The following is a 47,730-nucleotide window of genomic DNA, read 5'->3' as shown; positions in this document are numbered from 1 at the left end:
CGACAGCCACGCGTTTTTTATAAAAAAAAAAAACACCACGCCCCGGCGGCGGGCCCGGGCCCGGCCCCCCCCCCCCCCCCCCCCCCCCCCCCCCCGTCCGTCAGTCGGCCGGCGCGGCCGCGCCGGCGGCCTGCGCCGCCTGGTACGCCTCCACCGCCGCCTGCAGGTCGGCCTGGGCCTGGCCGATCGCCGCGAAGTCGGCGTTCCGCTGGGCGTCCGCCAGTGCATCGATCGCCGCGTCGATGTCCGCGAGGGCGGCCTCCAAGGTCGGGGAACCGCCGTCACCACCCGCCGGCGGGCTGGTGCCCGGGTCCGCCGGCTCCTCCGCCGCGGGGGTCTCCCCCTCGACGCCGTCGCTGTCGGGCGCGGCTTCCCCGGCCCCCTCCCCGAACACCTGGGTCAGCGCCTCGGCCAGGGTGTTCGCGTAGCCGATGCGGTCCTGGTAGTTCACCAGCACCTTCTGCAGCAGCGGGAACCCACCGGCTCCGGTGCCCTGCACGTAGAGGGGTTCCACGTACACCAGCCCGGCGTCACCGATGGGCAGGGTCAGCAGGTTGCCGAACACCGGCTCGGAGTTGTCGCTGTTGAACAGGGTCAGGTCCGGTCGCACCTGGTTGTTCGACTCGAAGGCGTTCTGCACCTGCAGTGGACCTCGGTAGGGCGTGTTGCCCGGCAGCCGCAGCACCTGGATCTCGCCGTAGCTCTCCGGCGCCGACGACGCGGAGATGAACGCCGAGAGGTTGTCCCGGTTGAAGGCGTTGAGCGCGCTGGTCAGCTGGAAGCTGGCCTGGTCGTCGCCCGGCCGCTGCGCCAGGATGTAGTACGGCGGCTGCGCCTCCTCCACCGGCCGGGTCGGGTCGTTCGGCACCTGCCACCGGTCGTTCTGGTTGTAGAAGTCGACCGGGTTGGCCACGTGGTAACGGGTCAGCACGTCCCGCTGGAGCTTGAACAGGTCCTCCGGGTACCGGACGTGGCTGATCAGCTCCTCGGACATGTCGCTCTGCGGCTGCACGGTGCCCGGGAAGGCCTTCATGTACGTCTGCAGGACCGGGTCGGGGTTGGCCTCCTGGTCCCAGGCGTAGAGCGTCACCGTGCCGTCGTAGGCGTCGACGGTGGCCTTGACCGAGTTCCGGATGTAGTTGAACTGCTCGTTCGGCAGGGCCGTGGTGCCGACGCCGGTCAGGGCGTCGGTGGCCGCCTCACCCAGCGACATCTGCTCGGCGTAGGGGTAGGCGTCCGACGTCGTGTAGCCGTCGAGGATCCACTGCACCCGGCCGTCGATCACCGCCGGGTAGGGGTCGCCGTCCACGGTGAGGAAGGGCGCAGCCTTCTCCACCCGGTCCAGCGGGTCGCGGACGTAGAGCACCTTCGACTGGTCGTTGACCGCGCCGGAGAGCAGGAAGTTCCGCTCGCGGTAGAAGATCGCGAAGGTCAGCTGGCGGAAGAAGCTGCCGATCGAGACCCCGCCCTCACCGTCGTAGGTGGAGTTGATCTGCCGGTCCTCCGACCCGCCCTCGGGCAGGTCGAACTCGCGCGGGTCGTCCGTGCCGCCCACCACCGAGTAGACGTCCTGGCCGAGCACGTTCATCAGCTCGCCGTAGTAGATGCGGGCCTGGTCGACCTCGATGTCGCCGGTGGTCGGCAGGTTGCCGGTGGTGAAGTTCGGCTCGCCCCCCTCCTGGCCGGCGACGACCTCGTTGGCCGGTGCGGCGACGAAGCCGTTGCCGTGCGTGTAGACGGTGTGCCGGTTGATCCAGCTGCTCTGGTTCTCGCTCAGCCCCGACTGGTCCAGCTCACGGACGGCGACCACGTAGTCCTGCAGCTCGCCGTCGACGGTGTACCGGTCGATGTCCAGCTTCTCCGGGAAGCCGTAGACGTTGCGGATCTGCTGGCGCGCGGTGAACGTCGCCGAGAGCACGTTCGGGTCCAGCAGCCGGGCGTTGGAGATGGTCGGGGAGTCCGCCAGCTCGGCCAGCGCGGCCTCGGTGTCGGTGCTGTTGCCGGACACGTCGCCGTCTGCGCCGGCACTGGTGGTCTGGTCCTGCGCGTAGGGGACGTACTCGACCTCGTCGAGGTCGTAAGCGGCCAGCGTGGACTCGATGGCCCGCTGGATGTAGTCCTGCTCCCGCTGGTCGGCCGAGGGCTTGACGACGAACTGCTGCACGATGGCGGGGTAGGCCACCCCGATCACCAGGCTGGCGACCAGCAGCAGCCCGAGCGCAGCCGCCGGCAGCAGCGTGTTGCGCACCAGGATGTTGGCGAAGAAGGCGATGGCGCAGATCGCCGCCACGAAGACCAGGATGTTCTTCGCCGGCAGCAGCGCGTTCACGTCGGTGTAGCTGGCGCCGGTGAAGACGTCACCGCGGTTGGAGTAGACCAGCCCGTAGCGGTCCAGCCAGTAGGCCACCGCCTTCAGCGCGACGAAGAGCCCGACCAGCACCGACAGCTGCACGCGGGCGGCACCGCTGAGCTTCTGGCCCGGCGTCTGCAGCCGCAGGCCGCCGAAGACGTAGTGCGTGAGCACCGAGCCGATCAGCGCGAGCAGCACGATCGCGAACCCGAAGCCCAGCGCCAGCCGGTAGAAGGGGTAGTCGAAGACGAAGAAGGAGAGGTCCAGCCCGAACTGCGGGTCGGTGCGCCCGAAGTCGGTGGCGTTGCGGAACTCCAGCCAGGTGCGCCAGCTGCCCTGGGCGGTGAAGCCGGCGAACAGGCCGAGCACCACGGCGAGCGCGGTCAGCAGCGTCTTGCGACGCGGCTCGATCGACTGCCGGTAGCGCTCGAGGTTCTGCTGCTCCAGCGACATCGGCCGGAAGGTCGGCCGGAAGCGGTAGGCCAGGTACACGGCCAGCCCCACCAGGCCACCGGTGGCCACGCCGACCACCGCGAACAGCAGGGCACGGGTCTGCACCTCGGTCCAGAAGACCTCGGTGAAGTTCGTCTCGTCGAACCAGAGGTAGTCGACGTAGACGTTGGTCAGGGTGCCGATGACGCTGAACAGCACCAGCAGGACGGCGACGACGCCGATGACCAGCTTGGCGCGCCGGGACAGCGTCGGCACCGGCACGGGGGGCCGCATGGCCACGGTCGGTCTCCTGTCTGTTGCGACGTACTCGAAGAGCGGTGTTCTCGGGGGATGTTCCCGGGGACCGGCACGGCGCCGGTCCCCCGGGGTCCGACCGTAGGGGCACCGGCCGCACCCGTGGGGCAGCCGGACACTCCCGGGTCGCATCCTCAACTGTTGTCGACCGCGCGGGGTTCCCGAGGGGAGCCGAACCCGGTCAGTACTACACGGGCGGAGCCCCGGTCAGCAGGGGTCGGGGGTGACCCCGGCCCGCAGGTCCGCCAGCGCCTGGAGCGCGTCGTCCAGGGTGGCCACCTCGGCCATCGGCAGGCCCGGCTGCGCGTTCGCGAGCGCCTCGGCACAGTTCTCGCTGGGCACCAGGAACAGGTCGGCGCCGATCTCCCGGGCGGAGACCAGCTTCAGCGGGACGCCGCCGATCGGCCCCACGGCACCGTCGACGTCGATCGTCCCGGTGCCCGCCACCACGGCACCCTCGGTGAGATCGGTGTCCCCCACCAGGTCGATGATGCCCAGGCTGAGCATCAGCCCCGCCGACGGGCCACCGACGTCGTCGACCTGGATCTCGACGTCGAACGGTGCGTGCGGGGTCTCCAGCACACTGATGCCGAGCGCGGCGCCCTCCCCGTCCGGCGCGGCCGTGGTCGTCACGGTGCCGCTGCCGGTGACGCCGAGCCGGGTGTACTCGACCTCGACCTCGGCGCCCGGCTCGATCCCGCCGAGCACCGCGGCGAGCGTCTCGAAGTCCGGCGTCGGCATGCCGGCCACGGCCCGGACGGCGTCACCGGCCTGCAGCGTCCCCTCGGCCGGGGAGCCGTCGACCAACTCCTGGACGACGACCGCCTCCGGGTAGCCGAGCTCGCCCAGCGCCGCGCCGCGGGCGGCCTGCTCGGAGGTGAGGAAGGCCTGCCGGTTCTGCTGGCGGGTCTCCTCCTCCGACTGGCCCGACGGGTAGACCTGCTCCCGGGGCACCACGGTGACCTCGTCGTCGAACCAGCCCTGCACCGCGCCGACCAGCGTCAGCGGCCCGGAGGGGACCCCGACCGTGGTCAGGTTGAGGTTCCCCGAGGTCTCGTTCTCCTCCCGGCCCACCACGCTGATGATCGGGGTGCCGTCGATCTCGCCGAGCGTGTTGTAGGTCGGGCCGGGCACCTGCGCGACGTAGGGCACCGGCAGCAGCGAGCCGAGCGCGCCGAACACGAACAGCAACACCGACCCGGCGACCAGCACGGTGGTCCGACGGCTCACGACTCCTCCTCGTCCGGCGCGACACCGACCCAGCGTCGCCTGTCGAACGGCGAGAGTAGGTGACCTGCCGCCGGCCGCCGCGGGACGCGCTCCGCTCCGAGCGCAACCGCGGGCCGCCGGGCAGCGCCCGGAGGTGCGCTGCGGACCGCCACCCGCGTCTACGGTGGGGTCATGAGTGATCTCCCGTTCGGCTTCGGCCCACCCGACCGCGATCCCGAGCGCCGGGGCGAGTCCGGCGGCTCGGGCGGTGGCCCGGCCGGGAACGACCCGTTCGGCCTGGGGGCCCTCTTCGGCGCTGCCGGCGGCGCCGGCGGCCCGGCCGACCTGATGGGCAAGATGCCGCTGTTCGCCGAGCTGCAGAAGCTGATGAACTGGTCCGGCGGCCCGGTGAACTGGGACCTGGCGCGCCAGGGGGCGATCAGCCAGCTGGCCCCGGGGCACCAGCCCACCTCCGCCGGCGAGCGGTCCGCGGTCACCGAGGCGCTGCGCCTGGCCGACCTCTGGCTGGACCAGGTCACCGAGCTGCCCTCGGGCATCGACCGCGGTCTGGCCTGGTCGCGCGTGGAGTGGGTGGAGCAGACCCTGCCGGCGTGGGCCGCCCTCATCGACCCGCTGGCCGAGCGGGTGGTCGCCGCCATGACCAGCGCCCTGCCCGCCGAGGCCGCGGCGATCGCCGGCCCGCTGGCCGGGATCATGGGCCAGATGGGCGGCGTCATGTTCGGCGCCCAGGTCGGCCAGGCGCTGGCCCGGCTCGCCGACGAGGTCACCACCAGCACCGACGTCGGGCTGCCGCTGGGCCCGCAGGGCGCCGGCGTGCTGGTGCCGCAGAACGTCGCCGCCTTCGGTGCCGGGCTGGACCGTCCCGAGGACGAGGTCCGCCTCTTCCTCGCGCTGCGCGAGGCCGCCCACCAGCGGCTGTTCGCGCACGTCCCGTGGCTGCGCCAGCAGCTGACCGACGCCGTGCACGCCTACGCCCGGGGCATCCACGTCGACCGCGAGGCGATCGAGCGGGGCATCCAGGAGGCGATGGGCGGCATGGAGGGCGGCCTGGACCCCAGCGACCCGGAGAGCATCCAGCGACTGCTGGGCAGCGGGGTGCTGGAGCCCGAGGAGACCCCCGAGCAGCAGATGGCCCTGCGCCGGCTGGAGACCCTGCTGGCCCTGGTCGAGGGCTGGGTCGACAGCGTGGTCGCCGCCGCGGCCGCCGAGCGCCTGCCCGGGCACTCCGCGCTGGCCGAGACGATGCGCCGTCGCCGAGCCTCCGGCGGCCCGGCCGAGCAGACGTTCGCCACGCTGGTCGGGCTGGAGCTGCGGCCGCGCCGGCTGCGCGACGCCAGCACGGTGTGGGGGGCCATGGCCCAGCAGCACGGCAGCGCGGAGCGCGACCGGCTCTGGTCGCACCCGGACCTGCTGCCCACCTCCGAGGACCTCGACGAGCCGCTGGACTTCGTCGCCCGTCAGGGCGCCGGGGACCCCCTCGCCCAGCTCACCGCCGACGGGCTCGACGAGCAGCCCCGCGACGAAGCCGCTGACGGTGGAGAGCAGCAGGGCGACGACCCGGAGAACGGCGACACCCCCCGCACGTGACGCCCCCGGCCCCGCCGCAGGGGCCCGCCGCGAGCGCGGTGACGTGCTGGAACGGCCCCGCCGCAGGGGCCCGCCGCGAGCGTGCGAGCGGTGGGGATCGGCCCCGTCCCGAGGCTCGCCCCGAGCCTGCGAGGGGTGAGGAGGACGGGGTCCTTTGACCTTCGTCAGTCGATGGCGCCGGGCTCCAGGTCGCCGTCGGCCGCGGCGGGCGCGGTCCGCCCGCCGTGCTCGACACCCTCGAGGAACCCGAGCGCCCGCTCGGCCCGCGGGTAGGCGTGCACCAGCGCCCAGAAGCGCTGGTCGTGGCTGGGCTCGAGCAGGTGGGCGAGCTCGTGCACCAGGACGTAGTCGACGACGAACTCGGGCATCCCCCGCAGCCGGCTGGACAACCGGATCGTGCCGTCGGCGGGGGTGCACGACCCCCAGCGGCGGTTCTGGTTGTCGACCCAGCGCACGCTGACCGGCACGGCGCGCCCGTCGAGGTGCGCGTCCGCGAGCTGCCGGGCGCGCGCCATCAGGTCCTCGTCCGAGCCGAGGGTGCGCTTGCGCCGCTCCTCCCGGGTCTGCAGCTTGGCCACCATCTGGTCGACCCAGCGTCGCTCCTCGGCAGCGCTGAACGCGGCCGGGATCAGCACGATGGTGCGGCCGTTCTCCCGGTACGCGGTCACGGTCCGCCGTCGCCGAGCGCTGCGCCGCACCTCGACGGGTCCGGCCACGGTCGTCAGCGCCTCGTCCGCGGCGGCGGGCGGGGCGTCCGGGCGGCGCTCGGGTCGCTGGTGCACGGACGCACGGTAGCCGTCGGCGCGGGGTCCGCCCAGCGGGCCGACACCCGGTGGTGGACAGGTCCACACGGTCAGTGGACAGCCGCTGCCGGCGGATCCCCCGAACGGTGGAACGCACTCCCCTCCTCCACACCCCGGGGACGGCGTCGGCGCAGGTGAACGGCCCGCCGGCCGGGTCGGCCGCGCGCCGGTCCCCCGTCCGTGCACAGCCCGATCGCGCCGCTTCCCCACCGTGTCCACACCTTCGTGCACAGGGTGTGGGCCAGTTGCGGACCGGTCCGCGCCAGCCGGCCTGTGGACGACGTCGGCACGGGCACGCCACCCGCTGGCACCCTGCTGCCGGTGACCGAGACCCCGCACCCCCTGCTCCCCGCCACCACGCCGGTGTCCTGCCCGGACGAGGGCACGGTGCAGGTCGGCGGTGCCGACGGGCGCGACGGCGTACGGGTGTGGCCGGCCGGTCCGGAGATCGCCCGGCTGCTCACCGGCATCGACGGCCGGCGCACCGAGCGCGCCCTGCGCGGCGACTGGTCCGCGGCCGGGCTCGGCGACGACGTCGTCGAGGACCTGCTGGCCGGGCTCCGCGGCGCCGGGCTGCTGCACGAGGTCACCGCCGGCGACCTGCTGGCCACCGACCCCGGTCCGGCAGCCACCGCCCGGGCCGGCCTGGAGCTGCCCACCGTCGCCGCCGGGCGCTGGCGGGTCCGGCGGCAGAGCTCGGTCGTCGTCGAGGGCGCGACCCGGGTCGGCACCCCGCTCGCGGCCCTGCTGGCCGCCAGCGGCGTCGGGCGGGTCTCCGTCCGCGACCGCGGACTGACGACCGCCGGAGACCCGGTCGTCGGCGGCGTCGCCGCCGTCGACGAGGGCCGGCCACGGGTGCTGGCGGCGGCCGACGCGGTCCGGCGGGCCAGCCCGCTGACCGACCTGCGCCCGCTGCCCCCGGAGCAGCACCCCGACCTGGTGGTGCTGTGCCGCCCCTGGGCGGCCGTCGACCCGCTGACCGCCGCGCTGCACCGCGACGGGGTGGCGCACCTGGTCGCGACGGTGCGCGGGGAGACCGGAGTGGTCGGTCCGCTCGTCCTGCCGGGCGTGAGCAGCTGCCTGCGCTGCGCCGAGGGGTGGCGCCGGGACGACGACCCGGCCTGGCCGGCGATCGCCGTCCAGCTCGCGGCCAGCCGGCCGGGTCCGGCGGGCAGCACCCTCACCTGCCTGGCCACCGCGGTGACCGCGGCCGTCCAGGCGCTCGCCCACCTCGACGGCGGCGACCGGGCCCCGGCCGTCCTCGACGCCGCGGTGGAGCTGCGACCACCGTCGCTGGAACCCCGCCTGCGCCGCTGGCCGCCGCACCCCGCGTGCGGCTGCGGCGCCGCAGCAGAGGGCGGGGTCGCGGCGGAGAGGGGACAATGGGGTGGTGAGTGACACCGAGCGGGACATCCCACGGGGGGCGGTGTCCCGAACGGCCCGGCTGGCAGCTCTGCCCCTGGGCGCCGCCGGGCGGGCCACCCTCGGCATCGGCAAGCGACTGTCCGGCCGGCCGGCCGAGGAGGTCGACGCCGAACTCCAGCAGCGCACCGCGGAGCAGCTCTTCGCCGTGCTCGGGCAGCTCAAGGGCGGGGCGATGAAGCTCGGCCAGCAGCTGTCCATCTTCGAAGCGGCGGTGCCCGACGAGGTCGCCGGCCCCTACCGCGAGGCGCTGGTCAAGCTGCAGGAGGCCGCGCCACCGATGCCGGTGCGCACCGTGCACGCCGTGCTGGCGCAGCAGCTGGGCGGCCGGTGGCGGGAGCGGTTCCGCGACTTCGACGACACCCCGGCCGCGGCGGCCAGCATCGGTCAGGTGCACCGGGCGACCTGGCGCGACGGTCGGGACGTCGCGGTGAAGATCCAGTACCCCGGGGCCGGGACGGCGTTGATGGCCGACCTGAACCAGCTCGCCCGCTTCGCGCGGATGTTCGCCGTGCTGTTCCCGGGCATGGAGATCAAGCCGCTGATCGCCGAGCTGAAGGTCCGCGCCGAGGAGGAACTGGACTACGGGCTGGAGGCCGACGCGCAACGGGGCTTCGCCGCGGCCTACGCCGACGACGAGCAGATCGCCGTCCCGCGGGTGGTGGCCAGCGCGCCGAAGGTCATCGTCTCCGAGTGGCAGGAGGGCACCCCGCTGTCCCGGGTCATCGCCACCGGCACCCAGGAGCAGCGCGACCGCGCCGGGCACCTGATGGCGGTGCTGCACTTCTCCGGTCCGCAGCGGGCCCGGTTGCTGCACGCCGACCCGCACCCGGGCAACTACCGGCTGCTGCCCGACGGTCGGCTCGGGGTCATCGACTTCGGCGCCACCGCCCGGCTGCCGGAGGGTCTGCCCGAGCCGATCGGCCGCCTGGTGCGGTGGGCGCTGGAGGGCCGGGCCGAGGACGTGCTGACCGACCTGCGGAAGGAGGGCTTCGTCCGGCCGAACGTCGAGGTCGACGCCGAGAGCGTGCTCGACTTCGTGCTGCCGTTCCTGGAGCCGATCGCAGTCCCGTCCTTCCAGTTCACCCGCACGTGGATGCAGGAGCAGGCCGTGCGGATCGGTGACCCACGCAGCGACGCCAGCCGGCTGGGGCGCCAGCTGAACCTGCCGCCGGCGTACCTGCTGATCCACCGGGTGACCATCGGGTCGATCGGTGTGCTCTGCCAGCTCGACGCACAGGCGCCCTACCGGGGCGTGTGCGAGGAGTGGCTGCCGGGCTTCGCCGGCTGACGGTCCACCCCGGAGCACCCGGGTGCGGCGGCGGTGGAGCGCCGCCGCACCCGGGTGGCCGGGCTCACCAGACCGCCGCCCCGGCCCGGGCAGCGCGGCGGGTGGCCCGCTCCGCCCGGCGGTCGCAGCGGCGGGCGGTGGCGATCCGTCGCGCGCGCGCCGACCGGTCGGCGTCGGCCAGTCGTTGCCGTACCTGGTCGAGGACCAGGTCGGGGTCCATCAGGAACATCGCGGGTCCTCCGGGTGCGGGGGCGCCGTGCGGCGCCGGTGGGTGGTGCATCGGGTCACGGGCCGGCTGCCGCCCGGACGTCGGACCGCGGCCGGCCGGGTGCTGCGGCGGGCGTGGCTCATGCCGCGACCTCCGCTCGGACCTTGGGGGGACGCCCCCGCGGCCGCTTGCGGGCGATCACGACACCGCGGTCGAAGATCTCCCCGCCCCAGACGCCCCATGGCTCGGCCCGGTCGAGCGCTCCGGCCAGGCAGGACGCCCGGACGGGACACTCGACGCACAGGCTCTTGGCCTGCTCCAGCTGGGCCGGCGCCTCGGCGAACCACAGGTCCGGGTCGGACGACGCCCGGCAGGGCAGCGTGCGGCGCGGCGCCGGGGTCAGCCCGGTGGTGGTGGACACGTGCGTGCGGTCGATCCCTCGCCGGCGGTGGGTCGCGGGCTCGATCGTGGTCGGCACGACCGCTCCTCCTCTTCCTCGGTCGGTAGGCCGGTCGACGGGGTCCCGCCGACCGGTGGTCGGGGTGGGTCCGCGAGGCAGAGAAAGACGAAGGCCGCGGATCCCGGTTTCCGGGTTCCGCGGCCTCGAGGAGGACCAGCCGAGCGGCTAGCTCAGCGGGTCTTCCGGGGGCAGGTCACCCGGGGTGGTGCTGGTGGCGCGCTGCGCGAGGACGCCGGTGGCGGCGAGGCCCGTGCGAGTGAGGTCGATCAGGTGCGCATCGGTGCCATAGCGCGCACCGGTGCCCTTCGGGGTGGCGTCCGCGCCGGAGAACAGGCCGCGCAGCCGGACGGCGGGCAGACCCGTCCCCTGGAACGGAGCGGCGGTGGGCGCCATCAGGACGGCGCGCTCGGTCCACGCGGTGGCGCACACGGCAGCGGCCGGCTCGGGGGCCACGACGCCCAGGCCGGTCACGACGAAGTCGGTGCTGTTCACGAAGCCCCTCCTCTCCGGGGTCGGAGCCCGGCCTGCCGGCCGTGCTCCCTGCTGGTGCTGCTCTGTCCTCGGTGGTGCTCTGTCCTGGGTGGTGCTCTGTCCTGGGTGGTGCTCTGTCCTGGGTGGTGCTCTGTCCTGGGTGGTGCTCTGTCCTGGGTGGTGCTCTGTCCTGGGTGGTGCTCTGTCCTGGGTGGTGCTGGTCGTCGGCGGTGCCGTCTCCGGTCCTGCCGAGTGCGTCCTGGGTCACCCCCAGGTGCTGCAGCGAAGGCTAGGGCTGGCCGACGAACGGGTCAATCGAATTACCGGTGAATCGCGGAGAAGTGTGTTCTTCCAGGTCAGCCGGGCGATCAGCCGTCGATGGCCGCGAGCACCCCGGCGCCGTAGAGCTCGAGCTTCCGGGCCCCGACGCCAGGCAGCGCGGACAGCTCGCGCAGCGACGTCGGCCGGGTCTCGGCGATCGCCTGCAGGGTGGCGTCGGTGAACACCACGTAGGCCGGGACGGACGCCTCCTGGGCGGTGCTGCTCCGCCAGGCGCGCAGCCGCTCGAACCGCTCACCGGCCTCCCCCTCCAGCACGACCTTGGGCCGCTTCGCCGGGCGCCGGGGCGCCGCGGCGGTGTCCGGGGCCAGCCCGTCGAGGAAGCGGCTGCGCGGCCGGGCCCGGCGCCCGCCGGGGTTGCGCGCCAGCGACCAGGAGAGGGTGAGCTGCTCGCGGGCCCGGGTCACCGCGACGTAGAGCAGCCGCCGCTCCTCCTCGACCGCCTCCGGACGAGACTGCGACTGGGCGATCGGCACGACGCCGTCGACCAGGCCGACGACGAACACCGCGTCCCACTCCAGGCCCTTGGCCGCGTGCATCGACGCGAGCGTCACCCCCTGCACGGTCGGCGCGTGCTGGGCGTTGGCGCGCTCGGCGAGGTGGGCGACGAACCCGGCGAGGTCGAGCGTGGGCTGCTCGGCCACCAGGTCGACGGCGAGGTCGACCAGCGCGGCCAGCGACTGCCACCGGTCCCGGGCCGCGCCACCGGCCGGCGGCTGGTGCTCGGCCCAGCCCACGGACGCCAGCACGTCGCGCACGGTGGGCACCAGGGCGCCCTCCTCGTGCCCACCGGCAGCCGCGCCGCGCAGCAGCAGGACCGCCTCGCGCACCTCGGGCCGCTCGAAGAACCGCTCACCGCCCTTGAGCACGTACGGCACACCGACGTCGGCCAGCGCGGACTCGTAGACCTGCGACTGGGCGTTGATCCGGAACAGGACGGCGATCTCGCTGGCCGGCAGCCCGCTGTCGATGAGCTCCCGGCAGGCCTTCGCCACCGCGGCCGCCTCGGCCGGCTCGTCGGGGTGCTCGACGAACCGGGGGGCCGGGCCCTCCGGACGCTGCCCCAGCAGCCGCAGCCCCGGCAGGCCCTTGCGGGGCGGGGCCTGGCCGATGAGCTTGTTCGCCAGCCCGACCACCTGCGGGGTCGAGCGGTAGTCACGCTCGAGCTTGACCACCTCGGCGTCGCCGTACCGGTCGGCGAAGCCCAGCAGGTAGTCCGGGTCGGCACCGGTGAAGGAGTAGATCGTCTGGTTCGGGTCACCGACCACGCAGACCTCGGCGCGCCCGCCGAGCCAGGCGTCGAGCAGCCGCTGCTGCAGCGGGTTGACGTCCTGGTACTCGTCGACGACGAAGTGCCGGTACTGCGCGCGCACCTCCCGGGCGACGTCCGGGTGCTCCTCGATGGCGTAGGCCGTGACCAGCAGCAGGTCCTCGAAGTCCAGCGTGCCGTCACGCTGCTTGGCCGACTCGTAGCTGCGGTAGACCTCGGCGACCGCCGCGGCGTCGAAGGGCAGCTCCCGCCCCGCCGCCGCGGCCCGGGCCGGGTAGTCCTCCGGCGTGGCCAGCGTGGTCTTGGCCCACTCGATCTCGCTGGCGAGGTCGCGCAGGCTGGTGCGGTCGGTGGTGAGCCGGTTGCGGGTCGCCGCGCCGGCGACGACCCGGAGCTTGTTCTCGATCAGCTCCGGCATCGGGCCGCCGAGGACCCGGGGGGCGAAGTAGCGCAGCTGGCGCATCGCCGCGGAGTGGAAGGTGCGGGCCTGGACACCCCCCACACCGAGCGCGGAGAGCCGCCCGCGCAGCTCACCGGCGGCGCGGGCGGTGAAGGTCACCGCGAGCACCTGCTCGGGGACGAACTCCCCGAGGTGCACGCCGTAGGCGATCCGGTGGGTGATCGTGCGGGTCTTGCCGGTGCCGGCACCGGCGAGGATGCAGACCGGCCCCCGCACCGCGGCCGCGGCCGCCCGCTGCTGCTCGTCCAGGCCGGCCAGCACCGCCTCGGCGCCCGCCGCCCCTTCCCGGACCCCGTCCGCTGCGATCCGGCCCTCTGCTGTCCGCGGCATCCCCACGTCCCCGATCCTCCCAGCCCGGGACGACAGGCCGGGGAAGCATCCCCAGGACCGGGGCGTTGCCCCACCGGCAGGCTCCCCGGGCCGGGCCACCCGCCCCGGGTGGCCCTCCGGGGCACGAACGCGAGAGGATCCACCCGATGAGCGCTCCGGCACCCACAGTCACGATGTACACCACCAGCTGGTGCGGCTACTGCGTCCGGCTGAAGAAGCTGATGCAGCTCGAGGGGATCGACTACGCCGAGGTCAACATCGAGGCCGACGAGGACGCCGCCGAGCTGGTCATGCAGGCCAACGGCGGCAACCGCACCGTGCCCACCCTGGTGTTCGCCGACGGCTCGGCGCTGACCAACCCGAGCATCGAGCAGGTCAAGGGCCAGCTCGCGCAGCTCCCGGACGCGTGATCCCCGACCCGCGGCCCTCCGGGGGCGACGACCGCCCCGCGGGGGGTTGCGGGAACGGGTCCGCAGCCTCCGAGCCCGCCGCAGCCGACTGTCCCCTGGCCGCGACCCGCAGCACCTGGGTCGTGCTGCCACCGGAGGCACTGCGCACGCCCGACGGCGCGCCGGCCGTGCTGCTGACCCGCACCACGGCGGGGTGGACGGTGCTGCAGCCCCCGGCCGGGGTCGGCCAGTCCGCCGGCGCGGAGGGCGACACCGGGCTCCCGCTGGTCGAGGCGATGACCCTCGCCGACCTGGTGGCCGGCGAGCTGGGGGTCCATCCCGAGCCCGACCGCCAGGCCCGCCGGGCGGCCCGGTCCGGCGCAGCACCGGCGGCTGCCGAGGGCAGTGCCGAGACCGAGGAGGTCCAGGCCCTGCGGCGCACCATCGCCCAGCTGGAGCACGCCCTGGCCGCCCGGGTGTCGATCGAACGGGCGATCGGGGTGCTCGCCGAGCGCCACGCCGCTCCGCCGAGAGAGGCCTTCGAGCAGCTGCGCCAGCAGGCCCGCAGCTCGGGACGCTCGGCCGCCGACCTCGCTCTGGAGGTGTTGGCCTCCCTCCCCCCGGAGCCACCGCACCCGGCACCGGGACGCCGGGGCGCCCCCGACGACCGCGCCGGCCGGGCGCCGCACGTGCTCGGGTCGAGCGGAACCGACGCGCCCGCCCCGGGAGCGCCGAGCTGACCGCTCCGCTCCCGCTCTCCCCCGGTGCGCTCGCCGATCGCCTGGCCGAGCTGCTCGCCCCGCTGCCGCCCGAGCCCGGTGCGGCCGCGCTGCGGGTCGCCGTCGACGGCCCGGAGCTGCCGGGCGCCGCCGATGGGCTGACCGGGCCGGGAACGCTGGCCACCGCGCTGGCCGAACGACTGCCGGGGCTCAGCCGCGCGGCCGCGGTCGTGCCGGCCGATGGCTTCTACCGCCCGGCGTCCCTGCGACTGGAGCACGGCCGCACCGATCCCGACGCCCGGTACTCCGACTGGCTCGACGCCGGCGCGCTGGCGCGGGAGGTGCTGGACCGCTGCGGTCCCGGCGGCCCGGGCGAGTACCTGCCCGCGCTCTGGGACGTGGCGCGTGACCGGGCGGCCCGCGAGAGCTACCGCCCCGCTCCGGCCGGCGGCGTGCTGCTGGTGCCCGGCTCGCTGCTGCAGGGGCTGGGGCTGGCCTTCGACGTGGTCGTGCACCTGCGGGTCAGCCCGGCCGCCCGGCGCCGCCGGGTGCCGGCGGAGCGGGAGTGGGAGCTGCCCGCCTTCGACCGCTACGACGACGAGGTCGACCCGCAGCTGCTCGCCGACGCGGTGGTGCTCGCCGACCACGCCGACCGCCCCGCCCTCGTCCTGCAGGGGCGCTTCAGCTGAGGAAGGACCATGTCCTCCTCATCCCTCGCAAGCTCGGGACCTCGCCTCGGGACGGGGCCATCAGAGGTCGCCGGCCACCCAGCGGTCGATGATGTGCCGTGCGATGGAGACCCGGGGCGGCAGCGCCTGCGGGCCGCTGCCCGAGCGCAGCTCGTCCCGGCTGAACCAGCGCGCCTCCTCGATCTCGTCGTGGTCGATGCGCAGCTCGGTGTCGACCGCGCGGGCCACGTAGCCCAGCATCAGCGACTGCGGGAACGGCCAGGGCTGACTGGAGACGTACCGCACGTCGGTGACGCGGATGCCGACCTCCTCGGCCACCTCGCGGGCCACCGCCGCCTCCGCGGACTCCCCCGGCTCGACGAAGCCGGCCAGGATGGAGAACCGCCCGGCCGGCCAGACGGCCTGCCGGCCCAGGACGCAGCGGTCGCCGCCGTCGTGCACGAGCATGATCACCGCCGGATCGGTGCGCGGGAAGACCTCGCGGCCGTTCTCCGGGTCGCGCTGCACCCAGCCGGCGCGCTCGATGGTGGTGCGCGCACCGGTCATCGGTGAGAACCGGTTGCGCTCGTGCCACTCGATGATGCCCACGGCCTGCGCGAGCAGACCGGCGTCGAGGTCACCGAGCTCGCCCCCCACCTCGCGCAGGCCGGCCCAGCGGTCGACCTGCCGGCCGTCGAGTGCCGCCGGGCGCGGTGTGCGCAGCGCGGCGTAGGGGACGCCGTCGGCCTCACCGAGGTAGATCGCGCCCTCGGGCATCGTCGGGCGCTCGTCGTAGACCAGCTCCGGCCGGCCCCCCGCATCGCGGACCGGCGCGGCGCGCTGGTCGTCGACGAGCAGCACCCGCACCGGCCGCCCCTGGGCGGGGTCGGGCAACAGCCGGGAGAGGTGCCCGCGGTCGTGCGCGGTGCGGGAGAGCAGCGGGGTGTCGGTGACCGCGCCGGCGTAGCGGTCGTCGGGCCAGAACCCGCGGACGTCGGGCGGTGTGGTGCCGGGCGCGGGGTTGTCGGCCGGGGTGCTGCCGCCGGGCGGGACGCTCACGCCCCGGCCTGCGGCGCCGGCGCTGTCGGGACCGGACGGACCTCGACCGGACCGACCGCGCCGAGCGGGTCGGCGACCCGCCCGGCGTCCCCGACCACGACCGCCGTCAGCGCGGTGGGCGCGAGCCACCGGCGGGCGGCCTCGGTGACCTCGTCGACCCCCACGGCGGCCAGCGCTCGCTGGTGGTCGGCCAGCCACTCGGCGGACAGGCCCGACCCGAACAGCGCCGAGAGGGTGCTGGCCAGGCCGGCGTGGGTGGCGGTGCCGAGCGCGAGCGTGCCGAGCAGGTAGCGGCGGGCGGACTCGAGCTCGGCCTCGGAGACCGGGGTCAGCGCCATGCGCCCGAGCTCGTAGACCGTCTCCAGCAGCGCCGGGCCGGTGACCTCGGTGGCGACGTCGGCGTCGACCAGGAAGGAGGAGCCGGCGACCAGGTGCTCCACCGAGCTGCGCGGGCTGTAGGTGTACCCCCGCCGCTCGCGGAGGTTCTCCACCAGCCGGGAGGAGAAGTAGCCACCGAACACCATGCTGGCCAGCCGCACGGCGGGCAGCTGCGGGTCGGTGCGGCCGGGGGCCGGGCCACCCAGGCGGATGTTCGACTGCACGGCGCCGTCCCGGTGCACCAACTGGAGCGGGCCGGGAGCGGTCGCCGGAGCGGGCGGCGCGGTGACGGCGACGCCCTCGGCGGTCCAGCCGGCCAGGGCGGTGCCCACCGCGTCCGCCGCCGCGACCGGGTCGACGTCGCCGACCAGCACCAGCGTGCTGCCCGCGGGCAGCGCCCGGTCGCGGTGCAGCTTGCGCAGCGCCGCCGGGGTGACCGCCCCGACCAGCTCGGCCGACGGCAGCTGCTGGGCGTAGGGGTGCGAGCCGTAGCGGCGCTCGGCCAGGGCGGTGCGGGCGATGAGCCCCGGCTGCGAGCGGGCGATGCGCAGCCGCTCCCCGACCCGGGACCGTTCGGCCTCGACCTGGCGCGCCGGGTAGGTGGCCGAGCCGAGCAGCTCGGCGACGACCCCGAGCACCTCGCCCAGGCCACCGGGCAGCATCGTGGTGGCGAGCAGCAGGCGGTCGGCGTCGGCCGAGACCGACAGCTCGGCGCCCTGTGCCTGCAGCAGCTGGGCGAGCTCCAGCTCGTCGTGCCGGGCGGTGCCCAGCAGCACTGCGCCGCTGAGGACGGCGGTGCGCGCAGCGTGCACGGCGGCGGTGCGCGGGGTGGCGGCGGCGAAGGGCACCCGCAGCCGCAGCTCGATCAGCGGCACGCCGGGGCGCGGTACGACGACCAGGCGCAGGCCGTTGGGCAGCGTCGTCTCGTGCACCTGCGGAACGGGCATGGGCCGGGGGTCGCCCAGCGGCGGCACCAGCACCGGGGCGCTCATCGGGCACCGCCCGCACGCAGCTCGAGCACCGCAGCGGTGTCCGGGGACAGGCCCCGCGCCGCCGTCCGCACCTGGTCGGGCGTGACCGCGGCGAGCCGAGCGGCCAGCTCACCGGCCAGCTCGGCACGGCCGTGGATCAGCTCCGCGGCCGCGAAGCCGAGCGTGCGGCCGAGCACGGAGTCGGCCTGCTGCAGCAGCTGGGCCTCGGCCCGGGCGGTCACCCGGGCGAGCTCCTCGGCGGGGACGCCGTCGTTGGCCACCTTCTCGACCTCCTCGTGGACGGCGCGCAGCACCGCATCGGTCGACACCTCCGCCGGGTGGTGCACCTGGGTGACCAGCAGCGTGGCGTCACGGACGTCGAACGGGTCGCCGAACAGGCCCAGGTAGCTGCTCTGCCCGACCGCGAGGTGGTCGGTGTGCAGCAGCCGGCGCTCCAGCCGGGAGGCGTCGCCCTCGCTCAGCAGCTCGGTGAGCAGCACCGTGCCGAGGTAGGTGTCCAGGTCGTTCACCGGGTCGGGCACCCGCCAGCCGATCGCGACCGCGGGGGCCGGGGCCAGCGGGTCCTCGACCACGCCGCGCCGGACGGCGGTCGGCGAGGGCTCGCCGGTGTTCGGCATCGGCGGGGCGGGGCGGGCAGGCACCCGGTCGAACCAGCGGCGGACCAGCTGCTCGGTCTCGGCCACGTCCAGGTCACCACCGATGCACAGCACCGCGTTGGCCGGGGCGTAGTAGCGGTCGAAGAAGTCCTGCGCGTCGTCGACCGTGGAGGACTCCAGATCGACGAAGGAGCCGTAGCCGTCGTGGGTGTTGGCGAAGGTCTCGAACGCGATCGGCGGCAGCTGCAGCCACGGGAAGGCGCCGTAGGGGCGGTTGAGCACGTTGACCCGGATCTCCTCCTTCACCACGTCGATCTGGTTGCGGAGGTTCTCCTCGGTGATGGCCGGGGCGGCCATCCGGTCGGCCTCCAGGAAGAGGGCCCGCTCGAGCGCCTCGGCCGGCAGCGCCTGGAAGTAGTTCGTGTAGTCCTGGTGCGTGGAGCCGTTGAAGGTGCCGCCGGCGGCCTGCACCAGCCGGGCGTGCTCCATCTTCGGGACGCTCGCCGAGCCCTGGAACATCATGTGCTCGAACAGGTGGGCGAAGCCGGTGCGGCCCGGCGGCTCGGAACGCATGCCGACGTCGTAGAAGACGCTGACGGCGACGACGGGGACACTCCGGTCGGGCGCCAGGACCACGCGCAGCCCGTTGTCGAGCGTGAACCGCTCGACCGGGTGGCGCAGGACCAGGTCGCCCTGAGCTGCTGTCACGCGACCGACCCTAACCGCGCCCACCGACGCGCCGCCCAGCGGTTCGCCCGTTCGGGCAGGTGCGACCGAGGCGGCCCGGAGGGACCCCGCCGACGCTTGTGCTCTGCTCACCCGTGGTGAGCAGAGCACGAGCATCCTGGACCCCACCCCCCGTGCCGCGCCGGTCGGGCACGGCACCCGGCCGCGGTGCGACCCGGAAGGGTCGCCATGTCACAGCACCTCGACGGACTCCAGCACGCGGTCGACGACGCCGTAGAGCTCGGCGTGGGTGTTGGGGACCGAGACGTACAGCAGCGCCGGGGCCTCGCGGCCGACGTCGACGAGCAGCAGCGCGGCCCGTTCCCCGGTGGCGTCGTAGCCCTCGACGTCCCAGGCGAGGTCGAACTCGTAGACCCAGGCCTGCGCGCCGTCGACGGTGACCGCCTCGTCCCGGCGCACGGTGCGCTCGTTGGGCCCCGGGTAGTGGGCGTCCCGGACGAAGTCGGCGATCGTGGTCGTGGTGATCTGCAGGCTGGCCGGGCCGCTCCACCCGAACGCCGACACCAGCGGCCCGGACGTGCACTGGGCGATGAAGGAGTCGAAGCCGTCGGGCAGCTCCTCCTGGGTGACGAAGTACTGCCCGGCGGTCGCGGTGGTCTCGATCTGGTCGCCGCGGTCCCACTCGAACCAGCCGTCGCCCAGCCAGGGGTAGGAGATGCCGGCGGCCTCGTCGACGACCCGCACGGTGCCCGGGGGGAACGGGGTGCCGGGCTCGCTGCTGGGCCGGGCGACCGGCGTGCCCGCCCCGTCGTCGTCGGAGCGGCCGACGAGCACCCCGACGAGCACGACGAGGGCGACCACCAGCAGGGCACCGAGCCCGACCAGCAGCGGCCGGCGTGACCGGGGCGCGGGCGCCCCGGCGCCCCACGCCTCCCAGGCGGCCGGGTCTGTGGCCGGCCGGCTGGGCGCCTCGAACGCCCGGCCGACGCTGACCCCGGGGCCGGCGGGGGTGGTGACGTCGGACCAGCCGGCACCGTTCCACCACCGCACCAGCCCCGGGGCGCCGTCCGGGTCGGGGTACCAGCCGGGTGGGGCGGCTCCGGGCGCGGTCACGTCAGCGGGCGACGGTCGCCAGCTCGCGCCACAGGTGGGCGGCTGCCTCCGCGCCGCGGTGCAGCATCGGCAGCAGCACCCGCTCGTTGGGCGAGTGGATCCGGTCGGTGGGCAGCCCGGCGCCGAGGAACACCAGCGGCGCGCCCAGCTGCTCGACGAGGTCGGCCTCCGGGCCGCTGCCGCCCTCCTTCATGAACAGCACCTGGTCCGGGGCGCTGTCCCAGGCCTGGGCGATCGCCGACAGCAGCGCGTCCATGTACGGGGAGTCCAGGTCGCTGGCGCAGGGGGCGACGCCGCCGGGTGGGGCGTGCACCTCGGCCTCGATGCCGGCGGGCAGGTGCTGCTCGACCCAGGCGCGCACCTGGTCGGCGATCTCCTCCGGCCGCTGGTCGGCGACCAGCCGGAAGGTGAGCTTGGCGTGCGCCTCGGCCGGGATGATCGTCTTGTGGCCGGGGCCGGTGTACCCGCCCCACATCCCGTTGACCTCCGCCGTCGGCCGGGCGCCGATGCGCTCCTGAGTGCTGAACCCGGCCTCACCGGTGGTGGCCCGGGAGGCGGCCGGGCCGGCGAGCCACGCGGCCTCGTCGAAGGGCACCCGGCCCATCAGCTCGCGCTCGCGGTCCGACAGCGGCCGCACCTTGTCGTAGAAGCCGGGGAGGGTGACCCGGCCCTGGTCGTCGTGCAGCGCGCTGATCAGCTCGGCCATCGCGTGCAGCGGGTTGGGCACCGCGCCGCCGAAGGAGCCGGAGTGCAGGTCGACGGCCGGGCCGCGCAGGGTGATCTCGGCGTCGGCCAGCCCGCGCATGGAGGTGACGGCGCTGGGCAGGTGGGGGGCGGCCATGCCGGTGTCGCTGACCACGACGACGTCGCAGTCGAGGCGGTCCCGCTGCTGCCGGAGCAGCTCCGCGAAGTGCGGGGAGCCGGACTCCTCCTCGCCCTCGATGACCAGCTTGACGGTGACCGCGGGGGTGTTCCGGCCGGTGGCGGCGAGGTGGGCGCGGATGCCGAGCAGGTGGAAGGCGACGTTGCCCTTGTCGTCGATGGCGCCGCGGGCGTGCAGCTCGGGGCCGTCGGGGCCCTCGACGCGGGTCGGCTCGAACGGCGGGTGCTCCCACAGCTCCAGCGGGTCGACCGGCTGGACGTCGTGGTGACCGTAGACGAGGGCGACGGGGGCGCCGGCGTCGGCGGAGGGCCACTCGGCGAAGACCGCCGGGGCGCCGGGGGTCTCCCAGACCTCCACGGTCGGGAAGCCGGTGCGGCGCAGCGCCTCGGCCAGCCACTCGGCGCTGGCCCGCACGTCGCCGGCGTGGGCCGGGTCGGCGGAGATCGACGGGATCCGCAGCCACGCGTCGAGGTCGGCGTGCAGGTCCTCGAGGTGGGCGGTGACGAAGTCGCGTTCGGGGCTGCTGCTCACCGTCGAACGGTAACGCGGGGTGCCGAGCCGACCGGCGCGGTGGCGGCTACGTTGCGTGCATGCCGGTGGGGATGCTGCAGGTGGACGTCGGTGACCTGACCTTCGACGTCCGGACCGACGGACCGGACGACGGGCTGCCGGTGCTGCTGCTGCACGGCTTCCCGGAGACGTCGCTGTCGTGGTCGGCCGTGACGCCGCTGCTGGCCCAAGCCGGGCTGCGCACGTTCGCCCCCGACCAGCTGGGCTACTCCCCCGGCGCCCGGCCGCTGGACGTCGACGCCTACGCGCTGCCCAACCTGGTGCAGGTCACCGCGGACCTGATGACGGCGCTGGACGTGCCGGTGGCGCACGTGGTCGGCCACGACTGGGGCGCCAACGTGGCGTGGGGCCTGGCCGCGTGGCACCCGGACCGGGTGGCGTCGCTGACCGCGGTCTCGGTGCCGCACCCGACGGCGTTCACCCTCGCCTACCGGGCCGACCCGGAGCAGAAGGAGCGGTCGGGTTACGTCCGGCTGTTCCGCCGGCCCGGGGAGGCGGAGGAGGCGCTGCTCGCCGACGACGCGCGGCGGATGCGGCGGCTGCTGGAGGCACCCGGCGTGCCGGCCGAGGCGGTGGACGCCTACGTCGGCGTGCTGTCCGCGCCGGGGGCGATGACCGCCGCGCTGAACTGGTACCGGGCGACGGACGCCGGCACCCGGGTCGAGCCGGTGGAGGTGCCGACGACGTTCGTGTGGAGCGACGGCGACGTGGCGATCGGCCGCACCGCGGCGGAGGCGTGCGCGGACCAGGTGACCGGTGACTACCGGTTCGTCGAGCTGCCGGGGATCACCCACTGGGTGCCGGAGCAGGCGCCCGAGGCGCTGGCCGGGGCGATCATCGAACGGGTGGCGGGTGGCGCCGCGTTCGACCCGGCCCCCGGGCACCACCAGGCCCCGCCGAGCTGACCGTCTCGGCCCCACGCGTGTGCGCTGACTGCTGATCCCCGGGCCGCGGCCCAGCACCCAGCGCACACCGTCAGGGTGGTCTGTGAGCGCTCAGCGCAGGGGCAGCTTCATCCCGACGTGGCTCGCGGTGAACCCGAGGGACTCGTAGAAGCGGTGCGCATCGGCCCGGGCGGCGTCCGTGGTGAGCTGCACCAGCGTGCAGCCGCGTTCCCGGGCCCGGTCGACCGCCCAGTCGACCAGCCGGCGGCCCACCCCGTTCCCGCGGTGCGCGGCCGCCACCCGCACGGCCTCGATCTGCGCCCGCTCGCCGCCCCGCCGCACCAGGTGAGGCAGGAAGGTGACCTGCAGGGTGCCGACGACCTCTCCGTCGACGTCCGCGACGACCAACCGGGTGCGCGCGTCATCGCTGACCGCCGCGAACGCCCGCAGGTGGTCGGCCACCAGTGGCTCGCGCGGCTGCTCCCGGGCGGACCCCAGTGCGTCGTCCGCGTACAACGCCACGACCGTCGGAAGGTCGCTCTCGAGCGCGTCTCGAATCATGCCGACCGCCTGGTCCAACGATGTGCGCTGACCGCCAGTTCCGGGGCCGGCGACCAGCATTCTGCGCACACTGTCGGACTCCGTCAGTCCGCGCCGGTGATGAGAGCGAGCAGGCCGGCCTCGTCGAGCAGGTCGACCGGGCGGAGGGTGACACCGGCGGCGACGTGGTGGAAGCCGGCGCTGACCCGCTCGACCGGCACGCCCGTCAGTCGCGACCAGCCCAGCCGGTAGGCGGCCAGCTGCACGCCCGCGGCGGCGAGCTCGGCCGCGCCGGGCACCGGGCCGGTCTTCCAGTCGATCACCTCGTAGCCGCCGTCGGGCGTGGCGTAGACGGCGTCGATCCGTCCGCGCAGCGTCAGCGGCCCGAGCGGTGTCTCGAACGGCGCCTCCACGTCGACCGGCTGCCGGTCGGCCCACTCGCTGGCCAGGAACGCCTCCTGCAGCGCGGCCAGCGCCTCGTCGGGGGCGGCCTCGGCGTCGCCGGAGCCGGGCAGTTCGTCGAGGTCGATCAGCCGGGAGGTGCCGAACCGCTCCTCCAGCCAGGCGTGGAACGCGGTGCCCCGGCGGGCCAGCGGTGCCGGCGCGGCGGGCATCGGCCGGCGCAGCCGCCGGGCGAGCTCGGCGGGGTCGCGCCGCAGCGCCACCAGCGCCGACACCGACAGGTGCGCCGGCAGCGCCACCTCGACGGTGCCGCGGAAGTGCTCGGCCCGCTCACGCAGCAGCAGGTCGGCGTCGCGAATCCAGTCGGCGACCAGCGGGTCGTCGGTGGCCTGCAACGCCTCGTCGGTGAGCGGGTGCGGCCGGCTGGCGGCGACCAGCTCGGCGGCGGCGCTCAACGCGCGGCGCCGTCCCGAGGACAGCGGGTCGGCCGGCCACACGCCGATCGGCCACTCGGCCAGCGCCGGGTTCTCCGCGTCGTCGGCCGGCGCCTCGGCCCAGGCGTCGACGACGCCGGCACCGGCGTCGACCGCGTCCTTGACCGCGAGCAGCAGCGAGGACGGCCCGCACACGGTCTTGCCGTCGCGCCACCAGCTGCCCGAGCACAGCAGCAGGTGCTTGGCCCGGGTGACCGCCACGTAGCCGAGCCGGATCTCCTCGGCCAGCCCGAAGTCCTTCCACTCGGCGACGTAGTCGGCCAGCGCGTCGCGGACGGCGGCCTGGTCGCCGGAGCCGGGCACGGGCAGGTGCAGCCGGGGCAGCTCGGCGCGGTCGGTGAGGCGCAGGTCGACCGGGACGGCGCCGGGGTCGCGGATCCACGAGTCGGAGGCGTCGCCCTTGGCCGGGAACTGGCCGACGGTCATGCCGGGGACGGCGACGACGTCCCACTCCAGGCCCTTGGCCGAGTGCCCGGTGAGCAGCTGCACAGCCTCCGGGTTGACCGCCACCTCCCCGGGTTCCAGCCCGCGCTCGCGGACCTCGGCGTCGGCGAGGTAGCCGAGGAACGCCGGCAGCGAGGGCAGCTCGGCCAGCTCGGCGAACTGGGCGGCGACCTCGTGCAGCGCGTCGAGGTGCGTGCGCGCCCGGCCGGGGGTGACGTCGGGGTGGCTGGCCAGCTCGGTCTCCAGACCCAGGACGCGCACCACCTCGTCGACCAGGTCGGGCAGCGACTCCCCCAGCCGTCCGCGCAGCGCAGCCAGCTCGGTGCCCAGCCGCCGGAGCCGGCGGAAGCCCTCGGCGGAGTAGGCCTCGGGGCGGCCGAGGTCGTCGAGCGCCTCGATGATGCTGCCCCGTTCCCGGGGCAGCTCCGGGGTGGCGCCCTCGGTGGGGGCGGCGGCGACGTCGCCGGGCGGGCCGGCCTCCGCGGCCGCGGTCCGCCGTTCGCGCACCAGCGACCGCGCGCGGCCCTCCAGCGCGGCGAGGTCGCGCGGGCCGATCCGCCAGCGGGCGCCGGTGAGCAGCCGGCCCAGCGCGTCACCGGCGGTGGGGTCGACCAGCACGCGCAGCGTGGCGACGACGTCGGAGACCTCCGGGACGTCGAGCAGCCCACCGAGCCCGACCACCTCGACCGGCAGCCCCCGCTCACGCAGCGCCGCGGCGATACCGGGCAGCTGGGCCCGCCGGCGGGCCAGCACCGCGATCGTCGGGCGCTTGTCGGCGGGGCCGCGCTGGTCGGGACCGTGCCACTCGGCGGCCAGCCGGTCGGCGAGCGCCGCGGTCTCCTCGGCGACGGTCTCGTAGAGCCCGACGTGCACCGCGCCCGGGCCGGCGACCGGCGCGGCGGTGAGGTCGGGCAGTGGCTGCTCGGGCTCGGGCAGCATCCCCGACACCGCGTTGGCGACGGCGAGCACAGCCCGGTCGTTGCGCCAGCTGGTCGACAGCGTGAGCCGCTCGGCCGGCCGTTCCGGGGTGCCGGGAAAGGTGCGGGCGAACCGCTCGATGGTGCCGGCCGAGGCACCGCGCCAGCCGTAGATCGACTGCCGTGGGTCGCCGACGGCGAGCACCGGGTGCCCGCCGGGGCCACCGAACAGCGCCTCGAGCATGCGCAGCTGACCGACGCTGGTGTCCTGGTACTCGTCGAGCAGCACCACCCGCCAGCGGGCCCGCTCCCGGCGGCCCACCTCCGGGGAGCTGACCGCCACCCGCGCGGCGTAGGCCACCTGGTCGGCGTAGTCGATGGCGCCCGCGGCCCGCTTGCGCGCCTCGAACGCCTCGACCATCGGCAGCAGCGCCACCCGGGCCCGCTGTCGCGCGAGCATGGCCAGCACGTCGGCGTAGGGCCCCTTCTTCCGGCCGGCGTCGGCGTAGCCGCGCAGCTGGGCCTCGAACCGCGCGGTCCAGGCACGCAGCCGGTCCGGGCTGACGTCGTGCTCGCCGAGCTCGGCAGCCAGCTGCAGCACGTCCTCGGTGGTGGTGACCAGGCCCAGCGCCACGTCGGCCATGTCGCCGGTGTGCCCGGCGACGACGGTGGCGGCCTGCCCCCAGCACATCGCCGGACCGAGCACGCCGGCGCCGGGCTCCACCCCGATCCGCAGCCCGTGCTCGGCGACGATCCCGGCGGCGTAGCCGTGGTAGGTGGCGACGGTGGGCGCGGCGACGGCCAGCCGCTCGCGCAGCGCCGGGTCGGTGTCGGGGTGCTCGGCCAGTGCCCCCAGCCGCAGCCGCACCCGGGCGTTGAGCTCGCTGGCGGCCTTGCGGGTGAACGTCAGCCCGAGCACCGCCTCCGGGGCGACCAGCTGGTTGGCCACCAGCCAGGCGACCCGGGCGGCCATCGTCTCGGTCTTGCCCGACCCGGCGCCGGCGACGACGACCAGCGGCCGGTCGACCGGCGCGGACACCACCCCGGCCTGCTCCGGGGACGGCGCGTAGCTCAGGCCGCACCGGGCGGCGACCTCGGCGGGGGTGAGCAGCTCCGGCAGCGCCGGTTCGCTGACCGGTCCCAGGCCGGGGAGGTCGAACGACAGCTGTTGAAGGACCCCGTTCTCCCCTCCGCTCGCACGCTCGCGAGGGAACCCGGAACGGGGCCGGGAGACACCGGAAGAGGCGCTCATTGGGTCACCTGCCGGCCGGACTCCTGCACCGGGCAGCTGCGGCGGAACGCGCAGCGCTCGCAGTCGGTGTCGGTGCGCGCGACGAACGTGCCGGCACCCATGCCCTCGCCCACCTCCGCGATCAGCTCCCCGGCCCAGGTCTGCCGCGGGTCGACGTCGGGAGGCAGCGGCGACTGCGCGTGCTCCTTGGCCGCCTTCTGGGCACCGCCCACCTGCAGCAGCGCGGCTCCCCCGCTGACCGTGCCGTGCCGTTCGAAGGCGCCCTCGGCGACGGCCACCTGGTAGGCCGCGAGCTGCCCGTGCTCCTCCACGGTCCGCGGCGCGGTCTTGCCGGTCTTCAGGTCGACCACCACCAGCCGGCCGTCGGCGTCGCGCTCCAGCCGGTCGACCTGACCGCGCAGCCGCGCCCGGCCGACGACGACGTCGAAGTCCTCCTCGGCGGCGACCAGCTCGCGGTCGCCCTTCGCGTGCCAGGCGAGGAACTTGGCGAGCATCTCCTGGGCGCGGTCCCGCTGCCGCTGGTCGAACCAGCCCGGCCCGAGGTCCAGCCCGTCGAGCTCGGTGTCCAGCACCGCCGCGGCCTCGGCCGGGGGCAGGCCCTCGGCCACCCGCTGGGCGACGTCGTGCACCGCCGACCCGACGGTGCGGGTCGCCTCGGGCGCCGCCTCCGCGCCCACCGCGCCGAGCACCCACCGCAGCGGGCAGCGCTGGAAGGTGTCGATCGCCGAGGGCCGGACCGGGACGACGTCGGCCGGGTCGACCAGCGGGGCGTCGTCGGACAGCGGAGCCAGCCCCCACCAGCCCGCCGGGTCGGCACCGGGCACCCGCTCGTCGGCCAGCCGGCGCAGCACGGCGGCGGCGCTGGACCGGCGGGGCGACGGGGTCTGCGGGTCGGTGAGGTGCCGGCGCAGCTCGGCGACGAGCGCCGGGAGGGTGAGCTGCCTGGGCAGCGGCGTGTGCGGCCGGGCGCCGTCGCCGCCGGACGGCAGCGGGTCGACCAGGTCGAGGAAGCGCGACGCGGCGGCCCCGGCGTCCCCGCCCTCCAGCGCGCCGTCGACGGCGGTGACCAGCAGCCGCCGCCGGGCGCGGGTGCAGGCCACGTAGAACAGCCGGCGTTCCTCGGCGAGGGCGAGCGTGCGGCGGTCGAGGGTCTCCGGGTCGGTGCCCCCGGCGGCGTCGACCAGGTCCTCGGTGCCGAGCAGGCTGGCCCGGGTGCGCAGGTCCGGCCAGACGCCGTCCTGCACCCCGGCCACGCAGACCACGTCCCACTCCAGGCCCTTGCTGGCGTGCGCGGTGAGCAGCCGGACCGTCTCACCGGCCGGTGCCCGGGCCGCGCCGCTGTCGCCGGGCAGCTGCTGGGCGCCCAGGTGGGCGACGAAGGCGGCCACCCCGGCGTGCGGCAGCCGGTCGACGAAGGCCGCGGCGGCGTCGAAGAGCGAGACGACGGCGTCCAGGTCGCGGTCGGCGACCGCGCCGGTCGGCCCGCCGGCGGCGCTGGCCCGGGCCCAGCGGTGGCTCAGCCCGCTGGCCTGCCACATCGCCCACAGCACGTCCTCGGCGGAACCGCCGGTGGTCAGCGCGAGCCGCCCGGCCGACAGCACCCGGGCGACCCGGGCGGCCGGCCGGGCCACGTGCTCGGGCAGCGCGTCCAGCAGCGTGGCGTCGGCGAGCACCGCGGCCAGCGGCGCGCCGCGGGAGCCGGCGTCCTCCCCGCGGTCGACCAGCGCCCGCCGGGCCGCGCGGCGCAGCCGGCGCAGGTCGAGGACGGTGGCCCCGCCCAGCGGCGAGGCGAGCAGCGCCTCCGCGCCCGGCTCGTCGAGCCCCGCCTCACCGGGCTCGCCGTCGACCGGGGACGGCGCCGGGAGGAGCGCCCCCAGCGCGGCGAGGAACGGCTGCACCGCCGGCTGGGCGGCGAGCGCGACGTCGTCGGCGGAGACCGCGACCGGCACCCCGGCCTGGGTGAGCGCGCGACGCACCGGAGCCAGCCCCGCCGCTGCCGAGCGGACCACCACCGCCATCTGCGACCAGGGCACGCCGTCGAGCAGGTGCGCCCGGCGCAGCGTGTCGGCGAGGAACGCCGCCTCGGTGGCCGGGGAGTCGAAGACGTGCACCTCCGCCTCCCCGGGCGGGATCCCCTCGCCGGGGGCGAGCCGGCGGTGCTCCCAGGGGCCGGGCAGCCCCTCGGCGACCCGGCGGCTGACCGCGAGCAGCTCGGCCCCCGAGCGGCGGCAGACGCCGAGCGACAGCCGGTCGGCGGGGCGGCCGTCGCGGTGCCGGAAGCGGGTGGGGAACTCGACGATGCCCCGCGGCTCGGCCCCGCGGAAGGCGTAGATGGCCTGGTCGGGGTCGCCGACGACGACCAGGTCGCCACCGCCGCCGGCCAGCAGCTCGACCAGCTCCACCTGCGCCGGGTCGGTGTCCTGGTACTCGTCGACGAACAGCCAGCGGGCCCGCTCCCGCTCGGTGCGCAGCAGGTCGGGGTCGGCGCGCAGTTCGTCGATCGCGGTGCGCACCAGCTCCGCGGGGTCGTAGCCGCTGGCGCCGCCGCGGGCGGCGGTGGCGAAGGCGGACACCCCGGCGTACTGGTCGGCGAAGCGGGCGGCGGCCACCCAGTGCGGCAGCCCGCGGTCCCGGCCCCAGGTGGCCAGCCGCGCGGGGTCGATGCCCCGTTCGGTGGCCCGCAGCAGCAGCTCGCGCAGCTCCTCCCGGAAGCCGGTGGTCTGCAGCGCCGCGGCGAGCTCGTCGGGCCAGCGCACGCCGTCCTCGGCGACGTCGCCGGCGAGCAGCTCGGCGACGACGGCGTCCTGCTCGGCCGCGGTCAGCAGCCGGGGCGCCGGCTCACCCCGGAGCACGGCGGCCCGGCGGAGGACGCCGAAGGCGTAGGAGTGGAACGTGCGGGCCACCGGCTCCCGGATCGTGCGCCCCACGCGGGCGGTGATCCGGGTGCGCAGCTCTCCGGCGGCCTTGCGGCTGAAGGTGAGCACCAGCAGGCGCTCGGGGTCGGCGCCGGCCTCGATGCGGGCGGCGACGGCCTCCACGATCGTCGTCGTCTTCCCGGTGCCGGGCCCGGCCAGCACCAGCAGCGGCCCGCCCGGGTGGTCGACCACCGCCTGCTGCGTCGGGTCGAGCCGGGGGCGGACGACCGGCACCGCCTCCGGCTGCACCAGCCGGTAGACCGGCTCCCCCGTCGCGACCGCCCCGCCGTCCCCCCGCACCCCTCGATGAGAACACGACCCACCGACGGTCCCCGGTGGCGCGCCGTCGGCTCAGGGCTCCTCGGGCCAGCCGACGGCCGCGAGGTCGACCCGGACGCCGCGCACCGGCACGCCCTCGGCGGCCAGCAGCGCGAGCTGGCGCACCCGCACCGGCTCGGCCGGGGTGCCGTCGGCACGCACGACGCGGTGCCAGGGGACCGCCCCGCCGCCGGCCGACAGCGCCCGGGCCACCCGCCGGGGGCCCACGCCGACCAGGCGGCCGATGGCCCCGTAGGTGCTGACCCGGCCCGGCGGGATGGCCTCGACCGCGTCGAAGACGGCCTCGTCGACGTCGGCGGCCGACCGGCCCTCCCCCGCTGAGCCCACGGGTCAGCTCACGAAGTCGCTGTTCTCGACCCACCACTCGTAGAGCGCGACGACGTCGTCCTGGGTCTCCCCCGGCGCGCTCACCACGCCCTCGGTGAGGAACTCGTCGTCGGTCCAGTAGAGGAACGCGGTGCCGTCGGTCAGCCCGCAGGCGAGCAGCCCGCCGACGTCCTCACCACGGACCCACTCGCCGTAGCCGTCCTCGGTGCAGTCGGTCGCGACCCCCCACTCCTCGAGGCCGAGGGAGGTCACGTCGGCGACGAACACGTCGTCGAGGGTGTCGACGTCGGGGTAGCGCAGGAACGTCGCGTCGGTCGGGCCCGGCTGGGTGGACGCCGCACCGCAGTCGGCCGCGACGACGTCACCGTCCCCGATCGGCTCGGCCTCACTGCACTCGGTGAAGTCCACCGGCAGCGAGGCGAGGAACTCCTCGACGCCCACGGACGGCGGGGCCGCGGTGAAACCGCTGGCTCCCGCGGACGGCGAGGGCGCCGGCCGGGAGGCGGAGGTCGAGGAGTCGGTGGCGCGCCCGGCTGCGGCGGTGGCGGACGGCTCGTCGCCGCCCAGCCACAGCGTCAGCCCGACGGCCACCACGACCACCAGGGCCGCCACGGCGGCAGCCGTGATCGCCAGCGTCCGCTTCCGGTCCGTCCCCGGGCCTCCGGGCGCGCCCGGCCCGCCGTTCCCGGCCCACGGCGCGGGGGCTCCCCGGGGGCCGGGCTGCCCCGGTGGCGGCCCCCAGCCGGCACCGGACGGCTGGTGCCCGACCGGCGGCATGCCCCAGTCCGCACCCGGCTGGGGACCCCACGGGGACGGCCCGGTGGGCTGCGCGTCGTGGGGGCCCTGCGGGGGTGGTCCCTGGGGTGGCTGGCTCATGCGTGCGGACCTCCGGCTCGGCTGTTCGACGACGGAGCCTAGGTGCGTGACGCGCGTCATCGGGCCGAACGGGCCAACGACCCACCCTCAGGAGCGACGCCCGAACCTCGCCAGCAGCCGGATCTGCAGGTCCGCTCCGGGCGGCGGCTCGACCGGGGCGGCGAACAGGCCCGGCTGCCCGTCGTCCCCGAGGTTGGCGTCGGCGTACCGGAAGGCGGCTGCGGCCAGCTCGGGGTCCAGGTGGGTGTCACCACCCACCGCCCGGGCGAGGTCCCAGGCGTGCACGGTGAGGTCGGCGGTCATCTCGGTGAGGTAGTCGGCGGCGCTCGCCGGGCCGGTGGACAGCTGCACCGTGCGGTCGAGGACGGTGGGGTCGGCCCACGCTGCCAGGGCACCGTCGGCGGCGGTCTCCCAGGCGGTGAGCGGATCGGTGCCGACCAGCTCGTCGGTGTCGGTGGGGATGCGCTGGGCGACGACCTCCAGCGGCTCGCCGGCCAGCAGGGGCGGCACCCAGAGCTGCTCGCTGGTCAGGTGCGCCACCAGGTCCGCGACGCTCCACTCGGGCAGCGCGGGAGCGTCCCACTGCCCGGGCTCCACGGCGTCCACCCGGTCGGTGAACTGCGCCTGGGCCCGTTGGAAGAGCAGCAGCAGGTCGGTGTGGCTGGGCGCGGGCATGCCGCCAGTAGAACGCACCCGGGCCCCGGCCCGCCCAGTGGCGGCGCCGGGGCCCAGGTGCGTTGCTCTTCGGCCCCCTCGCAGGGTCCCGGCCCGAGCGGAGCGAGGGTCGGGGGGCGAGGGGGTCCTTCAGTACGTCGGGAGAGCCTTGTCGATCCGGGTCGCCCAGGAGGTGACGCCGCCCTGCACGTGCACGGCGTCCTTGAACCCGGCGTTCTTCACCGCGGCCAGCGCCTCCGCGGAGCGGACGCCGGTCTTGCAGTGCAGCACGATCGGCTTGTCGTTGGGCAGCTGCGCCAGTGCCCGGCCGGAGAGGATCTCGTCCTTGGGGATGAGCTTGGCACCCGGGATCGAGACGATCTCGTACTCGTTGGGCTCGCGGACGTCGATCAGCTCGAACTCCTTGCCGGCGTCCATCATGTCCTTGAGCTCGTCGACGGTGATCGTCGAGCCGGCCGCGGCCTGCTGGGCCTCGTCGGAGACGACGCCGCAGAAGCTCTCGTAGTCGATCAGCCCGGTGATCGGCTCACCCTCGGGGTCCTTGCGCACCTTGATGGTGCGGAAGGTCATTTCCAGGGCGTCGTAGACCATCAGCCGGCCGAGCAGCGTCTCGCCGATGCCGGTGATCAGCTTGACCGCCTCGGTGGCCTGGATGGCGCCGACGGTCGCGCACAGCACGCCCAGGACGCCGCCCTCGGCGCAGCTGGGGACCATGCCGGGCGGCGGCGGCACCGGGTAGAGGTCACGGTAGTTGGGCCCGTGCTCGTTCCAGAAGACCGAGACCTGGCCGTCGAACCGGTAGATCGAGCCCCACACGTACGGCTTGTTCAGCAGGACGGCGGCGTCGTTGACCAGGTACCGGGTGGCGAAGTTGTCGGTGCCGTCGACGATCAGGTCGTACTGGCTGAAGATCTCCAGCACGTTCTCGTTGTCCAGCCGCGTCTCGTGCAGGCGGACGTCGACGTAGGGGTTGATCTCCCGGATCGAGTCCGCGGCGCTCTGGGCCTTGGAGCGGCCGACGTCGGACTGCCCGTGGATGATCTGGCGCTGCAGGTTGGACTCGTCGACGGTGTCGAACTCGACGATGCCCAGGGTGCCCACGCCGGCCGCGGCCAGGTACATGAGCACCGGCGAGCCGAGGCCACCGGCGCCGACGGCGAGCACCTTGGCGTTCTTGAGCCGCTTCTGCCCGTCCATCCCGACGTCGGGGATGATCAGGTGGCGGCTGTAGCGGCGGACCTCGTCGATCGACAGGTCGTCGGCGGGCTCCACCAGGGGTGGCAACTGCACGGGGCGCTCCTCACACGGCTGTGTCGTCAGGCGCGCCGGCCCGAGCCGGCGTCCTGGACTGCGCAACAGCCTGACACGGGTCGGTAATCCCGGTCCCGAACGCCGTCCCACCCACCGGGACGGCGCCGGCGACCGGCCATCGGGAACCGGACCCCGGACGACGGTGACCAGCGGTACGGAGAACGGCGGCGGAGCCACCTCAGCGGGGACGGCGCGGGGCCGGAGGGTCCCCGGCGGAGCCGCTGGCAACGGCTCAGCGCCCCAGGGGCACGACACCTGGCCGCGGTGGAGCCCGGCAGGGCGACTCAGGGATACGGCCAGGCGTTCTTGACGCAGCCCTGCAGACCGAGCGTCTGCTGCTGCATGACCGGCGCGAGCTGCCCCGGCCCGGGGCACGGCTGGTGCCCGTTGCCCAGCGCGTGCCCGACCTCGTGGTTGACCACGTACTGCCGGTAGGTGGGGATGTCGCCGCCGTAGTCGGGGACGGCGGTCTCCCACCGGGCCAGGTTGATCACGGCGCGCTCGCCGTACCGGCAGGAGGTGTAGCCACCCGTGCCCACCCCGGGGCAGTAGGTCTCCATGCTGCCCGGGCTGACCAGGCTGACCCGGAAGTCGTAGCCGCCGGCGGCGGCCTCGGCCGCGCCCACCCGCTGGAAGGACCGTTGCCCGCCGGCGCCCCAGGAGCGCGGGTCGCCGAGGATGCCCTCGACGGCGGCGGCGAACTGGGCGCCGTCCACCCCGATGCCGTCCTCGACCTCGACGACGAAGCGCTGCAACGGTCCGGTGCCGTAGACCTGCGAGCTGCCGTCGACGACCGAGACGCTGCCCGCGCCCTGCTCGACGTACGTGGCCGGGGCAGGCTCCGGCGGCGGCTGCTCGGTGGGCACCCCCTCCCCCTCGGCCGGGGCCTGCTCGACGAGGACCGGCGTCGGCTCCACGGCGCCGGTGGGCGCGGTGACCGACGGGAAGGACGTGGCCTGCTCGGCGACCGGCGCCTGGTCCGAGCCGCTGAACGCGACGTCGGCCAGGGTGATGACGGTGGCCAGGGTGAGCACCGGGATGGCGTAGGCGCGCCAGCCGTACCGGCGGGTGAACCGCCGGATCGGACCCGCGGGCGGCGGCGCCTGGCGGCGGGGCGGCGGCACCGGGTCGGGCCGGGCGACCAGCGGCCCGGTGCGCGGGCCGGCACTGCGCGCCGAGGCGCCGGCGGCGGGTGCACCCGCACGGACGGGGCGCTGGCGGCCGGCCGTCCCCGCGGACCGGGGAACCGGGACGGGGGGCCGCGGTGGCCGCGCCGGGTGGCGACCGGGACGGTCGTCGGGGCTGGCCACGGCGGCCAGGCTCTCACGGATCCCGGGCGGGGCGGCAGAGCCGCCGGGCAGTGTCCCGGTCGCGTGTCCGGCTCAGGCCTGCGCCGTCGAGGAGTCCCGTCCGGCGGCCCGGGCGCCGTCCGCGACGTCCTCGGCGAGGGCGAGCACGGCCCGGGCGGTGGGCTCGGGGGCCTCCATCATCGCCAGGTGGCCGATACCGGCCTGCACCTGGAGGCGGGCGTCGGGCAGCACGTCGGCGAGCCGGGTGGCGAGCGCCGGGTCGACCAGGCGGTCCCGGTCGCCGGTAACCACCAGCGACGGCATCCGCACGGACCGGGCCATGCGCCAGGCGTTGGCCCGGCCGAACCGCAGGTAGGAGGTCATCAGGCCGCGCAGGCTGCGGGTGAGCGCCTGCCCCGCCCAGGGCTGCTCGTCGCGCTCCCGCATCTCCTCGACGACCTGCTGCAGGCGCTCGGGTGGGACCGCGCCCGGGTTGCCGAAGCAGGCCTGCACCAGCCCCCGCACCCGCTCCTCGGGGCTCACCCCGGCCAGCCGCTTCTCGGCCAGCGCCGGCACCCCCGGCAGCAGGACCAGGGTGATCGCCCGGTCGAAGGCGGCGGGCACCCGGTAGACCGGCATGGCCGCGGAGATCAGCGAGAGGGTGGCGACCAGGTCCGGACGGCGCGCGGCCACCCACACGCTCACCAGCCCGCCGAGGGAGTTGCCGATCAGGTGCACCGGCCGCCCCTGCCCCGGCCCGGGGCGGGCGGCGACCCACTCCAGGACGTCGATGACGGCCTGCGCGTGCCGCTCGATCGAGTAGCGCCGCGGCGGGCCCGACCGGCCGAACCCGGGCAGGTCCAGGGCGTACCCCTCGAAGCGGACGGCGAGCAGTCCGGCGAGGTCGGTCCAGTTGGTCGAGGCCCCGCCCAGCCCGTGCACGTACAGCGCACGTTCCCGCGGGGCCGCGTCGACGTCCGAGCCGTCGGCGGGCCCGCGCCAGGGTGTGGAGCGGACGAAGACCTCGCCGCCGGAGACGGGCACCATCTCCCCGGGCCAGGGCGGGAGCAACCGGCCCAGCCGCGGCAGCGGGCTCTCGGACAGCCGTGCGTCGGTCACCCGCTCGACGGTAGAACACCGGCGCGACCCCACCCGCCGGAGCCGCCCGACCGCGGGCCGGTACGACGTCGTCCGGCCTACCCGCCGGTACGATCGCCGGGCCATGCAGCCCAGCCTCCCCGCCCCCGCGCCGCCGGCCGGCCGCCGGACCGCCCGCCTGCCGCGCGGCGCCCGCCGGCTGCAGCTGCTGCGCGCCGCCCAGGACGTCTTCGTCGCCCAGGGCTACCACGCAGCGGCGATGGACGACATCGCCGACCGGGCCGGGGTCAGCAAGCCGGTGCTCTACCAGCACTTCCCCGGCAAGCGGGAGCTGTACCTGGCGCTGCTGGAGCAGCAGGTCGACGAGCTCACCGACCGGGTGCGGCAGGCGATGGCGGGCACCGATGACAACCGGGCGCGGGTCGACGGCGCGGTCGGGGCGTACTTCGACTTCATCGACGCCGACGGCGAGGCCTTCCGCCTGGTCTTCGAGTCCGATCTGCGCAACGACCCGCAGGTCTCCGAGCTCGCCGGCCGCGGGACCCGCGCGGTCACCGAGGCGATCGCCGAGGTGATCGCCGCCGACACCGGCGCCGACGAGGAGCGGGCGCTGCTGCTCTCCGCGGGGCTGACCGGCATGGCGGAGAGCAGCGCCCGCTGGTGGCTGGCCCGCAAGGGCACCCTGTCGCGCGACGAGGCGGTGGCGTTGATGTCCGCGCTGGCGTGGCGCGGCATCTCCGGCTTCCCCCGCCGCGACGACGGCGACGGGCAGTGACGTCCGGCGCCGTCGTTCGCTGACGGCGCATCCGCCGGACCGGCTGACCCGCGGGCGCTGCACTAGCGTGGGCCGGAGCAGCCAGACCTGAGGAGGCATCTCCACGTGGAAGTCAAGATCGGTGTCCAACACTCCCCCCGCGAGCTGGTCATCGACAGCCCGAAGAGCCCCGACGAGATCGCGGCCGAGGTGTCCAAGGCCATGAGCGCGTCCAAGGACGGCCTGCTGACGCTGGTCGACGAGCGCGGCCGCCGCGTCGTCGTCCCGGTCGACCGGATCGCCTACGTCGAGATCGCCGAGGCCGACCAGCGCCGGGTGGGCTTCATCTCCGGCTGAGAAGGACCCCGTTCCACCAGCCCACCAGGGGGCGTCACCGCAGTCGCGGCGGCGCCCCCTCGGCGTCGCTAGGGGTTCAGGCCGAGGGCCCGCATGCGCACGCCGTGCGCCTCGGTGAGCCGCTGCAGCAGCTGGCCCACACCGGCGAGGTCGCCGGTGCCGGTCATCATCAGGTCGGCGAGGTCGTCGTGCTCGGCGATCACCGCCTGCGACTGGGTGAGCGCCTCACCCACGAGCCGACGGGCCCACAGCGCCAGCCGCCCGGCCACCGTCGGGTCGGCGGCGATCGCCGCGCGGACCTCCCGGACGGCGAAGTCGGCGTGCCCGGTGTCGGCGAGCACCTCCTCCACCAGCGCACGGTCCGGCTGCGGGAGGAACGCCGCGACCTCGCGGTAGAAGTCGGTGGCCAGGCCGTCGCCGACGTACGCCTTGACCAGCCCCTCCAGCCAGCTCCCGGCCCGCGTCTGGTCGTGGAAGCCGTCGAGGGCGGCGACGAACGGCGACATCGCCTCCGCCGGGTCCACCCCCAGCTCGACCAGCCGGGCGGCCAGCCGGCCGTGGTGGTCGATCTCCGCGGCCGCCATCCGGGCCAGCGCGGCGCGGCCGGCGAGCGTCGGCGCCATCCGGGCGTCCTCGGCCAGCCGGTCGAAGGCGGTGAGCTCCGCGTAGGAGAGCACGCCGAGCAGCTCCACGACCGCCCGCCGCTGCACCTCGGCGTCCAGCACGCGCCCGTCGGCACCCACTCCGCGTCCGCCCCCCGTCGCCGTCCGCCCTGCCCCCGCCGGGTGGTCCCGGCGGTGTCGCAGCAGCGCACCGGCAGGTTAACGGGCTGTCGCAGGCTAGGATGGAATGCGCGGGCCGCGAGGTCCGTTGACCGAAGTGCACGACCGCAGTCCTCAGGCGGCGGTGCGCTCAAGACAGCAATGCAATTCCGTGTGCGCTGATGACCGCTGGATGACGCTCCTCCCGGAGCTCTCCCGGGCAGTCTGCACTCGACGCCCGGTCGAACTGGCCGCGTCGGCGCTGGATCGACAATCCCGGAACCGACCGGGACCGGCGTGCGTCGCCGGCGGCGCCCCGACACCGGGGCCGGACCACGACGCCGACGGTCCCCCACCAGACCGAGGCGAGAGAACTGACCTCCATCGAGAACACCCCCACGGACAACGCCCCCGCCGCTCCGGAGCTGGAGCACGCCGAGACCGGCGCGCCCGCTCCCGAGGAGCTCGAGCAGCAGGTCGAGGAGCTCGGCGGCGCCCCCGTCGCCAGTGACAGCCCGCTGTTCAGCGACTTCGACGTGCACCCCGACATCGTGGCCGCGCTGGCCGAGGTGGGGATCACCCGCACCTTCGCCATCCAGGAGCTGACGCTGCCGCTGGCGCTGGCCGGCAACGACCTCATCGGGCAGGCCCGCACCGGCACCGGCAAGACCCTGGGCTTCGGCGTCCCGCTGCTGCAGCGGGTCACCCCGCCGGCCGAGGGCGCGGACGGCGTCCCGCAGGCGCTGGTCGTCGTCCCGACCCGCGAGCTGTGCGTGCAGGTCTCCCGCGACCTCGCCGCCGCCGGCGCCAAGCGCGGCATCCGGGTGCAGGCCATCTACGGTGGCCGCGCCTTCGAGCCGCAGGTCGCCGCGCTGCAGGCCGGTGTCGAGGTCGTCGTCGGCACCCCCGGCCGGCTGCTGGACCTCGCGCAGCAGGGACACCTGATCCTGGGCAAGGTCCGCGGGCTGGTCCTCGACGAGGCCGACGAGATGCTCGACCTGGGCTTCCTGCCCGACATCGAGCGCATCCTGGCGATGGTCCCGGAGAAGCGGCAGACGATGCTGTTCTCCGCGACCATGCCCGGCCCGATCGTCACGCTCTCGCGGTCGTTCATGACCCAGCCCACGCACATCCGGGCACACGGCAACGACGAGGGCTCGACGGTCCCGCAGACCACCCAGTTCATCTACCGGGCGCACAACCTGGACAAGCCCGAGCTGCTGTCCCGGGTGCTGCAGGCCCGCGACCGCGGCCTGGTCATGGTCTTCTGCCGCACCAAGCGCACCGCGCAGAAGGTCGCCGACGAGCTGGTCGACCGCGGGTTCGCGGCCGCCGCCGTGCACGGCGACCTGGGCCAGGGCGCCCGCGAGCAGGCGCTGCGCGCCTTCCGCGCCGGCAAGGTCGACGTGCTCGTCGCCACCGACGTCGCCGCGCGCGGCATCGACGTCACCGGGGTCAGCCACGTCGTGAACTACCAGTGCCCCGAGGACGAGAAGACCTACGTGCACCGGATCGGCCGCACCGGCCGCGCCGGCAGCACCGGCGTCGCGGTCACCCTGGTCGACTGGGACGACATCCCGCGCTGGCAGCTGATCAACAAGGCGCTGGACCTCGACTTCGCCGACCCGCCGGAGACCTACTCCACGTCGCCGTGGGTCTACACCGACCTGGACGTGCCGACCACGGCCAAGGGCCGGCTGCCCCGCTCGCAGCGCACCCGCGAGGGGTTGGGCGCCGAGACGCTCGAGGACCTCGGCGAGACCGGCAAGCGCCAGCGGGCCGGCGGTGGCTCCGCCACCGGCTCGGGTCGCGGCCCCGGCGGCGCGAACCACTCCGGCCCCGGCCGGGAGGACGCCGAGCCGTCGGCCGGGCCCAGCAAGAGCCGCCCGCGCCGGCGCACGCGCGGTGGCGGGGAGGCCGCCGCGGGTGCGGCAGCCGCCCTCGGCAACGACGCACCGGCCGCAGGCGTGGCCGGTGGCGGCGACGGCGCGGCCACCGCGACCGCCTCGGCCACCGGTGACGGCGGCGCGCCGAAGCGCCGCCGCCGGCGCCGTGGCGGCGCCAAGCGCAGCGGTTCGGCGGGGGGCGACGCGACCGGCGGCAGCGCCGACACCGGCTCGGCCGGCGGCGGCGAGCCTCCCGCCTGATGAAGGACCTGCCTTCCCCCCGCTCCTCGCACCGCTCGGGGCGGGCCCCTGAAGGCAGGCAGTTCCAGCGCGTCACCTCGCGCCCGCCGCTGCGGGTGTGGGTCTGGACGGCGGTCACCCTCGTGGTGGCCGCCGTCGCCGTCTCGCTGTGGCTGACCTCCGACGTCGCCGCGACCTCCTCGACGACCGCACCACCGGCGTCCGTGGCCGACCAGGCACCGGCCGGCGCGCTGACCGCGGCGTGGTCGGCCCCGACCCGCGCGGACCTGCGCGGACCGGTGGTGACGAGCGGGCGGGTGCTGGTCACCGACGAGCACGGGGTGGCTCTGCTCGACCCCGCCACGGGCACGGAGGCCTGGCACTACCGGCGGTCGAACGCACAGCTGTGCGACGCGACCGCGGTCGACGGCCTGGTGATCGTGGCCTTCCGCACCACCAGCCGGTGCAACGAGCTCACCGCGCTGACCGCGGCCACCGGGGAGCGGGCCTGGTACCGCAACGTGCGCTTCCGCACCGACGTCGACCTGACCAGCACCGAGCAGGTGCTGCTGGCCAGCACCCCGACCGGAATCGTCACCATCGACCCCACCGGCGACAACACGCGCTGGCGGGTCTCCCCCGCGGACGGGTGCCGGTTCGTCGACGCCGACGCCGGCAGCACCGGCGTGGCCGTGCTGCAGCGCTGCGGCGAGGGCTCGCCGCTGCAGGTGCTGCTCTACGACGGCCTCGGCGGCGGCCTCACCTGGACCCGCGAGCTGGACACCGGTCCCGCGACGGCGCGGCTGGCCGGCGCCGACCGGCTGGTCGACGTCGTCGTCGGGGACACGGTCACCGTGCTCGACCCGGCCGACGGCGCCACCCTGCGGGTGCTCGACCTGCCGCCGCTGCCCACCGGCGCCGACGTGCGCAGCGAGCCACTGCTGCAGGCCGGCGTCGAGGACGTCGCCCTGCTGTGGGCCCGCGGCACGCTGCTCGCACTGGACCAGGGCACCGGCGAACCCCGCTGGAGCCGGCCGGCGCTCGGACTGCCCGCCGCGGTGGGCAGCTCCCCGGTCACCGACGTGCTGGTGCCCGAGGACGGCGCGTTCGTCCGCCGGGCGCTGGCCGACGGAGCCGAGCTGGGCCGGTCCGCGGTCGGGGGCGAGGTGCCCTCCGGTGGCCGCACCGCCGTCGTCGGGCCGACGGTCGTCGTCGCCACCCCGGGTGAGGTCCGCGCCTTCCGCTGACGGGTGGCCGGACGACCGTCGGCGGTCCGGTGCACACTCGGTGACATGGTCCTGCCAGGTGGTTCCGAGCACGCCGCCCCCGACGACCTCCGCCAGCTCGCCGTGCACGACGCCCGGCCGGTCACCTTCCGGGGTGGCAGCGGGCCGATCGCCGCGCTGGACACCGGCGCCGACCGCGACGCCCGCGCCACCGTGCTGCTGGTGGCCGGCTACACCGGCAGCAAGGAGGACTTCGCGCCGCTGCTGACGCCACTGGCCGACGCCGGCCTGCGCGCCGTCGCGATCGACCAGCGCGGGCAGTACGAGTCCCCGGGCCCGGACGACCCGGCCGCCTACACCGTGGCCGAGCTCGCCGCCGACGTCGTCACCGTGGCCCGCCAGCTGCAGGAGCAGGACGGCCGCCCGGTGCACCTGCTGGGCCACAGCTTCGGCGGCATCGTGGCCCGCGCCGCCGTGCTCGCCGACCCGGCCCGATTCGCCTCGCTGACCCTGCTCGGCAGCGGCCCGGCCGCGCTGACCGGCCCCCGCGCGGAGCTGCTGGACCACCTCTCCCCGCTGCTGGACGCCGGCGGTGTGCAGCTGGTCAGCGACACGCTGGAACAGCTGGCGATGACCGACCCCCGGGCGCAGGCGGTGCCCGCGCCCACCCGCGAGTTCCTCACCCGCCGCTTCCTGGCCAACAGCGCCGCCGGGCTGCGCGGCATGGCCGACGCGATGCTCGGCGAGCCCGACCGGGTGGCCGAGCTGGCCGAGACCGGGGTGCCGGTGCTCGTGGCGCACGGCATCGCCGACGACGCATGGCGCCCGGCGCTGCAGGCGGAGATGGCCGCGCGGCTGGGCGCCCGGCACGAGGTCATCCCGCAGGCGGTGCACTCCCCCGCCATCGAGAACCCCGCCCGCACGCTCGCCGTGCTGCTCGACTTCCTCGCCGATCCGGCCGCCTCGACCGCCGCCGCCCGGTCCGCCGACGACGCCGGGGCGGTGCGGTGAGGCCGACGCCGTCGCTGCGCGAGTTCACCGCGGCGGAGGACCGGCTGGGCTTCTTCGGCCCGGACAGCATCAGCTGGCGGATCCACGCCGACCCGGCGTTCTCCGTGGGCGGCATCCGGGCGCTGCTGCTCCAGGCGCTGCACCCGGTGGCGATGGACGGCGTCCACCAGTTCTCCGACGCCTTCGGCAGCGAGCCGTGGGCACGGCTGACCCGGACCGCCGAGTACGTCGCGACGCTCACCTTCGGCACCCGTCGGGACGCGCTGCGTGCGGTGCGCCGGGTCCGCGGGATGCACCGGGACAAGTCGGCGGTGGAGGAGACCACCGGGCGCGCCTACTCCGTCGACGACGCCGACCTGCTGCTGTGGGTGCACTGCTGCGAGGTCGACTCGCTGCTGTCCACCGCCCGCCGCGCGGGGGTGCCGCTGACCGGCGCCGACGCCGACCGGTACGTCGCCGAGCAGGTGGTGGCCGCGGTGCTCATCGGGTGCGAGGAGGGCGACGTCCCCACGACCGCTGCCGAGCTGGCCGGCTACCTGGACCGCACCCGGCCGCGACTGGCGGTCACCCACGCCGCCCGCACCGCTTTCCGCTTCGTGCTCGCCCCGCCGATGCCCGGCTGGGTGCAGTTGTTCACCCCGGCCCGTCCCGCGTGGAGCGCCCTGGCCGGGCTGGGCGCGGCGACGCTCCCGCAGTGGGCCCGCCGGCTCTACGGCCTGCCCGGACTGGGCATCACCGACGCGGCCGCGACCGCGGCGGTGCGCGCGTTCCGGCAGGCAGCTCTGGCGGTGCCCGCGCGAGTGCGGGAGTCGCCGATCGTGCGCGCCGCCCGGGAGAGAGTCGCCGACGACGTGGCGCTCAGCGCGTAGCCGTCAGGACACCCGGCGCTCCTACCCGGCCGGCTGGTCCAGGACGCGACGGGCCGCAGCCAGGACGGCGTCGGCCACCCGGTCCAGCGCCGGGGAGCGCAGCTTCCACTGCTGCCAGTGCAGCAGGACCTCGACCGCGCCGGCGTCGTCCAGCGCGACCAGCTCGCCCGGCGGCTCCTGCTGCGACGGCACCATGCCCCAGCCGAAGCCCAGGCGCACGGCCTCCACGTAGTCGGTCGACGACGGGACGAAGTGCGCCGGGACGCCGTCCGGGTCGACCCCGCGGGACCGCAGGTAGCAGTGCTGCAGATCGTCCCGGCGGTCGAAGACGACGACCGGCGCCTGCGTGAGCGCCGTCGCGGTGGCACCGTCGGGGAACCACCGGGCGACGACGGCGGCGGTCGCCATCGGCCGGTACCGCATGCCCCCGAGCCGGGTCACCGTGCAGCCGGGCACCGGGTCGGCGTCGGCGGTGATCGCGGCCATCACCGATCCGTCCCGCAGCAGTGCACTCGTGTGCTCCTGGTCCTCCCGGCGCAGGTCGAAGGCGACCTCCCCGGCGAGCGGGGCCAGCGCGGGCAGCACCCAGGTGGCCAGCGAGTCGGCGTTCACCGCGATCGGCAGGGCCACCGGGCCGCGGTCGGCGCCCAGCTCCCGGGCGGTCTCGGCGGTGAGCAGCCCCACCTGGCGGGCCAGCCGCAGCACCGCCTCCCCCGACGACGTCACCTGCACCGGCCGGCTGCGGACGAGCAGCACCCGGCCGGTGGCCGTCTCCAGCGCCTTGAGCCGCTGGCTGACCGCGCTCGGGGTGACGTGCAGCGCCCGGGCGGCCGCGTCCAGGCTGCCGGCGGCGACCGTCGCCTCGAGGGCGCGCAGCTGGCCGAGATCGAGATCCACCCGTGCATTAGAGCAACTACTGGAAGGTGAGGGACATGAACGGTGCTGCAGCGGGCAGCTGCCTAGGGTTTCCGGCGTGCCCACTGCCGCCGTCGCTGCCGCCTCCGGACTCGGACTGGGGCTGTCGCTGATCATCGCGATCGGCGCGCAGAACGCCTTCGTGCTGCGGCAGGGGCTCCGCGCCGAGCACGTCGCCGCCGTCGTCGCCGTCTGCCTGGTCTCCGACGTCGTGCTGATCGCGGCCGGCACGGCGGGCGCCGGTGCCCTGGTGACCCGGGTGCCGGAGCTTCTCGTCGTCGTCTGCTTCGCCGGCGCGGCCTTCCTGCTGGGCTACAGCGTCCTCGCCGCCCGGCGGGCTCTGCGCCCGGCGGCGCTGCTGCCCGCCGACGGCGGGGCGCGCAGCTCGCTGGCTGCTGTCGTCACCACCTGCCTGGCGCTCACCTGGCTCAACCCGCACGTCTACCTGGACACCGTGGTGCTGCTCGGCTCGCTGGCCAGCACCTGGTCCGAGCAGCGCTGGTGGTTCGCCGCCGGGGCCGCGCTGGGGTCGGCCGTCTGGTTCACCGGGCTCGGCTACGGGGCGCGGCTGCTGCGCCCGGTGTTCGCCCGCCCGGCCGCCTGGCGGGTGCTCGACGCGGTGATCGCCGTGGTCATGGTGTCGCTGGCGCTCTCGCTGGTCATCCGCGGCGTGCGCAGCGCCTGATCCGTCGGGCACCGACGCCGATCTCGCACGATGGCGCGGTGCCGCACCGCGCACCCACCGGCCGATGCAGGTGCCGCCGTCCGCACGGGCCCTGCCGCAGCGCCTCGCCACGGTGGAGCCGGTCAGTCGGCCGCCGGCTCCTCGGGGAGGAAGCTCCACGGCTCCCGCGCGGGGACGGCGGCCTGGCCGGCGGGGCAGCTGGGCCGGAAGTCGCACCAGCTGCACTGCCGGCCGGTGACGGTCGGGAACGCCTCGTCGGGGCTCTGCCCGGCCTCGACCGCCGCGGTGGCCGCGGTGATGTCGGCGGCGATGTCCTCGGCGCGGCGCACGTGGTTGGCCAGCGACCGGTCGGTGTGCTCGAACGCCGCGACCGTGCCGCTGGGCAGGTGGTGCAGCTCGACCCGGCTGCACGGCCGGCGCAGCGTGCGGCGGACGCCGAGCACGTAGGCGGCCAGCGCCGGTGAGCCGCGGGCCTCGTCCTCGGTGGACGGCGTCCGGCCGGTCTTGTAGTCGACGACGACCAGCTCGTCGCCGCGCCGGTCGATCCGGTCGACCCGGCCGGACAGCGCCAGCGCCGGAGTCGTCGTCCCGACCGTGCGCTCGGTGCCGGCCGGCTCCTCGGCCGGGTCGAGCCCGGCGACGTAGTCGGTGAGCCAGGTGGCGGCCTTCGCGCGCCAGCGGTGCGACTGCTCCTCGTCACGGAACCCGGTGGGCGACCAGACGCCGTACAGCAGCTGGCGGACCGCGGCGGTGGTCCGCTTCTCCATCGGCAGCTCCCACCAGCTGCGCAGCGCCGCGTGCACCGCGGAGCCGACGGTGTTGTGCGCCCACGGCGGGCCCTTGGGCGGGCTGGGCCGCTCGACGTAGGCGAACCGGTAGCGGCGCGGGCAGTCGGCGAAGGTGGCGAGCTTGCTCGGCGTGCAGGCGAACAGCCGCTTGGGCATCCCCGGCATCTCCAGCTGGGCGCTCACCGCCGGTCCTCCCCCATGGCGCCACCGTAGCCGGGGCCACCGACCGTCCTCAGTCGGTGAGGACGGTGCTCCCCGTGCCCGCAGCGACGATCGCCTCGAACTGGTCGGGGTCGGTGGTGCACGCCGCGATCGGGGTGAGCTTGTTGGTGCCGTGGTAGTCGCTGGACCCGGTGCGGATCAGCCCGAGATCACCGGCCAGTCCGCGCAGGTGCTCGCGCTGCGCGGGGGTGTGGTCGGGGTGGTCGACCTCCAGCCCCAGCAGGCCGGCGTCGGTCATCGTAGCGATCGCGGCGTCGTCGACCACCCGGCCGCGGGAGGTGGCCAGCCCGTGGGCGAACACCGGCACCCCGCCGGCCGCGCGGACCAGCGCGATGCCGTCGAGCACGTCGGTGTCGGCCTTGGTCACGTAGTGCGGGCTGCGGTGGTTCAGCACGGTGGCGAAGGCGTGGTCGACCGAGTCGACGATGCCGGCCGCCACGAGGGCACCGGCGATGTGCGGCCGGCCGACCACCCCGCCGCCGCTGCGGGCCACCACCACGTCCCAGGTGATCGGGTAGCCGGCGGCGACCAGGTTGCCGACGATCCGCTCGGCGCGCTCGAGCCGCTCCTCCCGCAGCCGGACCCGCTCGGCGGCGAACCCGGGGTGCTGCGGGTCGAACAGGTAGGCCAGCAGGTGCACGCTCATCGGCGGCTCGTCGGCCGGGAACCACCGGCAGGACAGCTCCATGCCCGGCACGACGGTGAGCCCGGTCGGCCGGGCAACGGCGGCCGGCTGCCAGCCGGCGGTCGTGTCGTGGTCGGTGAGGGCGACGACGTCGAGGCCGGCCGCAGCCGCGGTGGCGAGCAGCGTCGCGGGGCTGTCGGTGCCGTCGGACACCGCGGAGTGGGTGTGCAGGTCGATGAGCACGCCCTCAGCCTGCCGCACCCGGCGCGGTGCCGGGTGACCGGAGGCCGGCGATCACTCGGCGGGCGGGGTCCGCCGCCCGGCCCGAACCCGCGGGATGGGCTCGGTGTCGTGCCGCCGCCCGGACACCAGCGGCCGCGGCAGGTGCTGCTCGGGCGCGCCGTCGTCCCCACGGTCGTCGGCGCTCAGCGACCCGTCGGCGTCCTCGTCGCTGCTCACCGGGTTGGTGGAGAAGTCGCTGCCGAACATCAGCTCGCTCAGCCGCTTGTACAACGAACCGGCGCGCGGCATGAAGGTGACCACGTCCAGGCCCTGCTGCTGCCCGGCCGACTCGAACCGGAAGGTGCCGTAGCCGAGGATCTGCCCCCAGAAGGTCTCCTTCCAGGTGAGGTCGGTGATCCGGCGCAGCGGCATGACGGCGACGGTGCGGATGATCACCCCGGAGGTGAGCAGCACCCGGCGCCGGGTGACCAGCAGGTGCCGCACCCACCACTCGGCGGTGTGCAGGCCGAGGTACGCCAGCGCGCCGACGACGGCGGCCAGGCCGAGCACCGCGCCCACCCGGTTGTCCGGGTCGAGCTGCAGCAGCCAGACGCCGATGACGAGCACCGGCAGCCCCCGCAGGTAGGGGCGCGCCAGCACCGCCGGGTGGCGGCGGGTGGCGATCACCGGCGGCTCGTCGGCGAGCAGGTACTTCTCGGCGTCCTTGCCCCAGCGGGGCCGTCGCGGGCCGGACACGCCCCGGCTCAGACCAGCGAGCCCACGAAGGCCGACAGCGACTGGGCCGCGTCACCCAGGGCCGAGCCCGCGCTGCGCACGATGCCGGCCGCGTCCTCCGGTCGCTGGATCACGTAGAAGACGACGAAGGCGATGGCCACCCAGGTGAGCACCTTCTTCAGCACGGTCGCACCATTCCTCCCATCGGGCAGCCAGGCGGGTCTCCGAGCGCCCGCAGGTCACGGACGACGGCACGACTCCACCACGGCCTGCTCGACCGCGCCCCATGGGTAACAGCAGCCCCGCGCACAACACCAGTCGCCACGCCGGGGGACGGTGAATCGTCGGATCCGGCGGCGGGTCGGGCTTGCCGGCGGACCCGGGGAGCGTCCCCCGGTCAGCGCCCGGGGAGCAGCCGCTCCGTCGGCGGGCCCAGCGGGAGGTCGGGGTAGACCCGCTCGCGCAGGTCCAGCAGCGCCGGGTCCTCGGCCAGCAGCCAGGCGGCCGACGACGGCCAGGTCACCAGCCACAGCCACACCCCGTAGGCCTCGCCGACGAACGCGGCCCGGTCCTCGCTGGTCGGCACGGCCCACAGCGGCGCGCGCTGCCCGGCGGCGCGGACGGCCGCCGTGGAGGGGCCGTCGATCAGCTCACCGGGATCGACGCCGGGGAGCCCGGCGTACCCGCAGCCCAGCCCCGTACCCGGCTCCTCGGCGACCAGCACCACCTCCGCGGCCTCGCCCAGCGGGCCGGGGCCGGCGCAGGCGACCACGATCGCCCGGGCGCCGGGCTCACCGCCCCAGGCCAGACCGGTGACCGCCCAGCCCGGCGGCATCGGGTCGGGCACCCAGGCCGGTACCCGGGCGTCGGCGCAGACGGCGGTGATGGCGTCGTGCGCGACCACCGCGGTGTGGTGCAGCGGGGTGACCGCCGCGTGCAGGTGGCACCAGCCCTCGGCGGTGGAGCCGGGCTTCACCACCAGCGCCTCGCCGCATCGGGGGCACACCGGGGAGACGCTCATCGCCGCTCACCGTCGGTCCCCGACGCGGTTTCGTCAAGCGTCGGCCCCCCGACGGTGTCGCGGTCGCCCGCCCGGGGGCCGTGCACACCGCCGTAGCCTGCGGGCGTGTCCGAGCGCGAGGTCGCCGTCCCGGAGGTGCCCTGCGTGGGCGCGGTGGTGCACGACGCCACGGGCCGGCTGCTGCTGATCCGGCGCGGGCACGCCCCGAGCGCGGGCCTGTGGTCGGTGCCGGGCGGCCGGGTGGAACCCGGCGAGAGCGAGCCGGACGCGGTGGTGCGCGAGACCCGCGAGGAGACCGGGCTGCGGGTGCGCCCGGTCGCGGTCGCGGGGCGGGTGCGCATCCCCGGCGACGGCGTGCTGTTCACCGTGACCGACTGGACCTGCGACCTGGCCGGTGACGGCCAGGATCCGGTGGCCGGCGACGACGCCACCGAGGTGGCGTTCGTCGACGCCGCCGGCCTGGCCGCGCTGGCGGCCGCCGGCCGGATGGCGCCCGGCGTCGTCGCGGCCCTGGCGGGCTGGGGTCTGCTCCCCCGCCGGTGTCCGGGCACCGGCGGCCCCGCTCCCGCCGACGGGACCCGGACGCCCCAGGGGACCCCCGTTCAACACGCCGCACCGGAGTTTGCCC

General features: G+C 75.7%; 43 protein-coding genes. 15 read left to right on the top strand and 28 right to left on the bottom strand.

The window, feature by feature from the left end; translation table 11 throughout:
- Positions 1–100: 100 nt before the first annotated feature.
- Positions 101–3,076: a UPF0182 family membrane protein gene (locus tag ACI79A_RS16995; RefSeq protein WP_457084938.1), complete on the bottom strand. Its 2,976-nt coding sequence runs from the start codon at positions 3,074–3,076 to the stop codon at positions 101–103.
- A gap of 228 nt (positions 3,077–3,304) precedes the next feature.
- The gene (locus tag ACI79A_RS16990; protein ID WP_457084937.1) at positions 3,305–4,327 is read right to left on the bottom strand and encodes a YlbL family protein; all 1,023 of its coding nucleotides are present in this window, start codon (positions 4,325–4,327) and stop codon (positions 3,305–3,307) included.
- A 171-nt stretch (positions 4,328–4,498) separates the two neighbouring features.
- On the opposite strand from ACI79A_RS16990, the gene ACI79A_RS16985 reads away from it, so the two are divergent.
- A complete protein-coding gene (locus ACI79A_RS16985; RefSeq protein ID WP_457084936.1) occupies positions 4,499–5,914 on the top strand; it encodes a zinc-dependent metalloprotease in 1,416 nt (471 codons plus the stop codon).
- 164 nt (positions 5,915–6,078) lie between these two features.
- Here the strand turns inward: ACI79A_RS16985 and ACI79A_RS16980 are convergent, their stop codons facing one another.
- Positions 6,079–6,696 (bottom strand): M48 metallopeptidase family protein, encoded by a 618-nt coding sequence (locus tag ACI79A_RS16980; RefSeq protein WP_457084935.1) that lies wholly within the window; start codon positions 6,694–6,696, stop codon positions 6,079–6,081.
- A gap of 342 nt (positions 6,697–7,038) precedes the next feature.
- Between ACI79A_RS16980 and ACI79A_RS16975 the strand changes: the two genes are divergently transcribed.
- Positions 7,039–8,115: a ThiF family adenylyltransferase gene (locus ACI79A_RS16975; RefSeq protein WP_457084934.1), complete on the top strand. Its 1,077-nt coding sequence runs from the start codon at positions 7,039–7,041 to the stop codon at positions 8,113–8,115.
- The gene (locus tag ACI79A_RS16970; RefSeq protein ID WP_457084933.1) at positions 8,108–9,430 is read left to right on the top strand and encodes an ABC1 kinase family protein; all 1,323 of its coding nucleotides are present in this window, start codon (positions 8,108–8,110) and stop codon (positions 9,428–9,430) included. Before ACI79A_RS16975 ends, ACI79A_RS16970 begins: the two co-directional genes overlap by 8 nt.
- Before the next feature lie 64 nt (positions 9,431–9,494).
- Here ACI79A_RS16970 and ACI79A_RS16965 read toward each other — a convergent pair whose 3' ends face one another.
- The 4 genes from ACI79A_RS16965 to ACI79A_RS16950 all read right to left on the bottom strand — a co-directional run bounded on the left by ACI79A_RS16965 (position 9,495) and on the right by ACI79A_RS16950 (position 12,968).
- Positions 9,495–9,659, bottom strand: coding sequence for a hypothetical protein (locus ACI79A_RS16965; protein ID WP_457084932.1), 165 nt, complete (start codon positions 9,657–9,659; stop codon positions 9,495–9,497).
- Between the two features lie 118 nt (positions 9,660–9,777).
- Entirely contained in the window at positions 9,778–10,116 is a 339-nt protein-coding gene (locus ACI79A_RS16960; protein ID WP_457084931.1) for a WhiB family transcriptional regulator, read from the bottom strand.
- 147 nt (positions 10,117–10,263) lie between these two features.
- Positions 10,264–10,590 (bottom strand): hypothetical protein, encoded by a 327-nt coding sequence (locus tag ACI79A_RS16955; RefSeq protein ID WP_457084930.1) that lies wholly within the window; start codon positions 10,588–10,590, stop codon positions 10,264–10,266.
- 347 nt (positions 10,591–10,937) lie between these two features.
- Positions 10,938–12,968 (bottom strand): ATP-dependent DNA helicase UvrD2, encoded by a 2,031-nt coding sequence (locus ACI79A_RS16950; protein WP_457084929.1) that lies wholly within the window; start codon positions 12,966–12,968, stop codon positions 10,938–10,940.
- Between the two features lie 146 nt (positions 12,969–13,114).
- Between ACI79A_RS16950 and ACI79A_RS16945 the strand changes: the two genes are divergently transcribed.
- From ACI79A_RS16945 to ACI79A_RS16935, 3 genes are all read left to right on the top strand, one after another.
- Positions 13,115–13,378, top strand: coding sequence for a mycoredoxin (locus tag ACI79A_RS16945; RefSeq protein ID WP_457084928.1), 264 nt, complete (start codon positions 13,115–13,117; stop codon positions 13,376–13,378).
- 122 nt (positions 13,379–13,500) lie between these two features.
- Positions 13,501–14,097 carry an ANTAR domain-containing protein gene (locus ACI79A_RS16940; protein WP_457084927.1) on the top strand — a complete coding sequence of 199 codons (597 nt, stop codon included), beginning with the start codon at positions 13,501–13,503 and terminating at the stop codon, positions 14,095–14,097.
- Positions 14,098–14,306: 209 nt separating this feature from the next.
- Positions 14,307–14,765, top strand: a complete 459-nt coding sequence (locus tag ACI79A_RS16935) for a uridine kinase (RefSeq protein ID WP_457084926.1) — start codon at positions 14,307–14,309, stop codon at positions 14,763–14,765.
- Between the two features lie 60 nt (positions 14,766–14,825).
- On the opposite strand, the gene nudC is transcribed toward ACI79A_RS16935, so the two are convergent.
- The 5 genes from nudC to ACI79A_RS16910 form a co-directional block, all read right to left on the bottom strand.
- Complete coding sequence (gene nudC / locus ACI79A_RS16930) at positions 14,826–15,803, bottom strand: NAD(+) diphosphatase (protein WP_457084925.1); 978 nt, start codon at positions 15,801–15,803, stop codon at positions 14,826–14,828.
- Complete coding sequence (locus ACI79A_RS16925; protein ID WP_457084924.1) at positions 15,800–17,173, bottom strand: M16 family metallopeptidase; 1,374 nt, start codon at positions 17,171–17,173, stop codon at positions 15,800–15,802. Before ACI79A_RS16925 ends, nudC begins: the two co-directional genes overlap by 4 nt.
- The gene (locus ACI79A_RS16920; RefSeq protein ID WP_457084923.1) at positions 17,170–18,477 is read right to left on the bottom strand and encodes a M16 family metallopeptidase; all 1,308 of its coding nucleotides are present in this window, start codon (positions 18,475–18,477) and stop codon (positions 17,170–17,172) included. Before ACI79A_RS16920 ends, ACI79A_RS16925 begins: the two co-directional genes overlap by 4 nt.
- 210 nt (positions 18,478–18,687) lie before the next feature.
- On the bottom strand, positions 18,688–19,569 hold the full coding sequence (locus ACI79A_RS16915) for a DUF2510 domain-containing protein (RefSeq protein ID WP_457084922.1): 882 nt from the start codon (positions 19,567–19,569) through the stop codon (positions 18,688–18,690).
- A gap of 1 nt (position 19,570) precedes the next feature.
- Positions 19,571–20,983, bottom strand: a complete 1,413-nt coding sequence (locus ACI79A_RS16910; protein ID WP_457084921.1) for a dipeptidase — start codon at positions 20,981–20,983, stop codon at positions 19,571–19,573.
- A gap of 59 nt (positions 20,984–21,042) precedes the next feature.
- On the opposite strand from ACI79A_RS16910, the gene ACI79A_RS16905 reads away from it, so the two are divergent.
- On the top strand, positions 21,043–21,927 hold the full coding sequence (locus ACI79A_RS16905; RefSeq protein WP_457084920.1) for an alpha/beta fold hydrolase: 885 nt from the start codon (positions 21,043–21,045) through the stop codon (positions 21,925–21,927).
- A 90-nt stretch (positions 21,928–22,017) separates the two neighbouring features.
- Here the strand turns inward: ACI79A_RS16905 and ACI79A_RS16900 are convergent, their stop codons facing one another.
- The 9 genes from ACI79A_RS16900 to ACI79A_RS16860 form a co-directional block, all read right to left on the bottom strand.
- Positions 22,018–22,467, bottom strand: a complete 450-nt coding sequence (locus tag ACI79A_RS16900) for an N-acetyltransferase family protein (RefSeq protein WP_457084919.1) — start codon at positions 22,465–22,467, stop codon at positions 22,018–22,020.
- 83 nt (positions 22,468–22,550) lie between these two features.
- The gene (locus tag ACI79A_RS16895) at positions 22,551–25,955 is read right to left on the bottom strand and encodes an ATP-dependent helicase (RefSeq protein ID WP_457084918.1); all 3,405 of its coding nucleotides are present in this window, start codon (positions 25,953–25,955) and stop codon (positions 22,551–22,553) included.
- Positions 25,952–29,170 (bottom strand): ATP-dependent helicase, encoded by a 3,219-nt coding sequence (locus ACI79A_RS16890; protein ID WP_457084917.1) that lies wholly within the window; start codon positions 29,168–29,170, stop codon positions 25,952–25,954. The genes ACI79A_RS16895 and ACI79A_RS16890 overlap by 4 nt, the downstream gene beginning before the upstream one ends.
- 51 nt (positions 29,171–29,221) lie before the next feature.
- Positions 29,222–29,536: an MGMT family protein gene (locus tag ACI79A_RS16885; RefSeq protein ID WP_457084916.1), complete on the bottom strand. Its 315-nt coding sequence runs from the start codon at positions 29,534–29,536 to the stop codon at positions 29,222–29,224.
- Positions 29,537–29,539: 3 nt separating this feature from the next.
- Complete coding sequence (locus ACI79A_RS16880; RefSeq protein ID WP_457084915.1) at positions 29,540–30,148, bottom strand: hypothetical protein; 609 nt, start codon at positions 30,146–30,148, stop codon at positions 29,540–29,542.
- Positions 30,149–30,499: 351 nt separating this feature from the next.
- The gene (locus ACI79A_RS16875; protein WP_457084914.1) at positions 30,500–31,087 is read right to left on the bottom strand and encodes a TIGR03086 family metal-binding protein; all 588 of its coding nucleotides are present in this window, start codon (positions 31,085–31,087) and stop codon (positions 30,500–30,502) included.
- 129 nt (positions 31,088–31,216) lie between these two features.
- On the bottom strand, positions 31,217–32,377 hold the full coding sequence (moeZ, locus tag ACI79A_RS16870; RefSeq protein ID WP_457084913.1) for an adenylyltransferase/sulfurtransferase MoeZ: 1,161 nt from the start codon (positions 32,375–32,377) through the stop codon (positions 31,217–31,219).
- Positions 32,378–32,682: 305 nt separating this feature from the next.
- The gene (locus ACI79A_RS16865; protein ID WP_457084912.1) at positions 32,683–33,708 is read right to left on the bottom strand and encodes a DUF3152 domain-containing protein; all 1,026 of its coding nucleotides are present in this window, start codon (positions 33,706–33,708) and stop codon (positions 32,683–32,685) included.
- 72 nt (positions 33,709–33,780) lie between these two features.
- Entirely contained in the window at positions 33,781–34,806 is a 1,026-nt protein-coding gene (locus ACI79A_RS16860; RefSeq protein WP_457084911.1) for an alpha/beta fold hydrolase, read from the bottom strand.
- A gap of 103 nt (positions 34,807–34,909) precedes the next feature.
- On the opposite strand from ACI79A_RS16860, the gene ACI79A_RS16855 reads away from it, so the two are divergent.
- Both ACI79A_RS16855 and ACI79A_RS16850 read left to right on the top strand, forming a co-directional pair.
- A complete protein-coding gene (locus tag ACI79A_RS16855; protein ID WP_457084910.1) occupies positions 34,910–35,560 on the top strand; it encodes a TetR/AcrR family transcriptional regulator in 651 nt (216 codons plus the stop codon).
- Positions 35,561–35,665: 105 nt separating this feature from the next.
- The gene (locus ACI79A_RS16850) at positions 35,666–35,896 is read left to right on the top strand and encodes a DUF3107 domain-containing protein (RefSeq protein WP_457084909.1); all 231 of its coding nucleotides are present in this window, start codon (positions 35,666–35,668) and stop codon (positions 35,894–35,896) included.
- 68 nt (positions 35,897–35,964) lie between these two features.
- Here the strand turns inward: ACI79A_RS16850 and ACI79A_RS16845 are convergent, their stop codons facing one another.
- The gene (locus tag ACI79A_RS16845; RefSeq protein ID WP_457084908.1) at positions 35,965–36,639 is read right to left on the bottom strand and encodes a ferritin-like fold-containing protein; all 675 of its coding nucleotides are present in this window, start codon (positions 36,637–36,639) and stop codon (positions 35,965–35,967) included.
- A 554-nt stretch (positions 36,640–37,193) separates the two neighbouring features.
- Between ACI79A_RS16845 and ACI79A_RS16840 the strand changes: the two genes are divergently transcribed.
- The 4 genes from ACI79A_RS16840 to ACI79A_RS16825 are packed head-to-tail and all read left to right on the top strand — an operon-like array spanning position 37,194 to position 41,889.
- Positions 37,194–38,804, top strand: coding sequence for a DEAD/DEAH box helicase (locus ACI79A_RS16840; protein WP_457084907.1), 1,611 nt, complete (start codon positions 37,194–37,196; stop codon positions 38,802–38,804).
- On the top strand, positions 38,804–40,030 hold the full coding sequence (locus tag ACI79A_RS16835) for an outer membrane protein assembly factor BamB family protein (protein WP_457084906.1): 1,227 nt from the start codon (positions 38,804–38,806) through the stop codon (positions 40,028–40,030). The genes ACI79A_RS16840 and ACI79A_RS16835 overlap by 1 nt, the downstream gene beginning before the upstream one ends.
- 45 nt (positions 40,031–40,075) lie before the next feature.
- On the top strand, positions 40,076–41,020 hold the full coding sequence (locus ACI79A_RS16830; protein WP_457084905.1) for an alpha/beta fold hydrolase: 945 nt from the start codon (positions 40,076–40,078) through the stop codon (positions 41,018–41,020).
- Positions 41,017–41,889: an oxygenase MpaB family protein gene (locus ACI79A_RS16825; protein WP_457084904.1), complete on the top strand. Its 873-nt coding sequence runs from the start codon at positions 41,017–41,019 to the stop codon at positions 41,887–41,889. Before ACI79A_RS16830 ends, ACI79A_RS16825 begins: the two co-directional genes overlap by 4 nt.
- A 21-nt stretch (positions 41,890–41,910) precedes the next feature.
- Here the strand turns inward: ACI79A_RS16825 and ACI79A_RS16820 are convergent, their stop codons facing one another.
- A complete protein-coding gene (locus tag ACI79A_RS16820) occupies positions 41,911–42,786 on the bottom strand; it encodes a LysR family transcriptional regulator ArgP (protein WP_457084903.1) in 876 nt (291 codons plus the stop codon).
- A gap of 76 nt (positions 42,787–42,862) precedes the next feature.
- On the opposite strand from ACI79A_RS16820, the gene ACI79A_RS16815 reads away from it, so the two are divergent.
- Complete coding sequence (locus ACI79A_RS16815; protein ID WP_457084902.1) at positions 42,863–43,489, top strand: LysE/ArgO family amino acid transporter; 627 nt, start codon at positions 42,863–42,865, stop codon at positions 43,487–43,489.
- Positions 43,490–43,611: 122 nt separating this feature from the next.
- Here ACI79A_RS16815 and ACI79A_RS16810 read toward each other — a convergent pair whose 3' ends face one another.
- The 5 genes from ACI79A_RS16810 to ACI79A_RS16790 form a co-directional block, all read right to left on the bottom strand.
- Entirely contained in the window at positions 43,612–44,460 is an 849-nt protein-coding gene (locus tag ACI79A_RS16810) for a RecB family exonuclease (protein ID WP_457084901.1), read from the bottom strand.
- A gap of 49 nt (positions 44,461–44,509) precedes the next feature.
- The gene (locus ACI79A_RS16805) at positions 44,510–45,367 is read right to left on the bottom strand and encodes a PHP domain-containing protein (protein ID WP_457084900.1); all 858 of its coding nucleotides are present in this window, start codon (positions 45,365–45,367) and stop codon (positions 44,510–44,512) included.
- Between the two features lie 51 nt (positions 45,368–45,418).
- Positions 45,419–46,102, bottom strand: a complete 684-nt coding sequence (locus ACI79A_RS16800; RefSeq protein ID WP_457084899.1) for a PH domain-containing protein — start codon at positions 46,100–46,102, stop codon at positions 45,419–45,421.
- 8 nt (positions 46,103–46,110) lie between these two features.
- Positions 46,111–46,266 (bottom strand): hypothetical protein, encoded by a 156-nt coding sequence (locus ACI79A_RS16795; protein WP_457084898.1) that lies wholly within the window; start codon positions 46,264–46,266, stop codon positions 46,111–46,113.
- Positions 46,267–46,478: 212 nt separating this feature from the next.
- Positions 46,479–47,102 (bottom strand): DUF6758 family protein, encoded by a 624-nt coding sequence (locus tag ACI79A_RS16790; protein ID WP_457084897.1) that lies wholly within the window; start codon positions 47,100–47,102, stop codon positions 46,479–46,481.
- A 105-nt stretch (positions 47,103–47,207) separates the two neighbouring features.
- Here ACI79A_RS16790 and ACI79A_RS16785 point away from each other — a divergent pair.
- Positions 47,208–47,730, top strand: a 523-nt coding sequence (locus tag ACI79A_RS16785; protein WP_457084896.1) for an NUDIX domain-containing protein, incomplete at its 3' end; no start/stop codon positions are given.

Source organism: Modestobacter sp. SYSU DS0657 (assembly GCF_054050925.1).
This window is presented reverse-complemented; position numbering and strand designations above follow the sequence as displayed.

Coding starts and splice junctions, on each gene's coding strand:
- ACI79A_RS16830 (WP_457084905.1), top strand. CDS start 40,076: ATGGTCCTGCCAGGTGGTTCCGAGCACGCCGCCCCCGACGACCTCCGC.
- ACI79A_RS16855 (WP_457084910.1), top strand. CDS start 34,910: ATGCAGCCCAGCCTCCCCGCCCCCGCGCCGCCGGCCGGCCGCCGGACC.
- ACI79A_RS16995 (WP_457084938.1), bottom strand. CDS start 3,076: ATGCGGCCCCCCGTGCCGGTGCCGACGCTGTCCCGGCGCGCCAAGCTG.
- ACI79A_RS16905 (WP_457084920.1), top strand. CDS start 21,043: ATGCCGGTGGGGATGCTGCAGGTGGACGTCGGTGACCTGACCTTCGAC.
- ACI79A_RS16835 (WP_457084906.1), top strand. CDS start 38,804: ATGAAGGACCTGCCTTCCCCCCGCTCCTCGCACCGCTCGGGGCGGGCC.
- ACI79A_RS16965 (WP_457084932.1), bottom strand. CDS start 9,659: ATGTTCCTGATGGACCCCGACCTGGTCCTCGACCAGGTACGGCAACGA.
- ACI79A_RS16945 (WP_457084928.1), top strand. CDS start 13,115: ATGAGCGCTCCGGCACCCACAGTCACGATGTACACCACCAGCTGGTGC.
- ACI79A_RS16985 (WP_457084936.1), top strand. CDS start 4,499: ATGAGTGATCTCCCGTTCGGCTTCGGCCCACCCGACCGCGATCCCGAG.
- ACI79A_RS16925 (WP_457084924.1), bottom strand. CDS start 17,173: ATGAGCGCCCCGGTGCTGGTGCCGCCGCTGGGCGACCCCCGGCCCATG.
- ACI79A_RS16950 (WP_457084929.1), bottom strand. CDS start 12,968: ATGCCGCGGACAGCAGAGGGCCGGATCGCAGCGGACGGGGTCCGGGAA.
- ACI79A_RS16790 (WP_457084897.1), bottom strand. CDS start 47,102: ATGAGCGTCTCCCCGGTGTGCCCCCGATGCGGCGAGGCGCTGGTGGTG.
- ACI79A_RS16875 (WP_457084914.1), bottom strand. CDS start 31,087: ATGCCCGCGCCCAGCCACACCGACCTGCTGCTGCTCTTCCAACGGGCC.
- ACI79A_RS16900 (WP_457084919.1), bottom strand. CDS start 22,467: ATGATTCGAGACGCGCTCGAGAGCGACCTTCCGACGGTCGTGGCGTTG.
- ACI79A_RS16895 (WP_457084918.1), bottom strand. CDS start 25,955: ATGAGCGCCTCTTCCGGTGTCTCCCGGCCCCGTTCCGGGTTCCCTCGC.